At 53.0% G+C, this 57,671-nt stretch carries 51 protein-coding genes and 1 CRISPR repeat array (1 of these 52 running past the window's edge); of the genes, 20 read left to right on the top strand and 31 right to left on the bottom strand.

The window, feature by feature from the left end:
- From CX650_RS15760 to CX650_RS15655, 22 genes are all read right to left on the bottom strand, one after another.
- Nucleotides 1-422: the 5' portion of an MSHA biogenesis protein MshP gene (locus tag CX650_RS15760; RefSeq protein ID WP_101096366.1), read on the bottom strand. It extends 52 nt beyond the left edge of the window; only the first 422 of its 474 coding nucleotides appear in the window; it begins with the start codon at nucleotides 420-422; its stop codon lies beyond the left edge, outside the window.
- Nucleotides 412-1,248, bottom strand: a complete 837-nt coding sequence (locus CX650_RS15755) for a PilW family protein (RefSeq protein WP_101096365.1) — start codon at nucleotides 1,246-1,248, stop codon at nucleotides 412-414. The genes CX650_RS15760 and CX650_RS15755 overlap by 11 nt, the downstream gene beginning before the upstream one ends.
- Nucleotides 1,248-1,748 carry a type IV pilus modification PilV family protein gene (locus tag CX650_RS15750; protein ID WP_039034087.1) on the bottom strand — a complete coding sequence of 167 codons (501 nt, stop codon included), beginning with the start codon at nucleotides 1,746-1,748 and terminating at the stop codon, nucleotides 1,248-1,250. The genes CX650_RS15755 and CX650_RS15750 overlap by 1 nt, the downstream gene beginning before the upstream one ends.
- Nucleotides 1,738-2,205: a pilus assembly FimT family protein gene (locus tag CX650_RS15745; RefSeq protein WP_101054739.1), complete on the bottom strand. Its 468-nt coding sequence runs from the start codon at nucleotides 2,203-2,205 to the stop codon at nucleotides 1,738-1,740. The genes CX650_RS15750 and CX650_RS15745 overlap by 11 nt, the downstream gene beginning before the upstream one ends.
- Nucleotides 2,206-2,313: 108 nt before the next feature.
- Complete coding sequence (locus CX650_RS15740) at nucleotides 2,314-2,829, bottom strand: type II secretion system protein (protein WP_025888270.1); 516 nt, start codon at nucleotides 2,827-2,829, stop codon at nucleotides 2,314-2,316.
- A gap of 15 nt (nucleotides 2,830-2,844) precedes the next feature.
- The gene (locus CX650_RS15735; RefSeq protein WP_101096364.1) at nucleotides 2,845-3,351 is read right to left on the bottom strand and encodes a prepilin-type N-terminal cleavage/methylation domain-containing protein; all 507 of its coding nucleotides are present in this window, start codon (nucleotides 3,349-3,351) and stop codon (nucleotides 2,845-2,847) included.
- A gap of 34 nt (nucleotides 3,352-3,385) precedes the next feature.
- On the bottom strand, nucleotides 3,386-3,988 hold the full coding sequence (locus CX650_RS15730) for a pilus assembly FimT family protein (protein WP_039034083.1): 603 nt from the start codon (nucleotides 3,986-3,988) through the stop codon (nucleotides 3,386-3,388).
- Between the two features lie 64 nt (nucleotides 3,989-4,052).
- A complete protein-coding gene (locus CX650_RS15725) occupies nucleotides 4,053-4,547 on the bottom strand; it encodes an MSHA biogenesis protein MshF (RefSeq protein WP_101096363.1) in 495 nt (164 codons plus the stop codon).
- On the bottom strand, nucleotides 4,547-5,767 hold the full coding sequence (locus CX650_RS15720) for a type II secretion system F family protein (RefSeq protein WP_101096362.1): 1,221 nt from the start codon (nucleotides 5,765-5,767) through the stop codon (nucleotides 4,547-4,549). The genes CX650_RS15725 and CX650_RS15720 overlap by 1 nt, the downstream gene beginning before the upstream one ends.
- Nucleotides 5,768-5,769: 2 nt before the next feature.
- Entirely contained in the window at nucleotides 5,770-7,524 is a 1,755-nt protein-coding gene (locus tag CX650_RS15715) for a GspE/PulE family protein (RefSeq protein WP_101054731.1), read from the bottom strand.
- On the bottom strand, nucleotides 7,521-8,879 hold the full coding sequence (locus tag CX650_RS15710; RefSeq protein WP_101096361.1) for a tetratricopeptide repeat protein: 1,359 nt from the start codon (nucleotides 8,877-8,879) through the stop codon (nucleotides 7,521-7,523). Before CX650_RS15710 ends, CX650_RS15715 begins: the two co-directional genes overlap by 4 nt.
- The gene (locus tag CX650_RS15705) at nucleotides 8,876-9,787 is read right to left on the bottom strand and encodes an ExeA family protein (protein WP_101096360.1); all 912 of its coding nucleotides are present in this window, start codon (nucleotides 9,785-9,787) and stop codon (nucleotides 8,876-8,878) included. Before CX650_RS15705 ends, CX650_RS15710 begins: the two co-directional genes overlap by 4 nt.
- 8 nt (nucleotides 9,788-9,795) lie before the next feature.
- Nucleotides 9,796-11,526, bottom strand: coding sequence for a pilus (MSHA type) biogenesis protein MshL (gene mshL, locus CX650_RS15700; RefSeq protein ID WP_229800111.1), 1,731 nt, complete (start codon nucleotides 11,524-11,526; stop codon nucleotides 9,796-9,798).
- Nucleotides 11,526-11,819: an MSHA biogenesis protein MshK gene (locus CX650_RS15695; RefSeq protein ID WP_157823054.1), complete on the bottom strand. Its 294-nt coding sequence runs from the start codon at nucleotides 11,817-11,819 to the stop codon at nucleotides 11,526-11,528. The genes mshL and CX650_RS15695 overlap by 1 nt, the downstream gene beginning before the upstream one ends.
- A gap of 13 nt (nucleotides 11,820-11,832) precedes the next feature.
- On the bottom strand, nucleotides 11,833-12,492 hold the full coding sequence (locus CX650_RS15690) for a type II secretion system protein GspM (RefSeq protein WP_101096358.1): 660 nt from the start codon (nucleotides 12,490-12,492) through the stop codon (nucleotides 11,833-11,835).
- Complete coding sequence (locus CX650_RS15685) at nucleotides 12,489-13,088, bottom strand: PilN domain-containing protein (protein WP_101054715.1); 600 nt, start codon at nucleotides 13,086-13,088, stop codon at nucleotides 12,489-12,491. Before CX650_RS15685 ends, CX650_RS15690 begins: the two co-directional genes overlap by 4 nt.
- On the bottom strand, nucleotides 13,085-13,969 hold the full coding sequence (locus CX650_RS15680) for an MSHA biogenesis protein MshI (protein WP_101054712.1): 885 nt from the start codon (nucleotides 13,967-13,969) through the stop codon (nucleotides 13,085-13,087). Before CX650_RS15680 ends, CX650_RS15685 begins: the two co-directional genes overlap by 4 nt.
- A gap of 223 nt (nucleotides 13,970-14,192) precedes the next feature.
- Nucleotides 14,193-16,106 carry an RNase E specificity factor CsrD gene (csrD, locus tag CX650_RS15675; protein ID WP_071475665.1) on the bottom strand — a complete coding sequence of 638 codons (1,914 nt, stop codon included), beginning with the start codon at nucleotides 16,104-16,106 and terminating at the stop codon, nucleotides 14,193-14,195.
- A gap of 187 nt (nucleotides 16,107-16,293) precedes the next feature.
- Nucleotides 16,294-17,541, bottom strand: a complete 1,248-nt coding sequence (locus CX650_RS15670) for a malic enzyme-like NAD(P)-binding protein (protein WP_101096357.1) — start codon at nucleotides 17,539-17,541, stop codon at nucleotides 16,294-16,296.
- 175 nt (nucleotides 17,542-17,716) lie between these two features.
- Nucleotides 17,717-18,559, bottom strand: coding sequence for a thermonuclease family protein (locus CX650_RS15665; protein ID WP_229800109.1), 843 nt, complete (start codon nucleotides 18,557-18,559; stop codon nucleotides 17,717-17,719).
- A 79-nt stretch (nucleotides 18,560-18,638) separates the two neighbouring features.
- Nucleotides 18,639-19,301, bottom strand: a complete 663-nt coding sequence (locus CX650_RS15660) for an SDR family NAD(P)-dependent oxidoreductase (RefSeq protein WP_039034070.1) — start codon at nucleotides 19,299-19,301, stop codon at nucleotides 18,639-18,641.
- Between the two features lie 5 nt (nucleotides 19,302-19,306).
- Nucleotides 19,307-19,807, bottom strand: a complete 501-nt coding sequence (locus CX650_RS15655; RefSeq protein WP_101096356.1) for a hypothetical protein — start codon at nucleotides 19,805-19,807, stop codon at nucleotides 19,307-19,309.
- Between the two features lie 326 nt (nucleotides 19,808-20,133).
- On the opposite strand from CX650_RS15655, the gene ubiD reads away from it, so the two are divergent.
- The 3 genes from ubiD (at nucleotide 20,134) to CX650_RS15640 (ending at nucleotide 22,915) form a co-directional block, all read left to right on the top strand.
- A complete protein-coding gene (gene ubiD / locus CX650_RS15650; protein ID WP_071475666.1) occupies nucleotides 20,134-21,615 on the top strand; it encodes a 4-hydroxy-3-polyprenylbenzoate decarboxylase in 1,482 nt (493 codons plus the stop codon).
- A gap of 65 nt (nucleotides 21,616-21,680) precedes the next feature.
- Nucleotides 21,681-22,379 (top strand): NAD(P)H-flavin reductase, encoded by a 699-nt coding sequence (fre, locus tag CX650_RS15645; protein ID WP_071475667.1) that lies wholly within the window; start codon nucleotides 21,681-21,683, stop codon nucleotides 22,377-22,379.
- 155 nt (nucleotides 22,380-22,534) lie between these two features.
- The gene (locus tag CX650_RS15640) at nucleotides 22,535-22,915 is read left to right on the top strand and encodes a gamma-butyrobetaine hydroxylase family protein (RefSeq protein ID WP_039034067.1); all 381 of its coding nucleotides are present in this window, start codon (nucleotides 22,535-22,537) and stop codon (nucleotides 22,913-22,915) included.
- Nucleotides 22,916-22,958: 43 nt separating this feature from the next.
- On the opposite strand, the gene CX650_RS15635 is transcribed toward CX650_RS15640, so the two are convergent.
- The 3 genes from CX650_RS15635 to CX650_RS15625 form a co-directional block, all read right to left on the bottom strand.
- Entirely contained in the window at nucleotides 22,959-24,053 is a 1,095-nt protein-coding gene (locus CX650_RS15635) for an MJ1255/VC2487 family glycosyltransferase (RefSeq protein ID WP_052248053.1), read from the bottom strand.
- 9 nt (nucleotides 24,054-24,062) lie between these two features.
- Nucleotides 24,063-24,575: a phosphatase PAP2 family protein gene (locus tag CX650_RS15630; protein ID WP_039034066.1), complete on the bottom strand. Its 513-nt coding sequence runs from the start codon at nucleotides 24,573-24,575 to the stop codon at nucleotides 24,063-24,065.
- Nucleotides 24,576-24,696: 121 nt separating this feature from the next.
- The gene (locus tag CX650_RS15625; protein WP_039034065.1) at nucleotides 24,697-24,939 is read right to left on the bottom strand and encodes a YgjV family protein; all 243 of its coding nucleotides are present in this window, start codon (nucleotides 24,937-24,939) and stop codon (nucleotides 24,697-24,699) included.
- Nucleotides 24,940-25,273: 334 nt separating this feature from the next.
- Here CX650_RS15625 and rraA point away from each other — a divergent pair, with 334 nt between their 5' ends.
- Together rraA and CX650_RS15615 are read left to right on the top strand one after the other, a co-directional pair.
- Nucleotides 25,274-25,759, top strand: a complete 486-nt coding sequence (gene rraA / locus CX650_RS15620; RefSeq protein ID WP_025011574.1) for a ribonuclease E activity regulator RraA — start codon at nucleotides 25,274-25,276, stop codon at nucleotides 25,757-25,759.
- Between the two features lie 108 nt (nucleotides 25,760-25,867).
- Entirely contained in the window at nucleotides 25,868-26,890 is a 1,023-nt protein-coding gene (locus tag CX650_RS15615; protein ID WP_101096355.1) for a formimidoylglutamase, read from the top strand.
- A 75-nt stretch (nucleotides 26,891-26,965) separates the two neighbouring features.
- On the opposite strand, the gene CX650_RS20090 is transcribed toward CX650_RS15615, so the two are convergent.
- Nucleotides 26,966-27,148: a hypothetical protein gene (locus CX650_RS20090; protein WP_157823052.1), complete on the bottom strand. Its 183-nt coding sequence runs from the start codon at nucleotides 27,146-27,148 to the stop codon at nucleotides 26,966-26,968.
- A gap of 12 nt (nucleotides 27,149-27,160) precedes the next feature.
- On the opposite strand from CX650_RS20090, the gene ubiE reads away from it, so the two are divergent.
- The 11 genes from ubiE to CX650_RS15555 all read left to right on the top strand — a co-directional run bounded on the left by ubiE (nucleotide 27,161) and on the right by CX650_RS15555 (nucleotide 36,686).
- Nucleotides 27,161-27,916, top strand: coding sequence for a bifunctional demethylmenaquinone methyltransferase/2-methoxy-6-polyprenyl-1,4-benzoquinol methylase UbiE (ubiE, locus tag CX650_RS15605; RefSeq protein ID WP_039034062.1), 756 nt, complete (start codon nucleotides 27,161-27,163; stop codon nucleotides 27,914-27,916).
- 1 nt (nucleotide 27,917) lies between these two features.
- Nucleotides 27,918-28,550, top strand: a complete 633-nt coding sequence (locus CX650_RS15600; protein ID WP_101096353.1) for a ubiquinone biosynthesis accessory factor UbiJ — start codon at nucleotides 27,918-27,920, stop codon at nucleotides 28,548-28,550.
- Nucleotides 28,547-30,196 carry a ubiquinone biosynthesis regulatory protein kinase UbiB gene (gene ubiB, locus CX650_RS15595; protein WP_101096352.1) on the top strand — a complete coding sequence of 550 codons (1,650 nt, stop codon included), beginning with the start codon at nucleotides 28,547-28,549 and terminating at the stop codon, nucleotides 30,194-30,196. The genes CX650_RS15600 and ubiB overlap by 4 nt, the downstream gene beginning before the upstream one ends.
- 59 nt (nucleotides 30,197-30,255) lie before the next feature.
- A complete protein-coding gene (gene tatA / locus CX650_RS15590; RefSeq protein WP_039034059.1) occupies nucleotides 30,256-30,501 on the top strand; it encodes a Sec-independent protein translocase subunit TatA in 246 nt (81 codons plus the stop codon).
- Between the two features lie 6 nt (nucleotides 30,502-30,507).
- Nucleotides 30,508-30,915 carry a Sec-independent protein translocase protein TatB gene (gene tatB, locus CX650_RS15585; RefSeq protein ID WP_071475672.1) on the top strand — a complete coding sequence of 136 codons (408 nt, stop codon included), beginning with the start codon at nucleotides 30,508-30,510 and terminating at the stop codon, nucleotides 30,913-30,915.
- A 10-nt stretch (nucleotides 30,916-30,925) separates the two neighbouring features.
- Nucleotides 30,926-31,681, top strand: coding sequence for a twin-arginine translocase subunit TatC (gene tatC / locus CX650_RS15580; protein WP_039034057.1), 756 nt, complete (start codon nucleotides 30,926-30,928; stop codon nucleotides 31,679-31,681).
- A gap of 48 nt (nucleotides 31,682-31,729) precedes the next feature.
- The gene (locus CX650_RS15575) at nucleotides 31,730-32,245 is read left to right on the top strand and encodes a hypothetical protein (RefSeq protein ID WP_039034056.1); all 516 of its coding nucleotides are present in this window, start codon (nucleotides 31,730-31,732) and stop codon (nucleotides 32,243-32,245) included.
- Nucleotides 32,242-33,045 carry a TatD family hydrolase gene (locus CX650_RS15570; RefSeq protein WP_101096351.1) on the top strand — a complete coding sequence of 268 codons (804 nt, stop codon included), beginning with the start codon at nucleotides 32,242-32,244 and terminating at the stop codon, nucleotides 33,043-33,045. Before CX650_RS15575 ends, CX650_RS15570 begins: the two co-directional genes overlap by 4 nt.
- The gene (locus CX650_RS15565) at nucleotides 33,038-34,939 is read left to right on the top strand and encodes a sensor domain-containing diguanylate cyclase (RefSeq protein ID WP_101096350.1); all 1,902 of its coding nucleotides are present in this window, start codon (nucleotides 33,038-33,040) and stop codon (nucleotides 34,937-34,939) included. Before CX650_RS15570 ends, CX650_RS15565 begins: the two co-directional genes overlap by 8 nt.
- Nucleotides 34,936-35,946 (top strand): porphobilinogen synthase, encoded by a 1,011-nt coding sequence (hemB, locus tag CX650_RS15560; RefSeq protein ID WP_101054656.1) that lies wholly within the window; start codon nucleotides 34,936-34,938, stop codon nucleotides 35,944-35,946. Before CX650_RS15565 ends, hemB begins: the two co-directional genes overlap by 4 nt.
- Before the next feature lie 203 nt (nucleotides 35,947-36,149).
- Nucleotides 36,150-36,686: a DUF6568 family protein gene (locus tag CX650_RS15555; RefSeq protein WP_071475694.1), complete on the top strand. Its 537-nt coding sequence runs from the start codon at nucleotides 36,150-36,152 to the stop codon at nucleotides 36,684-36,686.
- A gap of 105 nt (nucleotides 36,687-36,791) precedes the next feature.
- Here CX650_RS15555 and CX650_RS15550 read toward each other — a convergent pair whose 3' ends face one another.
- The gene (locus CX650_RS15550) at nucleotides 36,792-37,712 is read right to left on the bottom strand and encodes a Ppx/GppA phosphatase family protein (protein ID WP_101096349.1); all 921 of its coding nucleotides are present in this window, start codon (nucleotides 37,710-37,712) and stop codon (nucleotides 36,792-36,794) included.
- On the bottom strand, nucleotides 37,713-39,026 hold the full coding sequence (rhlB, locus tag CX650_RS15545; protein WP_025011564.1) for an ATP-dependent RNA helicase RhlB: 1,314 nt from the start codon (nucleotides 39,024-39,026) through the stop codon (nucleotides 37,713-37,715).
- A 153-nt stretch (nucleotides 39,027-39,179) separates the two neighbouring features.
- Here rhlB and trxA point away from each other — a divergent pair, with 153 nt between their 5' ends.
- Both trxA and rho read left to right on the top strand, forming a co-directional pair.
- Nucleotides 39,180-39,506, top strand: a complete 327-nt coding sequence (gene trxA / locus CX650_RS15540) for a thioredoxin TrxA (RefSeq protein WP_025011563.1) — start codon at nucleotides 39,180-39,182, stop codon at nucleotides 39,504-39,506.
- Between the two features lie 213 nt (nucleotides 39,507-39,719).
- Nucleotides 39,720-40,985 carry a transcription termination factor Rho gene (rho, locus tag CX650_RS15535; RefSeq protein WP_025011562.1) on the top strand — a complete coding sequence of 422 codons (1,266 nt, stop codon included), beginning with the start codon at nucleotides 39,720-39,722 and terminating at the stop codon, nucleotides 40,983-40,985.
- A gap of 106 nt (nucleotides 40,986-41,091) precedes the next feature.
- On the opposite strand, the gene argA is transcribed toward rho, so the two are convergent.
- Complete coding sequence (argA, locus tag CX650_RS15530) at nucleotides 41,092-42,411, bottom strand: amino-acid N-acetyltransferase (RefSeq protein WP_039034102.1); 1,320 nt, start codon at nucleotides 42,409-42,411, stop codon at nucleotides 41,092-41,094.
- Between the two features lie 672 nt (nucleotides 42,412-43,083).
- On the opposite strand from argA, the gene CX650_RS15520 reads away from it, so the two are divergent.
- Both CX650_RS15520 and pbpC read left to right on the top strand, forming a co-directional pair.
- A complete protein-coding gene (locus CX650_RS15520; protein WP_101096347.1) occupies nucleotides 43,084-48,726 on the top strand; it encodes an alpha-2-macroglobulin family protein in 5,643 nt (1,880 codons plus the stop codon).
- Complete coding sequence (pbpC, locus tag CX650_RS15515; protein WP_101096346.1) at nucleotides 48,723-51,008, top strand: penicillin-binding protein 1C; 2,286 nt, start codon at nucleotides 48,723-48,725, stop codon at nucleotides 51,006-51,008. The genes CX650_RS15520 and pbpC overlap by 4 nt, the downstream gene beginning before the upstream one ends.
- Nucleotides 51,009-51,126: 118 nt before the next feature.
- A CRISPR array of direct repeats spans nucleotides 51,127-56,014; the repeat unit is 28 nt; unit sequence TTTCTAAGCTGCCTGGGCGGCAGTGAAC.
- 150 nt (nucleotides 56,015-56,164) lie between these two features.
- Here the strand turns inward: pbpC and cas6f are convergent.
- Together cas6f and csy3 are read right to left on the bottom strand one after the other, a co-directional pair.
- Nucleotides 56,165-56,803, bottom strand: a complete 639-nt coding sequence (gene cas6f / locus CX650_RS15510) for a type I-F CRISPR-associated endoribonuclease Cas6/Csy4 (RefSeq protein WP_101096345.1) — start codon at nucleotides 56,801-56,803, stop codon at nucleotides 56,165-56,167.
- Between the two features lie 11 nt (nucleotides 56,804-56,814).
- A partial coding sequence (csy3, locus tag CX650_RS15505) for a type I-F CRISPR-associated protein Csy3 (RefSeq protein WP_208622115.1) occupies nucleotides 56,815-57,671 on the bottom strand: 857 nt, incomplete at its 5' end.

Here is a 57,671-nt window from a genome sequence, read left to right as displayed (position 1 = left end):
TCATCAGCCGCGCCCACACCACAACTGCCGCTCTCGCATACCGCCTTGCTGCGGATACGATACAACTTGGCACTGCCCGGGATGGAGTCCTGGCTTAAGGTCTCGCAACTGAGCTGGACATTACAGCCATGAAACCCGGTCACGTCCGGCACCGTCCAACTTGAACCCACGGCGGCGCAACCGGCAGTGCCGCCGCTTAAGGGGAACAGCCTGGCCAGGGCCGCATCGGCGCCGCTGTTGGCAGCATTGAGCGCCCTTAAGCCCCAGACTTCCAGGTTGACGCCCTCGTCGGCGTCGCCGCCAACCCGCAACAGAGTCACCGCCAACAGCGACATCACCAATATTACAAAGATGGCTATCACCAAGGCGCTGCCGCCCTGATGCTTTTGCGCATAACAGTGATAATTTCGACTAAGGAACATTGATCACCTGCACTTGATGTTGATACTGAAACTGCTCGCCGACAACAGCAAACTGCGGCTGCAACTGTACTATGGCGTTGTTAACCAAAGTCGCAGGCAACAAACGCACCGCCGGGTTGGTGGCCATATCATTACTCAAGCCTTCGGCCATCAAGGCTCCAGTGCCCATGGTATCGGGCAGAGGTTGGCCGGCATGATAACCATAGTGGCTATAACGGCGAATGCTGCCATCCACGGAAGAAAAGCAGTAGCTGACAGGTTGCCCGGCCACATAAAAGCGCTTCGCCGGCGAGGCTTCGGCAAAATTAACCGCAGCGGCAAACTGCAAGGTCAGCAGTGAGCCGTTGGTAGTGACCTTCTCTATAGCGTGACGCTTGTTGCTGCCACTGCCATAAACCTCCGCATTGGTCAGCGGATACACCAGCAATTGTTCACCGGCCGAAACCGCCGTTGCCGGTGCAAATGCTGTGGCATTGTCCGCCTGGACATCCGGCGCCAGTGGCAATGACAGATAGCTGCCGCTGGCACTGATGGGCAGAAACTCCAAACACTGCAGCTGAGAACTGGACTGCAACCTGAGACTGGAAGGCACGGCATTACGCAGCTCCCGGCTCAGGCGTTCCATCACGAAACGACTGCTGCCCAGCACTCTGTCGACGGCAGTAGAATCCACAAATATGCGGGTACCAAAGATAATAAAGCTGCTGACCCCCACCACCAGAATCCCCAGGATAAGGATCACAGTGACCAACTCCACCAAGGTAAAGCCCTTGGCGAAACCTTGTCCTTTGATCTTTATGAATCTCTTACCCTGCCTGCAGCGCATCAGAAATTACTCCTCAGCACGTCGTAACGGATAGCTTCGCCCGCAGGGGTAGTTACCGTGACAGTCACCAGCTTGCTGTTGGCTTGATACTGGGATACCTGGACGCTGAGACTGTACCCCGGATAGAGACTCAGGTAACTCAGGCTGGAATTAAGCATCAGGCTCTGCTCGTTAAGACCGTGGTAATCGTCAATATCGTCAAATTGATCCCGACTCTCACCATCCGGGCCATAATCGCTAACCCGGGTACAAGTGACACCGCCCAAACCGTTACAGGCGGGCAGGCCACCATTTACGCCGCTATGTTCATCATAACGCTTGCCCCAGATTTCATTGATCACAGCCTGAGCCAACTCGGCGCTGCGCACTCTATGCAGGGTCTGCGCCGCATGATCGCTTTGGGGAAACAGCACGCTGGTCAGCAGCACCAGGGCGATACCGAGCACCAACATGCCGATCACCAGCTCTATCAGGGTGAATCCCCGCGCTTTAGCCCTCATGGATATAGCCCTCGGACTCTATGGCGATAGTCAGGGTTTCATCGGCGACCACTGAGAGGCAGGCGCCATTGCAGGCAAGGTTGGTGCGGCCCAAAGCATCAAACTGGATCTGAAAACTGTCAGCGCCGTTACTTTGAAGCAGTATCCGGGTATTACGCGGCAAGCTTTCGGCGCTATTACTGCGGATAAGGGTCGCGCAATCCTGGGTCAAGTGGCTGAGTTGATAAGCGCCGCTGCTGATAGTGAGTCGATAACAGCGGTCGGGATTATTGAGTGCCAACATCTGGGTCTTTTGCAGCTCGGCAATCAATTCCTGTCGCAGCGTCCAGGCACTGTAACTACTGGAAGATACCAATTTGGGCAGCACCACAACAGAAAGTATGGCCAGCAACATGATAGTCACTACCAGCTCCACCAGAGTGAATCCCCGGGCGCCTGTGCCCTTGGTCGCAGCCATATGATTTCCCGCCAACGCTATCCCCGCTCAAGTATGGCAAATAAGCTCAATAGTTTGAATCCTGACGTAAAAAAGGCCTGCTTGGCAGGCCTTTTCAGCTACAAGCTATCAGCAGCCTGTAGTAACGGCATTCACAGTAATTGGCCCATATGAGGTAAGATTGTTGATGTACTCAACATAGCAAGTTCCAGGTTCATTCGCGGCCTTGGGGCTGTTACTTCCCTGGGGATAAAAGTAAATCGTTTTGGCTTGAGAATCTTCAACATAAAGCCATTCGCTTGAGGTACCTTTATCAGAAGCATTGATATCCAATGCATTGGCTAAAGAGTCAGCCCATTGAGGAAGTGCGTGCCCATAGTTCAACAACACTGAGTTCCCTGCATCCACAATTACACTCGGAGCAGAAGAAGCATCCGAAGCAACTTTTTCATTGCCGGCAATCAAGGATTTGGAGTTAACCAAGGTATCAGCCCCTTTGATAGCAGCCTCCAAACCTTTAATCGTTGAAGCTCTGGCATCAGACTGTAGATTCAAAAACTTAGGCGCTGCGGTGACTGCCAAGATCCCCAAAATGATAATCACCACCACTAATTCAATTAGCGTAAAACCTTGTTGTTTATTCATTTTTAGTCCTCTGGATTAACAGCCTGATGTTTCAACATGGTAGCTGGGCAAAGCACCTTTTGCTGAGGATTGGAGATATTCCACCCAACATTTAGCAGTATCAGAAGGTGTCAGGTCTGTTGGATGAATAATCGCCGCACCTTCCAGTGTCGTCTCAACTGAAGGTGCTCCAATAATGGTCCACTCTGCTGAGTCAATATCCAGAATTGCAGCCAAATCTGCTTGATTCTGCTGAATATAACCAAACGCAACGTTAGCACTGATGTCATCACTGGCATCAGCATTACCTTTATCATCAAGGATGATTGAAGCTGTCGTAGCCCCCTCTTTGCCTTGAATAGCTGCCTTGGAATACACCATGGCATTGGCCCCCTGAAGTGCCGCCTTCATTCCCTGGAGAGTGGATGCTCTGGCATCGGATTGCAGATTGATAAACTTGGGCGCTGCTACCACAGCTAAAATACCGAGAATGATGATCACCACCACCAATTCTATCAAGGTGAAACCTTGTTGTTTTCGCATAGCGCTTTCCTTTGGTTCAAAAAATACAATTCAATCAGTTGCTGAAACTCAAGACCTGACCGGTTCCCGGGTTATAGGTAATACCCTTGGCGCCTGTGGTGTTGAGATCCGGCGCCGGTGTTGCCACGCCTGAACTTTGGTTCAGTGCCAATGATGCCACCTGATGGTAAACACAGAGATCCAGCCCGGTTATTAAAGTACCGTCAATGGCTGTAGCACTTACACCTGCACCATCCAGGGCTCTGACGGTATAACGTTGTTCTCTGGCATCAGCGGTATAAAGCACATTTTTGGGCGCGCTCTGTAGCACAGTATTAAACACTTGCTGGCAACTGGCATCATCCATGGAAGTAGCCGAAGTATTGCCAGTGCCGGTTGGATAACCGAAACGGGTGTCCAAAGACACGGAAATACCATCGAGGAGCACTGACGTATTACGGCGACCATCAACCTCCCATTGGGAGCGTACAAAACTCACCGCCGTAGCCAGGCCACCCGTCACGCCTTCGAGGCTGGCATCCTCGGCATCATCTGTCACATTCAAAAAACGCGGAATAGCTGTTGCGGCCAGCAGGCCCAGGATAACTATTACTATCACCAACTCGATTAACGAGAAGCCTTGCATCTGTCGTTTCATCTAGGTTTCCTCCACCTGTTCGCCATGGATATTAGCAGCTCCGTTAAGATAAAAAACCATTTAGTCAATAATCTGTATTTGACGTCAAAAAAATGACCCTTCCAGTGTCCAACTGATAGCTCAAACTGTCACCGGCAGGGCTCAGATAACGGCAACTTTGATCCCGGTTGATAAACTGAGCTTGAATCACCCCCTTATCCGGTATACCTCCCAGAAGCTGCTGCCAAAGCACCTCGCAGCCTTTGTCATCCCGGCTGGGTGCCTGTGGCCAACCGGCCGGATTCATTGCCAATGGACTAGGCTGCACCTCGTGATCCAATGTTTGCCAATCCAGTTGCATCTGTTCAGGGCGCCCCAAACGCAACCACTGGGATCTCACCATAGCTATCACATTCAACATCCTATGGTGTTCAAGCTGCAGCCCTCTGGCCGATACCTTGTCCACAGCAGAAAAATAACGCATTCCCAACACCGCCAAAATAATCAACAGAATCAACAGCGCCGCCATACTGGCAAAGGTTCGCAGCAGATCTTCCTCAGCCTGATGCTGGCTTGGCATCAGCCGCCTCCCTTGACCACATTGAGCATGTCCCACATAGGCAGATAAATACCCAGGGCCAGGATTAACACAACAACTGCCACTATGCCGATCAAAATAGGTTCCAGCCTGGCGGTGAGGTTCTTGAGGTCATAATCTACCTCACCCTCATAAAAATCGGCGGCATCATTGAGTAGCTGATCTATGCGGCCGGTTTCCTCCCCAACCGCCACCATCTGCAACACCAGAGGCGTAAACAACTGACTCTGATTGGAAACCCTCAGCATAGATTCCCCCGCTTCGACCCCGCGGCGCATGTTGACGATTCTGTCGTGCATATAACTGTTATCCACGGCGTCGGCCACCAAGCTGAGCGCCTGAGTCATGGGCACCCCGGCGCTCAACATCATGGCGAAACTACGGCAATAACGAGCCAGGGTCGAGCGCTCTATGATGGAACCCACCGCCGGAATATGCAGTTTCCAACGATCCCACTGCTTTTCCCCCTGCTCGGTTTTGTGCCAATAACTCACCCCGAGTACAGTTACCACCAGCGCCACCAGCATCAAGGACCAATAATTGACAAACAGGTTGGAGGTACCGATAAGCAACCGGGTCGCCCAGGGTAATTCGGCATCGAAGCGGGAAAACATTTCGGCGAACTTGGGGATCACCATAATATTGAGGATCACCAGTGCCAGCACCACCGCCAACAGAACAAACATGGGGTAACGCATGGCAGATTTGATCCGTCTGCGGGTTTCCTGCTCCCGCTCGATATAACCGGACAACTGCAAAAAGGCATCTTCCAGTTTGCCGGTGTTTTCTCCCACATGCACCATGGAGACGAACAAGGCGTCGAACACGTCCGGATGGTGGTTCATCGCCGACGACAGCGGCCGCCCGGCGGTCAACTGCTCTGAGACATCCTGCAACGCCTCTTTCATCCGCTTTGAATGGGTGGTTTCCGCCAGCCCGGCAATGGCTCGCAGAATAGGAATGCCGGAGCGGGTCAGGGAATACATCTGCCGGGTAAAGATCTGCAGTTCATCCAGGCTGACTCTGCGTTTCAGTAGGCCCTTGAGGCTAAGATCCCGGCCCGCTTTGACCTCATTGAGTTCCAGCGGGATCACGGCTCTGGCCAGCAGTTGATCGGCTGCCGCACTTTCAGAGGCGGCATCCAACTGCCCTTTTACCTGTTCACCACCGGCATCCCGGCCCCGATAGGCATAAAGCGGCATAATCAGACCTCATCCCTAGCCATCATCTCGGCCGCCAACGGCACCTGAGCTTCAGAGACATCTTCCACCAACTTGGCGACCTCTTCTATGGTTGTCAGGCCAGAATGCAAATACGCCAATGCCGATTCAGCCAGCGGGGTAAACTGCTCGCTGGCGTAAGCGGCGCGGGCAAACTCATGGGGATTACCGCTGCGCATCGCCTCTATCATGGCTTCATCCAGTTCGAGGATCTCAAATACCCCAATCCGGCCACGATAGCCGGTGCCGGAACAGCTCTGACACCCAGTGCCCACTCTAAACCTGGCATCGGAAAAGTCGCGCTTGCTGATGCTCTGGAGCCAGACCCTGTCCTGCGGCGTGAGTTGATAATCTGTGGCGCAGTTCTTACACACCCGCCGCACCAGGCGCTGGGCGATAATGACCCTGAGGGCACTGGCCACCAAATAACTGGCCGCCCCCATATCAAGCAAACGCAGGGCGCTGGTAATGGCGTCATTGGTGTGCAGGGTCGAGAGCACGAAGTGACCTGTCAGGGCGCCGCGCAAGCCGATTTCGACGGTTTCCTGATCCCGCATCTCCCCCACCATTATGATGTCGGGATCCTGGCGCAAGGTGGTGCGCAGTACATTGGAAAAATCCAGGCCTATCTTGTGATTGACCTGCACCTGGTTGATCCGCGGCAGTTGGTATTCCACCGGATCTTCCACAGTAATGATCTTGCTCTCAGCCTTGTTCAGTTCACTGAGAATGCCGTAAAGTGTAGTGGTCTTACCCGAACCTGTAGGGCCTGTGACCAACAACATGCCGTGGGGGCGTTTTATCTGCCGCCGTACCCGCTCAAGAATATGAGGTGGCATCCCGGTTTCATTCAGGGTCAAGAGCCCTGCCGATTGATCCAACAGCCGCATCACCACAGACTCACCGTGATAGATGGGCATGGTAGACATACGCACATCTATCTGATGGCCTTTGATTTCAATATGAAAACGGCCATCCTGGGGCAAACGTTTTTCCGAGATATCCAAGCCGGCCATCAGCTTAAGCCTGAGCACCAGCGCCGCGGCGATATTGACCTCTTTGAGCACGTTTTCCTGCAACAGACCATCCACCCGCTGGCGGATCCTGAGCGACTTGTCACCGGGTTCAATGTGAATGTCCGAGGCGCGGATCTGCACCGCATCCTCGAAAATCGACTGCAACAGCTTAACCACTGTGGTCTCGTTGTCGCTGTCTCCTTCAGTCAAACTGGCGAGATCGAACTGATCATCGGCGGCGTATTCCTCCTCCAACTTACCGGCCATCTGGGCAATGTGGCCGGTGCGGCGATAGAGGTTGTCAAAAGCATCGAACAGCTGCTGTTCCTTCACCACCGCCAGTTTCAGGCGTCTTGGCGCCAACAGCACATCCAATTCATCCAGCGCCTGCAGATCGGCAGGATCGCTCATGGCCACCAGCACGGAATCGCTATCGGCCTCAATCACCAAAGCTCGAAAACGCCGCGCCTGCACTTCAGACAAGAGGTTGACCACCTCGGCAGGAATGGGGCGCTTGCTGATATCGATAAAGGGAATATTCAACTGATGCGAGAGAAACTGCAGCAGCTGCTCCTCGCTGATAAAGTCCATGTCTATCAGGGTGCGTCCCAGCTTGCGGCCGGTTTGTTTTTGTTGTGACAGCGCGTTTTGCAGCTGCACCTCGCTGATAATCTGCTCCTGTACCAGGAGATCACCGAGGCGCATTTTCAACTTGGGTTTCACTGGCGGCCTCCTAACTGGACGAGTCGGTTTTCTATGTAGTCACGGGCATCCGAGGACAAGCCCTGGCGCTTGAGTGCTTCCTGGTAACTGGCCTTGGCGGCATCATAATCGCCACTCGCATCCTGGGCATAGGCTAGCCCCAACCACCAGCGCCCCTGAGAGGCATCCTGCTGGATCAAGCTAAGATAACTTTGTTGTACCAAGGGCCAATCCTTGAGACTTTGGCCAAGTTCCGCCTGCAGCAGCCATTTCTCGCGCCCAAGCTCGCTGCCATCGGCTATCTGTTGCAAACTGGCAAGAGCCAGAGGTAACTCGCTGCGAGCCTTCTGCACCCGGGCCAGCAACAACCAAAACACTGGTTGCTGCGGATAACTTTCGGCACCTTGACGCAGCAGTACTGCCGCCTTGTCCAACTCGCCACGGCCATAAAACAGCGCAGCCAGCTCCTGGCGGGCGTTGTGATTGGCATCATTCAAACGCAAGGCTTCGGCATAGGCCGACATTGCCTTGTCTGTCTGTCCCAGTTCCTTGGCCTGTTGTCCCTGTTGTAATTTCTTTTGCGACAGCTCTGCCGGGGTCAGAGAGACCTGAGTCACGCTCATTTTCGTCTGGCTTGGTTTAGCAGCCGCTGATCTGGATTGGGTTATCCGGCCACTCTCATTGGAGCTGGGCTTCTGCTCCAAGCCTGACTTTTCATTGCGACCCGGTGTTTTTATTTGTGCTGACTGAGATGGCTCTTGTCCAGCCTCCTGTCCGAGCGGCTCTGCCTTGGCGGCCGGAATATCACTAACGGCCTTGGTATCAAATTGCCCAGAGGCGGCACGGCTCGAATTGAAGCTGCCCGTTTCTGAGCCATAGATTTCCGGGCTTTTTGTTTCAAAGTCGTTCGTTTCAGAGCTTTTTGTTTCAAAAGCTGAGCCTTGAGCATTCAAGCCCGTATCAGGAGCTTTGGATTGTTCACTTGGAGCCAGGCTCTTGCTGGGAAGTTGCAGCACCGAGATCTGCGCCTCAGGATTCAAATTTAATCTATCACTGCCATCGGCAGCACTTGAGACTGCCCTCGGCTGTGGCCGATTTCGGCCCGTGGGCCCAGGCTCATACGGCACAGTCTGCGATGGCTCTGCTCGGTCACCACTAAAGTTTTGAGTTTGGGATGAGCTTGGGTTGTTACTTTCCAGATAACCCCCCAACCATAACCCCAGCGCCAACAAAGAGATGCCGAGCAGTGTGCCACCCAGCAGCAACCACCAGGGGGTGGCCGCCGCGTGACTGGCCTGCCCCACCGGCACATGAGCTAAGTTGTGGGGCTGCTGGCGTTTATCCAGGTCCTTGAGCATCTGATTGACCACGCTCATAGTCCAGTTCCCCTCATGGCATAAATCCCGATCGAGGCGCCGACTGAAGCAAGGAGCAGCGCTAGAGTCGACCAAAGCCAGCGCCAGTTGGAAGTACGGGAAGTATCTTCGGTATCCTTGATGGCGCCTTTGATATGAGTGGATGTTACTTGCTGTTTACCTTCACCGAAACAGAGCAGCAGCGCCTTGTGCGCCAAAATATTCACCAATCTGGGGATCCCTCTGGCGGCGATGGCAATACGCTTACTGTCTGCGGCGCTGAACAACGCCGGCCCCTGATAACCGGCCACTGCCAATCTGTGGCGCAGATAGGCATAGACTTCGTCCTGGGTCAGCGACCGCAAGCGATAGCTGAAGGTAATCCTCTGGCGTAACTGTCGAAACTCTTGCTGCGCCAAGCGCGCATCAAGCTCGGGCTGGCCGAAGATCACCACCTGCAGCAACTTGCGGCTCTCGGTTTCCAGATTGGTCAACAGCCGCAAAGCTTCAAGACTCTCATCCGGCAGAGCTTGGGCTTCATCAAGCAGCAAAACAATATTAAGCCCTTGGGCACTGAGCGCCAGCAGTTGCTGCTGAATAAGACCACTGAGTTGCTGCTGATCTTTAATATCACTCACGGCAATCCCCAGCTCCTCGGCAATCGCCAGCCTGAGTTCTGCCGGGGTCAGATAAGGATTAGGCAACCAGGCGCAGCGAAACTGCTGCGGTAACTCGTTGAGCAGTTTGCGGCACAGCAAAGTTTTGCCGGTTCCCACCTCGCCGGTGACCTTGATAAAACCTTCACCGGTTTGCAGCGCCACCTGCAATACTTGCAAGGCCTCCACATGGGGAGCCAACCCCAGGAAGAATCCTGTGTTGGGGGTCAGGGCAAAAGGCATGCTCTGCATGCCAAAGTGCTGCAGATACATAGAAGCGGTTATTCCTGTGGATACCAGCGGTCGAGCAAGCTCTGGGAACGTTGCAGTTCTTTTTGCCAGGTGCCATCAACTACCACGGTCGGCTTGAGCAAAATCACCAGCTCTGTCTTGCGCTTTAACTTACTGCGGTTGGTAAAGGCTTCACCGATAAAGGGAATATCGCCCAGTAGCGGCACCTTGGATACCACTTCGGTATTCTCGCTCTTCATCAGGCCGCCAATCACCACCACATCACCGGAAAGCGCCTTGATGACAGTGTCGGACTCACGGATTTCACTCTGGGCCAAGGGCAGATCCAACGAAGAGTCACTTATCTTGATACTCTTGTTCTGCTCTTTGACATCCGTGACTGAAGGATGTACATGCAGCAAGACACTGCCGTCTTTGTCTATTTGGGGCGTCACATCCAGAGCGATTCCCGAGAAGAAGGGCGTCAACTCCACCTCAGGAGAGGTCACAGGCGTAGTGCTGGCCACTGTGGTAGAGGAAACATCCGTGACAAAGTATTCGTCACGGCCAACTTTGATCACCGCCTTCTGGTTGTTGGACGCTGTCACTCTGGGGCTTGAGAGCACATCGACATCGCCTTGGGTATCGAGCAGAGTGATCAAAGCCGAAAAATCCGTACCCGTAATTTTCAACGAAGTTACACCACCGATCACATTTGAGATCGAATCGGCAAACGTTCCTCCAGAAGTACCGAAACCCACCTCAGCTTTATGACCTCTGCGATCATAACTGCCGGTGATTCCATCCCAATTGTTATCTGCACTCCCTCCATCAGAGGCTAACCTATCCCATTGGATCCCCTGCTGATAACCATCGGAGAGGGTCACTTCGAGGATCTTGGCTTCCAGAATAACCTGCCGCTGCAGATGGCTCTCGGCGGTGGAAAGGAAACTGCGAATTTGCCGTAACTCATCCGGATTGGCTCTGACGGTTACCAAGCCGGCCTGGGGAGTGACCACCACGGAGCGGCCATCGCCACTGTTGCCCAGAATTGATTCCAGGGTCTTTTGCAGCTCGCCCCAGAAATCTGTCTTGGTGCGGGAACTGATAAAGGTGCCGTTGGTGTTATTGCTGTTCTGGTTGTTGCTATTGTTATTGTTGTTATTGCCAAAACCACTGTTGTTATTGTTGTTCAGGCCATTATTGTTCTGATTGCTATTGCCGTTGTTGTTATTGTTGTCAGAGATCCTTCCCGAGCTGACCGAGGTCAGCGACAGACCGATACGCTCCATATAGAGGTAATTGACCGGGAAAGTCTCGGTTCTAAGGCCAGCGGGATAGACCCTCAAGACTCGTCCTTCCCGGCTGATCTCATAACCGTAAATATCCTGCACTACCTGCAAGGCTTCACTCAGAGTTACGCCCTTGAGCGATAAAGAGATATTGCCGCTCACTTGTGGATGCACAGCCACACTGAAGGGAGTGCCTTCCACCAAACTCGGAAAAAACACTCTGGCATCGACATCATTGGCCGAGACATCAAAACGCCGCTCTGTCTGCATAGGTGCCGCCAGCCCGGCCAAAAGACCATCGGCATTCAACTCCTGCTGCACACCGGGAGGCAAGCTGGCCGGAGGCGGCACCACCGCCTTGGCATTTTGCTGTGCCAAAGAGTCGCGTAACGCCTCTTTGGAAGCGGCTGGGTTGGGCCTATCCGTGGTTTGGCAGGCCGCCAGGCCCAAAGCCAACAACGGCAGCATACAGGCGAGTCTGGTTTTCATTAATGTTTTTCCTTGCGCTCGGTAATCGCTTGAAACAGATAGAGTCGGCGGCCATCGGCCAGCAAAACACTGCCCTGATCGATACGGCTTAGCACCACACCTTGAATCCTGTCTCCCTGGCGGTAAATTTGGTTATTGATCACGGCCCGCCTGCCCTGAGGTCCATTGAGCAGACTGCTCAGTACCAAGCCCTGCCCGCCCGGCTCCTTGGCCGGAGCGTTCAGCCCCTGCGCCGGCATGGTGGGGTCCCGCAAACTGGCGGCAACGAGATCCTGGCTACAGAGTAGCGCCAATAAGATTAAGCTCTTAGCTAGATGATGCCACACTGATAAAGTCCTCATTAATGCTGAGCGTGTATAACTCAAGTTGCACACTGGCCTTGGGATACTCAGACACCCTGTAATCCAGGCGCTTCCAATAAAGCTTGTCCGGCATCTTTTCCACCGCCTGTACAAACTTGAGCACGGCGAAATAGTCACCTTCCAGCTCCAGCACTATGCCGTGGCTATAAAGATTCATCTGCTGCTCATCGGCTTTGCCTACCACCAGCAAAGGGGTTGGGGCGACAGACTTGAAGCCGGTCAACTGTATTCCCTGCACCCGTTCCAGCAAGGCGGTAAGCAATGACGGCATATAACTGGCGGGCACCATGTCAACCATCTGGCTGTCCAGCTGTTGATCCAGCGCAGCGATATCACGATTCACTTGCGCCAAATTTGCCTTGAGCGCCGTATCCGGATCTTCCGCCAGGCGTTGACGATAGAGCGCCAGCTGTTGCTGGCTGAGCTTGATGCTACTCTGGCCAGCATGCAGCCGTTGCAGATTGCTCTGGCGCTCCAGCCAGAAAGACTCCAGCGGCAGATACAGCAGCAATAGCAGCAACAACAGGCTGACTCCCGCCACCATGCCTCTTTCTCTTTGACTCAAACCATCAAAGGCTTGGCCCAGACGCCGAAGGAAATTCATTTCTTCACCTCCAGGGCTTCACTGGTCAGAACGAAGGCCAATGGCTGGCCTGGCTCCCGAGCCATGGTCATGGAAGCAAACGAGCGCCCTCTCAGACTCTCTGTTTGTTTGAGCTTGTCTATCCAACGCGGCAGACTCTGCGGATATTGGCCGAAACCTTCAAACGCCAATTTGCCTTCTTCCAGCTTGATGCGACTCAGCCACACACTGCCATCGGACACTTGAGCCAACTCCTGCAGCACAGGCGCAAAGCCCTTGGAGGTCATGCGCTCCCGCTGCCCAAGTTCGGTCAGCAGTAACCCCTTGAGCTCCCGCTCCTGAGTACGGCGCTCCAGCTCAACGACCAGCTCGGCACTAGGGCGACGCTTGGCCAATTCGGCTTCCAGTTGTTGTTTTTCGCTCTCCAAGGCCTGGCGCTGCGACTCGACCTCAAGCAACTGCCTGGACACTTGCGTTTGCTGCCACCATCCCAAGCCGATAAGCGAAAGCCCCAGTAACAAGAGCACACCTGCAATAGCCAACAAACGGGCGAAACTGAGCCTTAACCTGGGGGGCAAGAGAGAAGGCGAATAGAGATTGACCCGGGTCTTGCTCATTTACTCCCCCGCTCAAGTTCCTGATAGCTGAGTTCAGCCATTTTCATGCCGACATCCATGCCATCTACCGGACGCACCTGCTGGTTGAAATTACGGGACACAAGTTGCGCCAAGGCATAGGTTTGCCCCTGAACCATAATGTCAATCGAGGCCACCGGCGCTTGCCGAAGCTGACTTTCAAAAAAGTCCATCGAGCGCTGGATCTCCAGGCTAAGGGTATCGGCAACGCCGAACCCCAAGGATTCGGCATCGGTCTGATGCAATTCGGCAAATCCGCGGATACGCCGCTGCATATAGAGCTCACCCTCGCGTACCACAGTGAGTAATAACTCCTGTCCAGGCACTTGGCTTATCACCAGCCTGGCTAAAGGGTCTTGGTTAAAGAGGTTAGTGGGCAGTAACTCTTCGATGCTGATCCCCACCAACTGCATACCGGCCTTATCGATTTCCTGGGCCAAGGCAGACAAGCGACTGTGGGAACAGACGACAACATTGAGTTTGTCACTGCTTTTAATCGGCGATTCAAAGTAATCCAAATGGATATCGGTTGGCGGCGTGCTGACCATATCCTTGACCGCCCACACCAATGCCTGAGCCATCTCATCGGCTTCAACCTTGGGCCGGTCGGCACTCAAAAGCTGATAGCGACCAAAACCTAAAGTCAATTGTAATTTTGAAGGGCCAAAATCGGCATAAACCGAGGAAAACAGTGAGTTCCAATCATCTTTGTGCAGTGGATAGCAGTGACAAAGGGCTCTTTGATCGTCATTTTCCGGGCGAAAGACCCAGGCGTGATTGGCCGCGAGGAACACCCCGGTATTGCTACCGGATTGAGGCGCGCCAAAGTTGAAAAGACGACTGATGAATGACTTGTTCGTCATAAGAAACCCTGAGTCCCTGTGAAAACGGCAGCGTTTATCGTACCCATAAGGTTATGAACTTGCTGCCAATTTAAAGTTAAGTCAATATTTTGGCATGTTCATTCTAAACACTAATCAATTCATTTTATAGGCAAATATTATTAAACTGAGAGCTGCCCTAAAGATAGGCTCAGCAAAGTCGGCAAACAAGTCCAGCCTGTAGTAACCCGGAACTCTTTCTTGATCAGGCTGTTGCCGGCATAGGCTCGCTGAACCAGCTACCCTGAGCGGCGCTGACGCCGAGTATTCTCAGTGTCTGCCACTCTTCAAACAACTCCACCCCCTCGGCGCAAACCTGCACTTCGGTACGGTAGAGTCCACCTATCAAGCTACGAACAAACAGTTGGTTTTCGGGTCGTAAATGGATCTGCCGCACTATGGATCTGTGCAGCTTAATCAGTTGGAAACCTGTGTCCTGAATATATTGGGTGCTGATCACCTGCTGGCCCACATGATCGACACACAGGCGCGCGCCCATCTTGCGGATCATCTGCAGCCTGGAGGCTATTTTCTCCTGATTGGGCGCCGCGATATCTTCACTGACCTCGAAGATCAGCCTGCCGGTCAGGTCCCGGTATTCCAGCAAGGTGGTACGCAACCAGCGAATAAAGGCTCGGCTCATCAGCGAATCCAGACTCAGGTTGATGCTGAAACAAACCTTCTTGTCCGGCTCACTTGGCAGCAACTCAAACAAGACTCTTTCCAGAGTCTGACGCTCAATTTGCGGCATCAGGCCACATTTAACCGCCATAGGCAAAAATAGGGTCGCCCGCACCAGATTACCTTCAGGATCCCTGGCTCGGGTAAACACTTCTCTGTGATGCAGCTTGCCGTCACAATCCATCACGGGCTGGGTATAAGCCAGAAATCGCTTATTGACCAAGGCCATTTCCAGAAAGCTGCGCCAGCGTACCGAGCCCTTGGCAAACTCCTGATCTACCGCGCCCTTATCATACATAAACCAGGTATTGATCCCCTGCAACTGCGCCGCTCTCAGGGCCATTTCCGCCTCTTCCAGCAGTTGCTGATGACCATCACCCACTTTGAAATAAGCGCCGCCGAGATGATAGAAGTTGTCGGCGTTGTCCAGCTTGGGCAATACCTGGCTTTGGCAGACTTTTAACAAGCGGATTGCCAGTTGATCAGCCTCAGCCAGGGAAATTTGGGTCACCACTATTGCAAACTGGTTATGGGAACGACGGGCAAAAAAGCTGTTGGGCTGTGACTGCAGTATCTGGCTGATGCCATTGACGTTTTGTCTGAGCAGTTCCAGCGTCAGACTGTCCCCCAGCTTTTGTTGCAGCAGATCCAGATCTTCCAGCTCCAACAGATAGAGCACCCCATGGGCTATCATGCCCTGCTCATTGCTCAGGGCATCGAGGCGATTCTTGAGAAACAGACGATTACCTATACGAGTGTCGGGATCCAGAAAGGTATTGCTGCGGATAAACTTGTCAAATCTGGCACGTTCTTTCTGGGCATCGGCCAGCTCTTCCAGCAAACGGCTGAGGGCACGGTTGATCAACCTGGGTTTACCCTTGCCCGGCATCGCCTGCGCTTTTTCGTGCTCACCCAGGAGAATCAAACGGCTGCGCTGTGCCAGCTCTTCAATGCCCTCCAGTTGCCGCGAATACCAGAGATAACCAAAGCGGACAAACGCCAGCACGGCCCCCACGCCAAGTAGAATTATCAAGACTTCATACCAACCTGGTCTGTGCTGAGAAAACGGCTGCGGCAGTTCCAGCTCCATACGAAACTCAGGGTTATTCTTCAACGAAGATTGATAGCGCACCAGATTTTCTGTAGCGATATTGCCTTTATATTCAAATAGTAATTTATCATGATGCCAGAGCTTAAAACTGGCAGCATTGTAGGCAATTAACATGGGAGGCAGCCAGGACTCCAGCTCCCAGTTACTGCCGGAGTGGTATTGATTGGCCAGCATGGTTTCCAGCTCCGTGACCTTCTGTTGCTGGAACTTATAAGTCAGCTGCAGAAAACTCATCATGGCGCAGAGCAGAAACACAAATGCCACTATTGTCAGCGACAAGAGCCAAAAACTGGTGAGCTTTTTTGTGAGAATACGGGTGAGTTTCATCGAGGGCGATCCTGCCAGTCTTATTCTTCTTGGGGGTGAGCCGCCTCACTGCGGGAACTCAACTTGCTGATTATTCAGCAGCCATACGCAAAAGGCAACCAACAAGCAGCATAGACCAGAAAATGCCCCGTTTGCCTTGCAAAAACAACAAAGGGGCCAACAAGGCCCCTTTGGAATAAAGCTGCTATCAGACTTCCGGGTATTGCGGCAGTGTGTCTATCTGCGCCACCCCAGAGTCTATGGCTGCTTGTGCCACAGCCTTGGCGACTTTAGGCAGCAACCTTGGGTCCATCGGCTTGGGCAACACATACTGAGGGCCAAAGCTCAACTCGTTGACATTGGGATAAGCCACCAACACAGATTCAGGCACTGGCTCCTTGGCCAGTTCGGCAATGGCGTAAACCGCGGCTATCTTCATCTCATCATTGATGCGGCTGGCACGCACATCCAGGGCGCCACGGAAGATGAATGGGAAACAAAGCACATTGTTGACCTGGTTGGGATAGTCGCTGCGACCGGTTCCCATGATCAGATCCTTACGTATCTCATGGGCCAGCTCAGGCTTGATCTCGGGATCCGGGTTGGAGCAGGCGAAGATCACCGGCTTCTCGGCCATCATGGCCACTTCCTCAGCGCCGAGAACATCTGGGCCAGACAGCCCCAGGAACACATCAGCCCCCTTGATCACATCCTGCAAGGTGCGCTTGTCTGTGTTGTTGGCAAACAGCGCCTTGTACTCGTTGAGATCTTCGCGGCGAGTATGAATCACGCCCTTTCTATCCAGCATGTAGACATTTTCACGCTGGGCACCACACTTGACCAACATGCTCATACAGGCGATAGCCGCTGCGCCTGCGCCCATACAGACAAACACTGCTTCTTCAAGCTTCTTGCCCTGGATCTCGAGGGCGTTGATCATCCCGGCAGCGGTGACAATTGCCGTACCGTGCTGATCATCATGAAACACAGGAACCTGACAGCGCTCGATCAGTTCACGCTCAATTTCAAAGCACTCTGGCGCCTTGATATCTTCCAGGTTGATACCGCCAAAGGAGTCGGCAATCGCTTCGACCGTATGAATAAACTCTTCAGCTGTGCGGTGTTTTACTTCGATATCTGTGGCGTCGATATTGGCAAAGTGCTTGAATAGCAAAGCCTTTCCTTCCATTACCGGCTTGGATGGCAAGGGGCCGAGGTTACCCAGCCCCAAAATGGCGGTGCCGTTGGAGATTACAGCAACCGTGTTGCCCTTGTTGGTGTATCTGTACGCATTGGCAGGATTGGAAGCGATTTCACGTACCGGTTCTGCCACCCCAGGGCTATAGGCCAAAGCCAAATCCATACTGGTCTCGGCGGGCTTGGTCAGCATCACTGCGGTTTTGCCTGGAACGGGGAACTCATGGTAATCGAGCGCTTTTTGACGGAAATCTGTCATTTTAAAATCCTGAAATGCGGAATGATATTAAGTAAAAACCGTACAAACACAGGTCTGGATCACTGCAAAATTCCTTTCACAGTGACTCAAATCACAAGGCGCTAAAGATACGCGAAAAGGCGCGATTTTAAAACAGTGGATGGCAAATTTTCCACTTAAGTCAGGTATTTTGCTTCTAAGGGGGATTTTCGAAACTTATCTGTGAAGGATGGCTGACGATAATCTGCCACTTTTTGTAGGAAAAATACAACTTACCCCGCACCACAACGGCTCTTTTGAGCGAGTTCAGCGCTAAAACCTTGCTAAAATTACCAGATCCGGCCTGAGGTATGCCAACATAGAAGTTATCGTCCAGAATAAGCCACAAATACTGTCCCTTTCTTTCAAAATCTGTCACCACACCTCTGACCAGCCGGTACTGATTTAAATCCTGCTGACCGATAGCCGAAGTCGCCTTGGGCGCATAGTCTTCAAACTGCCACAAGCCTGCATTCTGAGTGCGCGCTTGCTGCTCCAACTCGGCAAAGCATTCCCAAAATGGATGTTCCTGGTAGACCCTGGCCATCGCAAAACCCTGTTGCAGTAGTTCCTGCTGCAACAATAATCCATTCGGAGTAAAAACATAGGCCAAGGTGCGACCATAGGGATCCAACTTGGTTGGGCCAAACATCAGCGCCAGCTCATCACCCACTTTGAGCTTAGAGGCGACAAAGGCCCTGGCCTCCATGCTGTAGGGTTGAGAGAGCCCCGGATACTGATGGTCTATCTCAGGAGCATTAACACCTATCAAGCGTATCAGGCGGCCATCTTTGAGTGTGAGGGTATCGCCATCATTGATATAAGCGAGTGTGACCTTTTCGCTGGCTGTATAGGGAATACACAAGTTGTCGGCTATACTGGCCTGCGCCGATCCCAAAGACAGTAAACTGCCCAGCAGCAACAGGCAATTCATCAAGTAACGACCGAGCCAAAAGCGAGTGCCCAAGCCTGAGTTAGTATGGTTCCATTGAGATATCATAGCGCCTCCCTTGGCAGTGTTTCTTCTTGGCCGCCCCGACTCACAGTGTAAAATCTTTTTTAACTGTTAACTATGTATCCTAGCCTCGGCTCAAGGTGATATCCGAAACATAACCATGAACGCAGTTTTGTAAGGCGTTACTTAGCATGCCTGCCGCTTCATCGGCAGTCATAAAGCTCGACGTATCCACCAACTTACCGCTGCTGGGCCAAAAACCGGTTGCCATTCCGCCGGGGTAGACGGCTATCAGCTTTATCTTGCTGCCCTTGAGCTCCAAGCGCAGGGACTCCAGCATGCCTCTGACGGCCCATTTTACCGCGCAGTAACTGCTCTCTCCTGCCTTGGGTTGCAGCGCCGCGGTAGACATGACAATCACCAGTGTCATGCTCTCTTGCCGCCAACGAGCCAGCATGGCTCTGAGCAACAGCAGAGTGGACAGCAGATTATTGTCGATAAGAGCCTTGATATCAGTCGGAGACTGAGTTTCCAGGTTACCAAAGCAGCCGCTGCCGGCGCAGTGCAGCAGCATTTCAGGGGCCTCGCCTAAGCTATCGAGCAGAGCCTCAATCGCGCTTGGATTGGTTAAATCTGTTGTTTGGTAACTGACACCGGGCAACTCTGCCGCCAACTGTTGCAACCTCTGTTCACTGCGGCCGGTTAACAGCAAGGACTCACCTTCAGCATGATAGCGTCTCGCCAGCGCAGCCCCCAAACCACTGCTGGCCCCTGTGATCAATTTCATTTGTTTTATTCTCCAACTTCAGATGGGGATTGCGGCAGAGGCCGATAGGTTTGGCTTTGCCAGTCAAATTGATAGGTCTTGCCTTGCCATTGATACAAGGTGCGATTAGCTTCTTGTATCACCCTGGCATTGGCCGGTAGGCTGGCGCGACTCTCTGTATCTGCCAAGGTTTCGAAGTGAGTCGTTACTCGCTGCGGTGGCGCAACCACCACTGGCTCCGGCTTGGGTTGCCTGCGATATACATAGGGACGTTGCCAGCGATCTCTGTACCAAGGATCATCCCACTGCCAGCGATTCCATGGGTCATAACGCCAGGGCGATAGCCAGGGATTGTTAACGCCCCAATACAGGCCCCAGTGACTCCGGGAGCCATGGTTATGGTAGCGGTTATAATCTTCTCTATGAATATCACTCTGATAGTGGCGCTCAGTATGGGAGTTATCCCAGGCAGCAGCCACCTGTGGCAAACTTATCAGTATCAGACTCAGGAAAATAGCTCGTTTCATATAACCTCCAGGCTTCAAGGCCCGCAGCTTTCATGCTACTACGGCTGACTCTCGGATTCATCACAGAATCGCAGGCGAAATAAAGATGACTCAGCGTACATTCAGCCAACGGTTACCTGGTCATCTCTGGCCGCGGCTGCAATCTCTGGCAAGATCCGACTTCGACAGGCCCCGGCATGCTTGCTGCCAGAGGCCTTAAACGCCGATTAATGTGCAAGCCAGAGTGCCACGAGGAGTTATTTGCACTTTCCTTAGCAGTTAACCGTTGCGCGGATTAATGCTATAGTGCGCGCCATTAATGCATTCGGCAGCGAGGCTATTTCCACATGAGTTTTAAGGATTTACGCAGTTTTATCGATCACCTTGAGAGTCAGGGTGAGCTCAAGCGTATCAGCTATCCGGTTGATCCTTATCTTGAAATGACCGAAATAGCCGATCGGGTACTGCGCGCCGGTGGCCCGGCTCTGTTGTTTGAAAACCCCAAGGGCAAACAGATGCCCGTGCTGGTGAACCTCTTCGGTACTCCGAAGCGGGTCGCCATGGCCCTGGGCAAGGATGATCCCATGGCGCTGCGGGACGTGGGCGAACTGCTGGCGTTTCTCAAGGAGCCCGAGCCCCCCAGGGGCTTCAAGGATGCCATAGCCAAGATCCCCATGTTCAAACAAGCGCTGAACATGCCACCCAAGACAGTGCGTAACGCCCCTTGCCAAGAGGTGGTGTTGCAAGGCGATCAGGTTGACCTGACCGCCCTGCCCATTCAGCACTGCTGGCCCGGCGATGTTGCACCGCTGGTGACCTGGGGTTTGACCATCACCAAAGGGCCGAGACAGAAACGCCAGAATCTGGGGATCTACCGCCAGCAACTGCTGGGCAAGAACAAGCTGATCATGCGCTGGTTGTCACACAGAGGCGGCGCGTTGGATTTTGCCGACTTTAAACAGCAACATCCAGGTGAAAAATATCCTGTGGTAGTGGCTCTGGGCAGCGATCCTGTCACCATTCTCGGCGCCGTCACGCCAGTGCCCGATGCCATGAGCGAATATGCTTTTGCCGGGCTGCTGCGCGGTGAGCGTACCGAAGTGGTCAAGGCCTTGAGTTGCGATCTGGAAGTACCGGCCACCAGCGAAATCATTCTCGAAGGTTATATCGATCCCGAGGAGATGGCGGTGGAAGGCCCCTACGGTGATCACACAGGTTATTACAATGAAACTGACAGTTTCCCTGTGTTTACCGTAACTCATGTCAGTCACAGAAAAGACGCCATCTACCACAGCACCTACACAGGAAGGCCACCGGATGAACCGGCCATGCTCGGGGTAGCGCTCAATGAAGTCTTTGTTCCTATCCTGCGCAAGCAGTATCCGGAAATCGTCGACTTTTACCTGCCACCGGAGGGTTGTTCCTACCGGATGGCGGTGATCTCCATCCGCAAACAATATCCCGGCCATGCCAAGCGGGTGATGATGGGAGCCTGGTCTTTCCTGCGTCAGTTTATGTATACCAAGTTTATTGTCATAGTCGATGAAGACGTGAATTGCCGCGATTGGCAAGACGTTATCTGGGCCATAACCACTCGGATGGATCCCAGCCGCGACACAGTGATGATAGACAACACCCCCATTGACTATCTGGATTTCGCTTCGCCCGTGGCGGGACTGGGATCCAAGATGGGCCTGGATGCCACCAATAAGTGGGAAGGTGAGACCAACCGCGAATGGGGTACCCCAATAGTGATGGACCAAGAGGTTAAACAGCGGGTGGACGAGATTTGGGAACAGTTGGGCATAGAAGACCAAGCGACCCTATAATTCGCAATAACTGCGTTAGCCATTATGAAAATAAGCCTTCAACAGAGAGGTAAAAAGGAAGTTCAATGAATAGCATCCGCTGTAAGATAGAGAAAGTTGCCCCATTTAATGACGCTGTGTACCAGGTATTGCTGCGCCCCGAAAAACCGCTGGAATTCAAGGCTGGTCAGTACCTGTGCGTGGTAATGGGTGAGAAAGACAAGCGTCCCTTCTCCATAGCTTCGGCCCCCGGCAGCGAACTCATAGAACTTCACATAGGCGCAGCCGTCAGCGAGAGCTATCCCATGCAGGTGGTCGAGCGACTGAGAAACAACAGTCATATCGATATCGAAGCCCCGGGCGGTGAAGCTTTCCTCAGACACCAGAGTGTCAGACCCAGACTACTGGTTGCAGGTGGTACTGGCTTCTCCTATATCAAGAGCCTGGTAGAGCAGCAAATCGCCCTGGGGCAAAAAGTTGAAACCCTGCTCTATTGGGGCTGCCGCAACCCTGAAGCCATGTACTACGAAGCCATCGCCAGAGAGTGGCATCAAGCGCACCCCTGGCTGCATTTCGTGCCTGTAGTCGAACAGGCCGAGGCCGACTGGGCTGGGAAACAAGCTAATCTACTGGCGCAGATACGCTCGGACTTTGTCAGCCTGGTAGGCTATGACATCTATATCGCCGGTCGTTTCGACATGGTCGGCGCTGCGCGGGAACTGTTTCGCGAGATGGGACTGGATGAAGCCCACCTCTACGGCGATGCCTTCGCCTTTATCAAATAACCGCCTTCATCTTTATCCAATAGTGGTCGCTGCATGCGGCCGCTATTTTTGCCACCATTAATGTGTGTCAGCTCTCATCCACCGGGGTGCACAGTCCAAGCGCTCTGACATAGAATAAACAGATACACAGCAACCCCGGACACAATGGAGTTCCCATGAGTCATCCTCAAGTCACATCACTGAAACTGAAACGTAAATCCAAACTGCTCGAGATAGGCTTCGATGATGGCAGTCAGTATCAGCTGAGCTGCGAATTTCTGCGGGTTCACTCTCCGTCGGCCGAAGTACACGGCCATGGCAACCCCAAGCTGGTGACTCACAAGAAAGAGGTCAATATCAGCGCCATCGAGCCGGTTGGCAATTATGCAGTGAAGCTGATTTTTGACGACGGCCATGATACCGGCCTCTATTCCTGGCAGATGCTGCACCAGCTCTGCACCCAACAAACTGAACTCTGGGAACAGTATCTGGCTAGGCTGCGCGCCGAAAAGGGCAGCCGCGAAGCCCTGATCAGCATGAATATCAAATATAACTGAGGAAGGTACAAACAGGTTCCACGAGCGCCTATTCTAACCTTTGCTAGCGGATCAGCGAGCCCAAAGGCAGCCCGCTGAGTGCCCTGGCATCCTGCTTGGAAAACCAGGTATCGGGCAACGTCACCTGCTGCCACAACTCCCGGCACAGTGATTGGCTATCCTGCCAGTTGCCGGCCAACAGCCAAGGCACCAGCAGATCGCCCACATCCGGGTAGTTAATCGGCTCAGGGCTACCCCGTTTGAGCCAACGTTTCACCGTTTGCGGCTCCAGCGTCATCATACTGTCGGCCGCTGCCAGCAACTCGAGGGCGGCCACATTAGACAGCTGTTCAAACTGCCCAAGCAAGGGCTTAACCAGAAGTTTTTTGCCCAGAGTCAGGGCTTCACTGGCCAGTTCAAATCCGGCATTGGCTATCACCCCACCGCAGCTGGCGAGATCGGCCTTGAAGCCTTCACGATCAAATCCATGCCACAGAATATGCTCAGGTAAAGCAACTGGCGCAGCCTGGCTGTGATACACCATAAAACGGTAGTCATGGAAAGGGAGCAACAATTCGGTGATAGCTTGTGAGCTCTCAAACGGCAGATATACCAAAATATCGTGCGAATGTTCCACGGCGCCACGACTGACATCGACAAAGGGCGGCAATATCGGGTAACCAAAATGATGCCAGTGACACCCCAATGCCTGATCCACCGGGGCAAAGTTCTCCAGCAACCAGTTATTGAACCAGGAGTTCCCCACCTTGGGCACCGGATATCTGAGGGAAGCTTGATGGCTGATGCTTATACTGGGCACTCCCTGACGCCTGGCAGCCCAGGCCGAAACCGGCTCGAAGTCATTGAGCAAGAGATCATAGCCACTGAGATCCAACTCACGAATGTCCCGCCAAAGCTCAATGGCAGAATTGTGCAGCACTGTCTTGGGGATGCTGACCTGCCCCTTTTGAGTAATAAAAGTCAACCCGGCACAAACCTGGTAATCGCCGAAGGCCTGCATATCAAAAAACTGCTGCGGCTGGCGACCGCTGAATAAATAGTCAACTTGAATATCGTGCTTTGCCAAGGCCTTGGCTACAACTCTAGCGCGACTCAAATGGCCATTCCCTGTGCCCTGAACACCGTAAAGTATTCGCATTGATTATCCTTATATCCAAACTGCAGCTATGAGAGTGGCACTGCTGCCCAAAAGAGCCCCCGCCAGGATGTCGAGAGGGTAGTGAACACCGAGAAACACTCTGGAAACTCCAACCAGGCCCGCCCAGATGAATACCGGCAGTGCCATTTGAGGATAAATTTGCCATACCGCACTGGCGAACACGAAAGCCCCCGCCGTATGGCCGGACGGCAGACTGAATTTATCAGAGGGCTCAAAGCTGGCCCTGAAGCCCACCAGAACCTGATGGCATGGACGTTTACGACGAATGGCATTTTTCAGCAGCAGATACAAAGGCAGTTCCACAGCGTACGCCAACAGCAACAAGGCGAAGAAACGTGACCCATCCTGCTCCAGCAACATGAGCAGCGCCAGACACAGGTAAAGCGGGCCATTACCTGATGCAGAAAACTTGAGAGCACAGGTTTCCAGATCATGTTTGCGGCCAAATTGTGTCAGCGCACGAAATGTTCGAAGATCGAGTTCAGCAAGGTAGGCAAACATGGCTGAGGCTCCTTCTGTGGACAGTAGGGAGCCAGGTCAAGGACTCCAATCTGTGTAGCAGTAAAGAGCCTAGTCAAGGGGTGTGACGGGCAGGTGACACCTGCCCTAAGCTTTTATGACATCAGGCTGTGATTGCCGCCCGGCCACGATAAATTTTGATCAAATGATAGACGTTAATACAAGCCACAAAAGCGTTCATACCTGCTACCGGCCAGGCAGAAATCGCCGCACCGTAAATCACGAATAGGGTGCAACCGCTAAAGTTGATCCAACGCAGCCAGATAATGTCCTTCATCATCAGAGAAATGGCCACCATAATGGAGGCAAAATAGCCAATGATTTCAATTGTGTTAAGAGCTTCCATAAGGCACCTCGTTCAGGCTCTCTGCCGTCCATAAGCCTGACGGGGGATCCGTGCCCCTAAAGCAGGTTAAAGTTAAGTAAGTTTGGATGGTGCTTATATTAACAAAAGCCACAGCATAGTTGTAATAAAAATACGTTATTTAATGACTCACATCAAAAAATGGCGCAGATTTATACACTAGCTGCGAAATATTACCACACAAATGTTAATAAAAGGAAAATCCAGCAATACCGTGATTGATAACACTTTTCTTTTCAAGAATCCCTTATATACTGGCACTTAGTGCGTTATCCCGCGGTCTTGTCAGACCTTGCGGTTCAACAGGAGTGTAAATATGGAATACAACACCTCAGAACTTTGTGACATGTACCTGGATGTTGTCGATGTCGTCGAGCCTATGTTCAGCAACTACGGCGGTTGTAGTTCATTTGGCGGCTCCATTAGCACCATCAAGTGTTTCGAAGACAACGGCCTCATTCTCGATGTATTGCAGGACGATGGCGAAGGAAAGGTTCTGCTGGTAGACGGCGGGGGTTCTCTGCGCCGGGCGCTGATCGATGCCTCGATTGCCGAGGTTGCGGTCAATAACAACTGGGAAGGCATTATCGTTTACGGTAGCGTGCGCGATGTCGATGCCCTCGAAGAACTGGATATAGGTATCCAGGCTCTGGCCTCCATTCCTGTTGGTGCCGACGGCAACGCCATTGGTGAAGTGGACATTCCGGTGAACTTCGGTGGTGTTACCTTCCTGCCGGGCGATCATATCTATGCCGATAACACAGGGGTAATTCTGTCTCCTGAACCCTTGGATATCGACTGATATTCACTGTTGAACCAAAGCCGGCTTCTGCCGGCTTTTTTGTTGCCTTTTGCTCAACGTAGGCCAAAATAGAGGCTGTTATTGCCCCGTCAGAGAAAGGGAAACTCTATGGAACTGCCGCTCTCCCCCATCACGCAAACCAAGTTAGCTCAATCTTTCAGCCCCAGAGAAGGTGAAACCCGTCTGGGTCAGAAAGTGCGCCTGCTGCCAAGCGCGGCGAGCTATATGGATGCGCTGACTCAGGCCAAAGCCGCAGGCGCCCGTTTTGCCATCATAGGTATCAAGGAAGATCTTGGGCCCAGAGCTAATCTGGGACAAGGCGGCGCCAACCAGGCCTTTGACGCCATGTTGCCGGCGCTGCTTAACCTGCAGTCCAACCGCTTTTTAAGTGGTGAAGAATGCCTGCTGCTGGGGGAGATCACCCCGGTTGCCAATGCTGCCCATGATTGTCAGCAACTCAGACAAGAGGTGGAGTCGCTGGATCAGCAGGTTATAGAGGCCCTAACCCCGGTTTTTGCCGCCGGACTTGAGCCTATCGTCATCGGCGGTGGCCACAACAACGCTTTTGGCTTACTCAGCGCCGCCCGGGCGGCATTATCCAAGCCGCTGGCAGCGGTCAACCTGGATCCTCATTCAGACTTCAGGTTGCGGGAAGGCCGCCACAGTGGCAATGGTTTCAGTTATGCGGCGGCCAACGGCGCCCTGGGGCATTATCATGTGCTCGGGCTGCATGAACTGAAAAACAGTGAAGCCAATCTGGAACAACTTACGGCATTTGGTGGCAGCTGGCACAGCCTGCAACAGATTTGGGTACGTCGCGAGCTGAGCTTGGAGAAGGCTCTGAGCGATATTGCCCGCCAGCTGCGTCATACGGGGCTGCCGGTAGCCATAGAGCTGGATCTGGATGCCATAACCCAGATGCCCTCCAGTGCCTCAACCGTTGCCGGTATTCCTTTGTTGGATGCGGCGCATTATGTCAGCCATATGGCGCGCCACACCCAAAGTGTTTATCTGCATCTGGCAGAAGGTGCCCCGGCATGCCACGATGCAGGCCTGGCCGCAGGCTATAAGGCCGTGGGTCAGTGCCTTGCCGAACTAATTTACGCCTACCTGCAGGCCAAACAGGTCTGAATGCAACTCCACTCTTTTTGCTTTAGCGACGCCAAGCTTGCCTATGCCCGAATGGGCAGGAAGACACAGCGAAGTTCAGCCGCCATCGGCAATGCTATGGCGGCTGGGGCTATTCACCCCCGGCAGATATTGTGGTCTAATGCGCAGTCTGGCCACGGGGCCAACAGAGTTTTTTACTGCGGCGATCACAGCTTGGCCGCGCAAAGATTCAGCAAGCCGCACCAATAGCTTACACTCGCTGCAATACAAGTTAGTCATAGGAATACACTGATGTCTGAAGGCTCACCAAAGAGTACACATTTCGGGTATAAAACTGTCGAAGCTGAAAAGAAGGCCGACCTGGTAGCCGGAGTCTTCCATTCCGTTGCCGCTAAATACGACATCATGAACGATGTCGCTTCCTTTGGTATCCATAGATTCTGGAAACGCTTCACCATAGAGTGCGCCGGTGCCCGTCCGGGAATGAAGGTATTGGATCTGGCCGGTGGCACAGGTGATTTGACCGCCAAATTCTCGCACCTGGTGGGTGACAAGGGCCAGGTTATTCTGGCGGATATCAATGATTCCATGCTCAAAGTTGGCCGCAGCAAACTACGCGACAAGGGCATTGTGGGCAACGTCAATTACGTACAGGCCAACGCCGAAGCGCTGCCATTTCCGGACAATCACTTCGATATCATCACCATCGCCTTTGGCCTGCGTAATGTGACCGACAAAGACGCGGCGCTGCGCTCAATGCAACGAGTGCTCAAGCCGGGTGGTAAATTGTTGGTATTGGAGTTCTCCAAGCCACAGCATGAGATCATGCGCAAGGCCTATGATCTGTATTCATTCAAGATCCTGCCCAAGATGGGTCAGTTGGTTGCCAAAGATGCCGACAGCTACGAATATCTGGCCGAGTCCATCCGTATGCACCCGGATCAGGAAACTCTGAAGCAGATGATGCTGGACGCCGGCCTGGAGCAGGTGGATTACATCAATATGACCGACGGCGTAGTGGCTCTGCATCGAGGCTATAAGTTCTGAGATGAATGAGCTGAACCTGACATCCCAGTGGCGGCTGTTGTGCTGCGCCGCTCTGGAGATGGCACTAGAGAAAGTCACCGACCAAGCCGAAGACGAATATGCTCGGCTGAAATCGCTGCACGGTAAAGTCCTGTGTCTGCAGCTCAGTCAACTAAATTGGCCGCTTTATCTGGTGTTTGCCAAGAAAATTCAGGTGCTTTCCAGCTATGAGGGCGAGGTGGCGGTAACCGTCAAGGCCGATGCCACCACTCTCTATCGCCTGGGCGAAGGCGAGAGTCTCACCGAGCTTATCAAGCAAGATAAGCTGGTCATCGAAGGGGAACTCGCTCTGCTGCAAACATTCAGCCATTTTCTGCAACAGGTCAGATTCGACTTTGCCGAGCCTTTGTCCCGTTATCTGGGCGATGCCCCGACGCATATATTATTGAGCGGTCTGGAGCGAGCCAAGGCAGATTTAAGCCGGGTGTTTAACAAGACCCAGTCCCATCTGGCGCAATTAACCACCGAAGAGTACAAATTAGCCCCTCATCGGCTTGAATTTATTCACCATTGCGACAAAATTGACGAGCTTGCGGCCGCCACGGACGCCTTAGAACAACGACTCGCCAATTTGAAGGACAAGAAAAGCCCATGAGTTTCGCCAGTATCAAGAGAGGATATCAGGTTATCAGCATTGCCCTGCATTATGGTTTGGACGAGCTGTTGCCGAAAAAGTTGACCCCTTGGTACTTTAAACTCTGGCGTCGCAGTCTGTTTTGGCTGCGCAACAAACATAAATCCAAGGCCGGTGGTGAACGTCTGAAACTGGCGATGCAAGAATTGGGGCCAGTTTATATCAAGTTCGGCCAGATGCTCTCCACCCGTCGCGATCTGCTCAGTGATGAATGGGCCCATGAATTGGCCATGTTGCAGGACAGAGTCCCGCCATTTGACTCCAAGCTGGCACGAGAAGCTATTGAGGCCGAGCTCAAAGCCCCCATAGAAACCCTGTTTGACGACTTTGACGATACCCCGCTGGCCTCGGCATCAATTTCCCAAGTGCACACGGCAACGCTCAAGTCCAACGGCAAACCTGTGGTCCTCAAGGTATTACGCCCCAATGTAGAGCAAAACATTCTCGCCGACCTACAGCTGATGAGCCAGAGTGCCAAGCTGCTGGAAACCATTCTCGGCCCGGATAACCGCCTGCGCCCGGCCGAAGTGGTGGAAGACTACCGCACTACCATTTTGGGGGAGCTCAACCTTAAACTGGAAGCGCTCAATACAGTCAAGCTGCGCAACAATTTTATCGACTCCAACGCCCTCTATATTCCCTATGTCTATGAAGAGCTTTGCTATCCAAGGATGATGGTGATGGAGCGCATTGAGGGGATCCCTGTATCTGATATAGCCGCGCTCAAGGCCCAGGGCACCAACCTCAAGCTATTGGCCGAGCGTGGGGTGGAACTCTTCTTTACCCAGGTATTTCGCGATAACTTTTTCCACGCCGACATGCACCCGGGCAACATCTTTATTTCCCGTGAGCACCCGGAAGATCCTTTCTATATAGGTCTGGACTGCGGCATTATGGGAACACTTAACGACACGGATAAACGCTATCTGGCAGAAAACTTTCTCGCCTTTTTCAACCGTGATTACCGCCGTATCGCCCAGCTGTATGTGGAATCCGGTTGGGTTTCAGCCGATACCGATATTCAGGCCTTCGAGCAAGCGGTTAAAGTGGTGTGTGAACCCATGTTCAACAAGCCGCTGGATGAGATCTCCTTCGGCCATGTGCTGCTGGAACTGTTTCGCACCGCGCGCCGCTTCCATATAGTGGTACAGCCGCAGTTGGTCTTGCTGGAAAAAACCTTGCTCTATATCGAAGGCTTGGGACGTCAGCTTTATCCTCAACTGGATCTGTGGCAAACGGCCAAGCCTTTTCTTGAGCAGTGGATGGCAGAACAGGTCGGCCCCAAGGCAATGTTCAAAAAAGTGCAAACACAATTGCCCTTCTGGTCTGATAAACTTCCAGAGTTTCCGGAACTGATATATGACAATCTGAAGCTGGGGCGTAATCTCCTTGGAGCTCAGCAGCAGATGTTGGATAAGTATCTTAAACACCAGCAAAAAGCACACAAGAGTAATTATTTGTTAATCACATCCGCAATTTTGTTGATCTGTGGCACGATTTCACTCAGTCAGGACGCTACACTGTGGCCGTCCTATGTCAGTATTGGGGTCGGAGCAATCCTATGGTTTGTTGGATGGCGATCCAGGCCTAAAATTAAGAAATTTTAATTAGTACATTTTAATTAAAGGTTCATAATTGAACCAAGATTATCTAAGAGGAAACCTTCATGGGTGGTATCAGTATTTGGCAACTTCTCATCATCGCGTTAATTGTAGTGCTGCTGTTCGGCACCAAGAAGCTGCGTTCACTGGGCGGCGACCTCGGCGGAGCAGTTAAAGGATTTAAAAATGCCATGTCCAGTGACGAGGACAAGAAGGCCATCGAGGACACTTCTGCACAGAACACTCAGGCAGACCCCAAAGCACAGGCGACTGATAAGAAGCCTGAGTCCAAGGACAAAGAACAGGCGTAATTCCCTATGTTCGATGGTATCGGCTTTATGGAGCTGCTGCTCATCGGGGTATTGGGGCTAGTCGTTCTCGGCCCCGAACGTCTCCCGGTAGCGGTACGTTCAATTACCGGCTGGATCCGTGCCATGAAACGCATGGCTAATTCGGTCAAAGATGAACTTGAGCAAGAGCTCAAGATCGAGCAGTTACATGCAGACCTGAAAAAGGCCGAGAGCAAGGGCCTCAGCAATCTGTCTCCGGAACTGCAGGAATCTATCGATCAACTGAGAGAGGCGGCCCAATCGGTTAACCGCCCCTATCAGGTTGAAGACAGCAAATCTCCAGCCCAGGAATCCCCCAAGGCAGAAGCCGCTGTCGAGGAGAAAACACCTGCCACCGAGACGGCTCCCAAGCCGACAGGTACTGACACTAAATAATGGGTAACGCATGTCGCAACAGCAGCCATTAATCAGCCACTTGCTTGAACTGCGCACTAAACTGCTCAAAGCCATTGCAAGTGTGCTTATCGTGTTTATTGCCCTGGTTTACTGGGCCAATGATATCTATCACTATATGGCGATCCCATTGATGCAGTCATTGCCGGATACCGGCAGTATGATTGCAACGGATGTGGCCGCGCCGTTTTTTGCTCCCTTTAAACTAACACTGGTACTGTCTTTTTTTATTGCAGTGCCCTATGTGCTATTTCAGATCTGGTCCTTTGTCGCGCCCGGACTGTATAAACATGAAAAACGTCTGGTAGTTCCGCTCTTATTCAGCAGTACTCTGCTGTTTTATTTGGGGATCGCCTTTGCCTACTATGTAGTATTCCCGGTCGTATTCGGCTTCTTTACCAGTGTGGCTCCGGAAGGGGTTCAGGTAGCGACCGATATCAGCAGTTATCTGAGCTTTATTCTGAAGCTGTTCTTTGCCTTTGGTTTGGCATTCGAGATCCCGGTCGCCGTGATTTTGTTGTGCTGGGCCGGTGTCACGACTCCGGAAGACCTAAGAGCTAAACGCCCCTATATCGTTGTCGGTGCCTTTGTGGTGGGCATGATGCTAACACCGCCTGATGTCATCTCTCAGACTATGCTGGCCGTGCCAATGCTGTTATTGTTTGAAGGTGGACTCTTGGCTGCCCGTTTTTACAGCAAGGCTTCGGATGAATCAGACGAGGATGAAACCGAAGAAAAACAGGCATAATCAGCAGGCAGCAAGGGCAATAACAAGAATAAAAGAAGGATGATATTCATGCGTTTAACCTGGATTGCTGCCTCTACTGCTGCACTGCTTTGTTTTCAGGCTCAGGCCGGTATCGAGCAGGAATTGGCTCAATGTGCCTCCCTAACTGATAAACTCGACCGGCTCATCTGCTACGATGAGCTGGCTGCCAAAGTCTCTCATGTAAAAGCCAGCCAAGTTAGTGCTGCCGAAGCAACCACTGTGGTTGCCGCTGCGCCTGTGGCCAAGAGTGTTCAGGCCGATCCTGCGGCCGACTTCGGTGCCGATAACCTGGAATCCACTATCCAGACCAGCAAGAAAAATGAAGTTGCGAAGATTTTCCTGACCATCAGCGAGGTCGATAAAGACCCCTATGGTGCCCTCAAAATCAGCTTCAGTAACGGTCAGGTTTGGAAACAAACCGACAGCCGCAATTTCCGCCTGAAATCCGGGCAGAAGGTTTATATCGAAAAAGCCGCCTTAGGCTCATTCCTGTTGGGAACTGAAGGGCGCAACAGCACTATCAGGGTCAAGCGTCTGCAGTGAATCAATACCTGGATATCGCTGTCAATCTAATTGGCAGCCACCTGGAACAAGATCTCAATCGAGTTATCAATGAAGCGGCAGGCGAAGGCGTCTCGCCGCTTATCATTATTGGCAGCCATCTGGATGAAAGCCGAAGCTGCATCCAGGTTTGCCGGCAATATCCCCGAAAAGTCTACACCACAGTAGGTGTCCACCCTCATCATGCCAGCGAGTGGCAGACGAAGAGCGCCGCCGAACTGAAACAACTGGCCAGGCAACCGGGCGTGGTTGCCATAGGGGAATGCGGCCTGGACTACAACAGAGACTTTTCGCCGCGCCAGCAGCAACGCCAGGCCTTTGAGTCCCAGTTGGCTCTGGCGGTAGAACTGCAATACCCGGTACTGATGCATCAACGCGACGCCCATGATGATTTTCTGGCTATTCTGGATGACTATCTGGAAGCCCTTCCGGCAGCGCTACTGCACTGTTTTACCGACGGCCCCAAACAGGCCGAAGACTATATTGCCAGGGATCTGTACCTGGGCGTAACGGGTTGGGTTTGTGACGAACGCCGTGGACAAGATCTGGTCAGCGCTCTGCCATTAATCCCGGACAACAGATTATTACTGGAAACCGACAGTCCCTATCTACTGCCACGCAGCATGCGACCCAAGCCGAAATCGGGCCGCAATGAGCCCAAGTATCTGCCTTACATAGCCCAAGCTGTCGCCGACATCCGAGGTCAGTCGCTGGAGAGTCTTGCGCGCCAGTGCTTTAGCAACAGCTTGCGTTTCTTTAAGCTGGAGAGCATTCATGGCTAATGCCTACTCCATTCTATTGCTCTTCTTGAGTTTACTGTCTCTCACTCTTGCTGCCGAACCCAGAGTCGCGGTTTCCGCAACCGAAGGGCTGGATTTGGATCTGCGCCCCAGCACCCGAGTCACAGAGCAAGGCGCTGATAGTCGCCTCAACCAGGTACAGAATTTACCGGATACCGCCTGGCATCCAGCCAATGACTACAACTTTATCGAGATGGGCGCTGATGGCCTCTGGTTCAACTTCAGCCTTTATGCCAAAGAGCCGGGCCATTTCAACAGAATACTGGCCTTTAATAACCCCAGTACGGACAAGCTGGAGATCTACCACTACGTCGATGGTCGTCTCCAGCGTCAGCTAACATTGGGAGATACCCAGGCCTTTGGCCACAGAAGCATATTGAGTACCAGCTTCCTCTATGCCTTTAACATCAAGCAGCAGGAACAGCACCAATTCTGGCTCAAATTGACCACCGCCGGCAGCAGCTATCTGCCTATTCACCTTTGGGAGCCATACGCGCTGCTACAAAGCCAGGAAACCCGCAATATGCTCAATGGCATACAGTTAGGCGCCCTGGCCGCTATAGGCTTGTTTGCATTGTTTATCGCCCTAACAACCCGCTCCTTCAGTTACAGCTATTATGCCGGTTATGTATTGACCATGACGCTATTGGTTGCCTGCATCAATGGTACGGCCTTTCGCTATCTTTGGCCCAATGTGCCGCAGCTGCAACAATATGTCATCCCTTCGTTGGTCCCTCTGGTGATTGCCTTTGGGATACTCTTTACCGAGAAGGTATTACAGCTCAAATACCACAGTATCCGTATGTTGAGGGCCTGTCGCTATACGGCGGCCAGCACCATACTGCTGATGTTCGCCACTATACTGCTTGATTATGCACTCGCCATCTATATTGAGATAGTCTCAGTCATGTCTGTGAGCCTGATGCTACTGTTTTTCAGCATATTGCAGGCGATACGCGGCAATAAACTCGCCAAACTCTACACAGTATCCTGGAGCGGGATGACGCTGGGGATCTTCGTCTCCTGTTTCATGTATCTGGGTATTTTAAAGCTACCCCTGATGCCTCAAACGCCGGTGCTATTGGGGCTCACCTTCGAAGTCGTATTTATGGCGGCAGTGTTGGCGATACGCTACAACGATGAACGCAAAGCCAAGCAAAGAATTCAACAAGAAGCTCTGAGACAGGCGGAACGGATCCGCGAAGCCAGAGAAGAAACCCTTAGAATGGAAGCCGAAAGTAACGAGAAACTGGAACGTATGGTGCAAGAACGCACTCTGGAGCTCGAAATAGCGCTCAGAGAGCTGAATGAGACCAACCAGAAGCTCACCGAAAAGGCCACTATAGATAGCCTTACCGGGGTCAAAAACCGCTCCACCTTCGACAAGCGTCTGCAGGCCGAAGGGCGCATTAGCCGCCGACAACAGACGCCGCTGGCACTGCTGATGCTGGACATAGACAGATTCAAGACCATTAACGACACCTATGGCCATTTGGCCGGCGATCAAACCCTTAAGAGTATTGCCAATACCCTCAAGAATATCCTCAGGCGCCCAAGTGATCTGGTATCACGTTTTGGTGGTGAGGAGTTTGCTATTATATTGCCTAATACTGATACTATCGGGGCCCTGAGTGTGGCAGAACAGATACGTCACGCCATCTCGGCCTTGGATGTCAACTGGGATAAACAGACAATCCCTCTGACCGCCAGTATCGGCGTCAGTGTCGCCATTATAGAGTCGGATATGCACATCACCCAGTTGCTGGAGCAAGCCGACAAGGCACTGTATTGCGCCAAGAATTCAGGCAGGGATCGGGTCTACGCCTTTGATCCCGAGCAAGATACCCTTTCAGATCCAGCCAGGAGCCCAAAGTGAACATAATTACCAGTGCCTACCCACAGCGTCGTATGCGCCGTATGCGCAAGCATGAGTTCAGCCGCCGCCTGATGGCTGAGAACCAGTTGACGGTCAATGATCTCATCTACCCCATGTTTGTGCTCGAAGGTAACAAGCGTACCGAGTCGGTAGCCTCCATGCCGGGCGTTGAGCGTTACAGCATAGACCTGCTGCTCAAAGAAGCCGAAGAGCTGGTAGAGCTGGGGATCCCTTTGATTGCCCTCTTCCCGGTAACACCGGCGGAGAAAAAGTCTCTGATGGCCGAAGAAGCCTACAATCCTGACGGTTTGGTGCAAAGAGCCGTTCGAGAGCTAAAGGCCGAGTTCCCTCAATTGGGCGTGATGACAGATGTCGCACTGGATCCCTACACCACTCATGGACAAGACGGCATCATAGATGAGACCGGTTACATCATTAATGACATCACCACAGAAATTCTGGTGAAACAGGCACTGTCCCACGCCGCAGCCGGTGCAGATATGGTAGCCCCTTCAGATATGATGGATGGCCGCATAGGTGCCATACGTCAGGCACTCGAAGCCGCAGGCCACGTCAACACTCAGATTATGGCTTATAGCGCCAAGTATTCCTCCAACTACTATGGCCCCTTCCGCGATGCGGTCGGCTCTGCCGGCAACCTCAAAGGCGGTAACAAGCACAGCTATCAAATGGATCCGGCCAACTCGGACGAAGCATTGCATGAAGTCGCCCTGGATATTCAGGAAGGCGCCGATATGGTGATGGTGAAGCCAGGCATGCCTTATCTGGATATAGTGCGCAGAGTCAAAACCGAACTGGGTGTACCGACTTTTGCCTATCAGGTCAGCGGTGAATACGCCATGCATATGGCAGCAATTCAAAACGGCTGGCTGGCAGAAAAAGCCATAGTGATGGAATCTTTGCTGTGCTTCAAACGTGCCGGCGCCGATGGCATTCTCACTTACTTTGCCAAGCAGGCCGCGCAATGGCTGAAAGACGCCAAGTAAATTGAACTCCAAAGCCGCCTTCAAGGCGGCTTTTTTGTATTTGTCTCATTCCCGGCAAGAATCCACTCCCTCGTTGAAAAACCTCTTTGTTCAGATCAAAATTATTTAGTGATCTTGCTAACATACATAGTGTTTGTCTCTTTGCTATATCCCTCACCAATGGTTGAATCAAGGTATGGAGTCACCCCACCCGAGGTAGTATGATGCACCAGAATGTAAAAGCGTTACTCGCCACCACCGCGTTATTCTTCAGTTGCCAGGTTATGGCCAATGGCGGTTGTGGTTTCGAAGACAAACAGGAAGGCTTTATCGCCACCTGCAGCGAGGAGAAACAGGAAGTGATCTTAACGGGCGCAGTCGAAGCACAGAAACTGGTGACAGAATTACCCGAATTCAGCAGTGGCTATCAAAGTTATCAGGTAGAAGCAGAGGTATTGGCTCCAGTAAAAGCGGTCAAGAAAGCCACAGAAATTGTCGTCATCATAGGTACATGGTGCCCGGACTGCCACAGAGAAACACCGCGCTTTATCCGCATCATGGAGCAAGTAGCCAACCCTAATATCCAGGTGCGTTATATCGGGGTTGATCGCCAGAAACAGGATCCGGAAGGCTTGGCTGCTCAATATGACTTCCAGCGGATCCCAACCTTTATTGTACTTCAGGATGGCAAAGAGATTGGCCGTATCGTTGAACGCCCGGAAGTCTCTCTGGAGCAGGATCTGGCCAAGATCCTCGAGTAATCTTTCAAGCCACTATGCCGCGTAACCTAAGGTGCACTCGGACTGTAGCAACAAAAAAAATGAGATAGTAAAAAGGACCTGGTTAAGGTCCTTTTTTAATTGTGCTTATTCTGCAAACTGCCGTTTGGCCAACATCTGCAGCACCCCTTCACGCAAAGCGCCGCCGGATAAATGCAGGCGTTCAATACCCAAAAGTTCAAACAGCGCCAGCAAGATGGCAACTCCGGATGCAAAGGTCGGCGCCCGCTCGGGGCAAAGGCCACTTATGCCATCCAAAGTTAGGCTCTCCTGCGCCAGCAACTCCTGTTTCAACGACTCCAGCACCGTCAGGGTCAGGGTTTCCGACTCCTGCCTGTGCTGCAACACTTCAACCACTGACTGCACTGCTCCGGAAGCACCGACCACCGAATGCCAGCCCAGCGCTTTCAAAGTCGATTTGTGTTCAGCCAAGGCCTGCTCCACCTTGGCTCGCACATCGTCAAAGTCCAGCGGTTGCAGGGGGGCAGAGGTGAAAAAGCATTGATTATAGGTGACACAACCTATGGGCAGACTGGTTTTAAACAGCACCTTTTCACCGTCACCCACAATAAACTCGGTACTGGCGCCACCTATATCTATCACCAGGCGTCGCCCTTCACCATGAGTGGTCGCCACCATGCCTTGATAGATAAGTTCGGCTTCGCGCATACCGCAGATGATCTCTATCGGGTGCCCCAATATTTGCAGGGCACGACGATTGAATTCATCTGCATTGCTGATACAGCGAAGAGTTGCGGTAGCAATAACAGCCACATTGGCATCATCGACTTGATGCTCAACAAGCATATTGGCGAACATCGCCAGGCAATCGAGGCCTCGTTCGAATGCCGCCTGATTAAGACTGCCATCGGCCTCGATTCCCTCGGCCAACCTCACCTTACGCTTATACTTGGCGAGAACCTTGGGCTGGCCGCCGACGGTACGGGCAACCAGCATATTGAAGCTATTGGAGCCAAGGGTTATGGCAGCATAGGCGGGTTTCGGCATTCAGGAATGTCTGCGGGTCCTGTCGTGACGAGGTGGACGACCACCGCTACGATGAGCTCCCTGAGGACGTCCCTGACCGCGATCGCGGGTATTACGCGGTCCGGCATGCTTACGATGGATACGAACCGGTGCAGGAATATCATCGAGCAAGGCTTCGGCATCGTAAGAGGTTACCGGAATCGAGTGCTTGATATAGTCTTCGATAGCCGGCAGGTTAAGGGCGTATTCTTCACAGGCAAAGCTAACTGAAACCCCTTTGGCACCGGCGCGGCCAGTACGACCGATACGATGAACATAGTCTTCGCAGTCATCAGGCAGGTCGAAGTTATAGACATGGGACACATCTGAGATATGCAGGCCACGGGCTGCGACGTCTGTGGCCACTAAAATATCCAGATCACCCTTGGTGAACAACTCCAGGATCTTAAGACGTTTCTTCTGCGGCACATCACCTGTCAGTAGACCGACTCTGTGACCATCTCCTTCGAGCCAGCCCCAGAGGTTTTCGCACTGATGTTTAGTGTTGGCAAAGACTATCGCCTTATCCGGCCAATCTTCCTCTATCAGGGTAAGCAGCAGTGGGATCTTGTCCTTCATCGAAGGATAGAACAGCTCTTCCTTGATGTTTTTTGAGGTCTTCTCTTCCGGTGCAATTTCGACTTTGACCGGATCATTCATATGGTCATAAGCCAGCTCCTGCACCTTCATCGACAGGGTAGCCGAGAACAGCATGTTGAGCCTGTCTTTGGCATCCGGCATACGGCGGAACAGGAAGCGAATGTCTTTGATAAAGCCCAGATCAAACATGCGATCCGCTTCATCCAACACTACCGCCTGAATAGCGCTGAGGTTGATAACCCCTTGACGCACATAATCTATAATGCGTCCTGTGGTACCAATCAGGATATCCACGCCCTTGTCCAGCACCTTGCGCTGGGCATCATAGCCTTCGCCGCCATAGACAATCCCCACCTTGAGTTTAGTGTGTTTGGACAGCAAGGTGGCATCTTTGGCTATCTGAATCGCCAGTTCCCGGGTTGGTGCCATGATGATGGCTCTGGGCTGATTAAGTTGGCGTTCGGCGGGAATATCGGTGGAAAGTAAATGGTTAAAAGTTGCTACCAGAAAGGCCAGGGTTTTGCCCGTACCTGTCTGCGCCTGCCCGGCGATATCCTTGCCCTGCAAAAGTACCGGCAGGGAAAGTGCCTGAATAGGCGTACAATATTCGAAACCGTTTTCTGCAAGCGCCTGAATTACTTCAGGATGTAGTGGCAGTTCGGCAAATTTTTGTTGAGATAAATGTGTTTCGCTCATAGCGCAAGCATACCAGTTAGGGTTGCAATAAGATACTCGATCGTTTGAAATAGCGACAAGAAAAAAACGGTGACTTGAATTGCCGTTAATCCAACCCAATATACAGGTTAAGCCATTAACAGACCAGTAATGGCAACCCAACTGGAGAACATCATGAGCGATAAAATTGTGTACCTGAGCGACGACAGCTTTGAAAATGACGTCCTGAAATCAGAACTACCTGTATTGGTAGACTTCTGGGCCGAGTGGTGTGGCCCATGTAAAATGATCGCTCCCATCCTGGACGATGTTGCCGAAGAATATGCCGGCAAACTGACCATCGCCAAATTAAACATAGATCAGAACAACGCTTCACCTGTTAAATACGGTGTTCGCAGTATTCCTACCCTGTTGCTGTTCAAAAACGGTGAACTGGTTGCCAATCAAGTTGGCGCCCTGTCCAAGACTCAGTTGAAAGAGTTCATCGACGCCCAGATTTGATCACTCAAATCAAATAAGTGACACCCGGCACGCCCTAGAAATAAAAATGTGCCGGGTTCAGTTAAACTTCTGGACGCCCTGTCCTGATAGTGCTACTTTAATAACCAGATTCTTTCTACTAACCCACTTCTCGCTGTTCAATCAACATCCATCAAGTCCAATTTGAGAGATTGAGCGCGTAAGCTTTGTCGCGTGAAACAAGACCCACCAAAAATGAATTTAACTGAATTAAAAAACAAGTCTATTGCAGACTTAGTCGCACTGGCCGAAGAAATGAAGCTGGAGAATATGGCTCGTGCCCGCAAGCAGGATATCATCTTCTCTATATTGAAAGCCCATGCCAAGAGTGGTGAAGACATCTTCGGTGGCGGCGTTCTGGAGATACTTCAGGATGGATTTGGTTTCCTGCGCAGTGCCGATGGTTCGTATCTGGCCGGGCCCGATGATATTTATGTTTCGCCAAGCCAGATCCGTCGTTTCAACATGCGAACGGGTGACACCATTTTCGGCAAAATACGTCCCCCAAAAGAAGGCGAACGCTATTTTGCTCTGTTGAAAGTCAACGAAGTTAACTTCGACAAGCCTGAAAACTCCCGCAACAAGATCCTGTTTGAAAACCTTACCCCGCTGCATGCAGAAGAACGTCTGCGTATGGAACGTGGTAACGGTTCCACCGAAGATATCACCGCCCGAATTCTGGACCTCTGCTCACCCGTGGGTAAAGGCCAGCGTGGTCTGATTGTTGCGCCACCCAAAGCCGGTAAGACTCTGCTGCTGCAGAACATTGCCCAGTCCATCACCTATAACAACCCTGAAGTGGTGTTGATGGTGCTGCTGATCGACGAACGTCCTGAAGAAGTGACCGAAATGCAGCGTCTGGTTCAAGGTGAAGTGATCGCTTCCACCTTCGATGAGCCTGCAAGCCGTCACGTACAAGTTGCAGAGATGGTTATCGAAAAGGCCAAGCGCCTGGTTGAACACAAGAAAGATGTTGTGATCCTGCTGGACTCTATCACCCGTCTGGCTCGTGCTTACAACACGGTTGTGCCTTCATCCGGTAAGGTACTGACAGGTGGTGTAGATGCCAACGCACTGCACAGACCCAAGCGTTTCTTCGGTGCTGCCCGTAATATCGAAAACGGTGGCAGCCTGACTATTATCGCCACTGCGCTTATCGATACCGGCTCCAAGATGGACGAAGTAATTTACGAAGAGTTCAAGGGTACAGGTAACCAGGAACTGCATCTGTCACGCAAGGCCGCTGAGAAGCGAGTGTTCCCTGCCATTGACTTCAACCGCAGTGGTACCCGCCGTGAAGAGAAACTGACCACGCCGGATGAGCTGCAGAAGATGTGGATCCTGCGTAAGATCCTCAATCCTATGGATGAAGTCAGCGCGATGGAATTCTTGATCGACAAACTGGCAATGACCAAGACCAATGAAGAGTTCTTCACTGCGATGAAGCGCACCAAGTCTTGATGCAAAAGGCAACGGTCCTCATCGGACCGTTGCTGCTCTGAAATCCATTAACACCATTCAGTCAAAGTTTGCTTAACTGAATGGTGTTATATCAAACAGGTTGAATTTACAGGTCTAGTGCCAAGATTTTCGAGCGGCGCTGGTAGTTGTAAAGCTGCTTCTTCTTGTTAGGCAAAGCATCCACCTCCACCAATTCAAAACCATGCTCAAGGAACCAGTGAATACTACGGGTCGTCAACGCGAATAACCTGGAGTAACCACGTACCTTGGCCTGGCCTATGATGTTTTGCAGCAGCAAGCTACCGCGATCGGCATCGCGATAGTCAGGGTGTACCACCAAACAGGCAAATTCGCCGGCATTATCCTCTTCAAAGGGATAAAGCGCCGCGCAGCCTATCACCAAGCCATCACGCTCAATAAGCATAAACTGCTCTACCTCTATCTCCAGTTGTTCGCGGGAGCGACGCACCAGGATACCCTGCTCTTCCAACGGGCGGATCAGGTTGAGTATGCCGCCAATGTCGGCAATGGATGCACGCCGTAAGCGCTCGGCACTCTCAGTGACTATCTGGGTACCTATACCTTCACGAGAAAACAATTCCTGCAACAGGGCGCCATCTTCCAAATAGCTGACCAAATGGCAACGGGGTACGCCACTGCGACAGGCATCAATACTGGCCTTGAGAAACGCCATGGTGCCGACGCAACCTTCACCCTGACCGGCCAGTTTATCGAGAATTTTCTGGGCATCGTTGGGCATCAGCTCGGCAATCACATCACCATTACGGTCCAAAATACCGTTCTGGGAGCTGAAACCTATCATCTTGTCGGCTTTGAGCTTGATTGCTACTTGAGTCGCAACCTCTTCAGCGGTGAGGTTAAAGCTCTCGCCGGTGACCGAAGCTGCTATCGGCCCCATCAGGATGATGCAGTTATTTTCCAATTGCCGCTTAAGCCCTTGAACATCAATACGACGCACCTTGCCGGAGAGGCAATAGTCAATGCCATTGTCGACCCCCAAAGGCTGGGCGATGACAAAATTACCGCTAACCACATTGATCTGAGCTCCCTGCATAGGTGTGTTCGACAAGCTCATGGACAACCTGGCTGTAATATCAAACTGCAAAGAACCGGCCACCTGTTTAATCAGCTTGAGAGTGGCTTCGTCGGTGATCCGTACACCTTGATGATAGGCGGGCTCAATCTGATGATGAGCCAAGGATTCATCTATCTGCGGCCGGGCGCCATAAACCAATACCACCTTGATCCCCAGGCTATGCAGCAAAGCAACATCATTGATGATGGAACGAAACTTAGGCTGAGCCAGCGCCTCCCCTCCTAACATCACAACAAATGTCTTACCCCTGTGAGCATTGACATAGGGAGCAGAATGACGAAAACCATCAACCAATTCTGTGGTACGCACCTTGGGATTTACCTCACACTCGTTAAAACCGGCAGAAATGAATGCCACACCTGTGGCACGAACAATATGTTAATGCATTTAAATTCACTTAAAAAGCATTTATTTTCACATGCAGTTATTTTAAGCCCTAACCATTCACAAGCAGGAGAAGCAATCTCCAAATGCTTTTCCCAAAGACCACTATCGAGTCAATATTCGCAGCCAGGGTTCCAGTTACTGCAAAGAAAGGTATAGCAGGGATCTGTTGAGAATGTATGAACCTGTAGCGCCCCGGAACCAGCGCCATAAGGTTTGCTATTATCGATGGGCAGATAGACAGGACCTGCAACTCAACCTGCCCCAAACAAGAAGAACTCCAGGTAAGAGACACGGATACGGCGAATATAAAGTACAAAGTCAAACCTCGAGTACCGACGTGCTGCCGGCGGGCTCGTAGCTGGGAAGGAGAGTATCTGCAAATATCGATGCAACTGCCGCCCCATTCTCAATTTTGAATTCAAGCGCGGATCAAAAATCAGCCTGATTGCTGTACCATATAGCCACAGTTACAGAGGCGATATCGAATAGGGCATCACAGCATCGGCCCGGTCTGATTGACATCGGCGACTGACATCTTTAAAACGTCACCCAACTTGGCGATAGCGCTACGAGACACAGCAAGGACATGGACTGATGGGACAGCTTATAGGAAATTTCTTCTCGGTAGTTTGGCGAGTTCTCGCTGCCGTTTTTGGTCACTGGCAGGCTCCGCCCTGGATGCATTGGTGCATAAAGCATCCCTTTAAAGCATTGGCAAGCTTACTGCTGCTATCTGTATTGACTGTGCTTTGCTGGGGCGGCTGGTATTGGTACCAGCATTTACCCAAGCCCTATACCCTGCACTATACGCTCAAGGCGCCGAGGCTGACCGATTACCACCAAGCCAAACCTCAGGTCGCTCCCTTGACCCTGACCTTCAGTGGTTCGGTCGCACCTTTGGAGGTCATAGGCAACCCCGTCTCCAAGGGCGTCAGTCTCAGCCCCCAACTCGCCGGGCAGTGGCGCTGGGCCAGTGACAAACATCTGCAGTTTACTCCGGATAACGACTGGCCGATTGCGGAAAAGTTCGCAGTCAGCCTAGATAAGAAGCAGCTGCTGGCAGACCATATCTTACTGGATAAATACCAGAGCGAATTCAGCACAGCCGCCTTCACCGCCACCATCTCTGAGGGGCGCCTGTACCAGGATCCGGCCCAGCCGAGTATTCAAAAGCTGGTCGCCACCCTGGCCTTCAGCCACCCGGTGAATACGGCTTCGGTCAAACCCCAACTGGCGATATTGCTGAGCCCCGGCTTGACCTACAGTGGCAATGGCGATACCGAAGTCACCTTCGACGACAAGCATCTGTTCGCTTACATACATTCTCCTGCGCTCGCCACGCCACTTGAGCAGAGCACTGTAATCCTGGAAGTCAGCAAAGGGATCCAGGCGGCCAAGGGCGGCAACAAGGCGGGCAAGAGCCAATGGCAAGTAGAGGTTCCCGGCCGTTATCAGCTGAGCTTTAAACACCCTCAGGTCAACTTCGCCTACAACGACAAGGATGAACCCGAGCCGGTACTGACAATGGAAAGCTCACGTCCGGTCAACGACGAAGCGCTTCAAGGCAAGGTACATGCCTGGTTGCTGCCGCTGAAAAATCCCAAGGGAAGTCGTCACTGGTATCAGGAAAATGTCACCGAGCAGGTGCTGGCCAAGGCCGACAAACTGACCTTGACCCAGATCCCCGGCGCCGAAGGCCTCAACCAGTTGCACAGCTTCAAGCTGAAAGCTCCGGTCGATCGCTACGTGGCGGTAATGGTGGATAAGGAAGTCGAAGGCCAAGGGGGTTATCTGTCCCGCGATGCCGTGCTGACTGTGCTGCGAATGCCGCAATATCCCAAGGCGCTCAACTTCCTCGGCGAAGGATCCTTGCTGACTCTGGACGACGATCAACGCCTCGGCTACCTGGCCAGAGGGGTGCAAAAGGTGCAGATTGAGGTCGCCCAGCTACTGCCCGATCAGCTCAATGCCCTGATAGATCAAAGCTCGGGCAGCTTTGCCGAGCCCTACCTCAACAACACAGATTTCGACCGTTTGGTTACCCGTCAGGTGTTCAAGCAACAGCTTGCCGGGCGCAATCCCAGCAAGACACTCTACGGCAGCGTCGACCTCAAGCCCTTCTTCAAGGACAAGCGCGGTATCTTTGTAGTCAAGCTGACTCCGGCCGATGAAAGAGACAGCCAAACCTTCGACTATTACCAAACCGAGGCCCACGATCTGCGCTTTGTGGTCGTGACAGATCTGGGCATACTCGCCAAGCGCAGCCGTGATGGCAGCCAGGATCTGTTCGTGCAATCCCTCGGCAAGGGGACTCCGGTGGCCGGAGCCCGGGTGGCCGTCATCGGCCGCAACGGTTTAGCGGTAGCCGAAGCTTTGACCGATGAACGCGGTCACGCAAGCTTTGCCAAGCTTGGCGATCTGCGCCGGGAAAAGACCCCGCTCTACTATCGGGTCGAAAAAGATGGCGATCTCTCCTTCCTGCCGCTGGCTGATTGGCGTCGCCAGCTCAATCTGTCCCGTTTCGATACCGGCGGCAGCTATGAGAGCGACGATCCCGGCGCCCTGAGAGCCTACCTCTTCACCGACCGCGGGCTGTATCGCCCCGGTGAGACGGCCCATATCGCCAGTTTGGTGCGGGGTCAGGACTGGAGTACCGCCCTGGGTGGCCTGCCGGTGAAGATGCAGATCACCGACCCCCGCGGGGTAACCGTGCTGGATCGCACCTTCAAACTCGATGGCAGCGGCTTTGACAGCCTGGACTTCAGCGCCGGCGAAACCGCGGTTGCCGGTGACTATCTCGCCACTCTGTCCCTTATCAAAGACAGATACCGCCTCACGCGTCTTGGGGATGTCACCTTCAAGGTGCGCGACTTCGAGCCGGATCGCATTAAGGTGCGAGTCTCTCTGGGCACCGACAAGCAGTTTGAAGGCTGGCGCAAGCCGCAGCAACTCAAGGCCGAGGTCTTGGCTGAGCAACTCTTCGGTGGCCAGGCGAGCGATCGCCGAGTCAGCGGCGAGATGGTGCTGTCACCAACCGATATCAGCTTCAAAGCCTGGCCCGGCTATCGTTTTGGGGTATTGGGCAAGCTCAAGGAATCGTTCCGCGAAGACTTGAGCGAAACCACCACAGACGGCGAAGGCAAGGCCAGCCTGGACTTGGCGCTGGACCGCTTTGCCGGCAGCACCTACAAGCTGCACTTGCTGGCTCGGGTATTTGAAGCCGGTTCAGGCCACGGTGTCAGCGCCCAAGACCAGCTACTGGTATCCGATGCCGACTGGTTACTGGGCTACAAGAGCGATGGCGATCTGGACTTCATCAGCAAAGACGGCAAGCGTGTGCTCAACCTGCAAGCCGTTGGCCAGGACCTTCAAGGTGTGGCTACTGAGCTCAAAGTCGAGCGTATCGCCCGGCGCTGGGTGTCTGTGTTGGTGAAACAGAATGACGGCACCTACCGCTATGAATCGCGCCGCAAAGACAAACTGCTGGGCAGCACTGCCCTGAGTCTGGCCGCAAGCGGTGGCCAATTGGAACTCGACACCAGGGAGCCGGGTGACTACCGCCTGAGACTGCTGGATGCAAACGGCCGCCAGTTGAACCAAATAGATTACAGCGTTGCCGGCAGCGGCAACGCCAGTCGCACGCTGGAGCGCAACGCCGAGCTGGAACTGACGCTAAACAAGGCGGAATATCTGCCGGGTGAAAGCATTCAGGTAGCGATCCAGGCCCCTTACAGCGGTGCCGGACTCATCACCATAGAGAGAGACAAGGTTTACGCCTTCAAATGGTTCAAGGCCGACAGCACCCGTTCGTTGCAAAGCATTACCCTGCCGCAAGGCATTGAGGGCAATGCTTATATCAATGTGCAGTTCCTGCGGGCACCGGACTCGGAAGAAGTCTTCATGAGCCCGCTGTCCTATGCCGTGAAACCCTTTAAGGTGGATCTCGGTGAGCGGCGTCAGGCCATCGCCCTGAGCCTGCCGGAAAAGGTTAAACCCGGGACGCAACTGGATATCGACCTCAAGCTGCCAAGCAAAGCCAGAGTCGTGGTATTCGGGGTTGATGCCGGTATTTTGCAGGTGGCCCGCTATGAAGCACCGGATCCACTGGCGCACTTCTTCGACAAGAAGGCTCTCAGCGTAGATTCGAGCCAAATTCTCGACCTGCTGCTGCCGGATCTCAAGGTGCTGATGCGCCAGGCCGCACCCGGAGGTGACGCCGCCGCGCTGCTGGCAGCCAACCTCAACCCCTTCAAGCGCAAGCGCGCCAAGCCTGTGGTCTACTGGTCGGGTATTCGTGAGTTGGCCGCCGGAGAGCAGCGGCTGCAATATACAGTGCCCGACAGCTTCAACGGCAGTATCCGCTTCTTTGCCGTCAGTGCCACCGAAGGCGGCATAGGCACCAGCGAGGCCAGTGTCGCGGTCAAGGCGCCTGTGGTGATGAGCCCCAATGTGCCGGCTTTCCTGGCACCCGGCGACACCGCCGATGTTACTGTGGGACTCTATAACACAGAAGCCGAGGCGCAGGATGTTACCCTGACCCTCAGCCTGAGCGGTGCCCTTCGCAGCGACTTGCAACCGCAGCAGTTTCATATCGAACCGGGCCGTGAGGCCACGGCGCACTTTGCCGTCAAGGCAGGCGAAAATCTGGGGCAAGGAGAGCTCCACTGGAAACTCGCCACCAGCGAAGGTGAGCTCAAGATCAGTGAGAGCATCTCGGTACGGCCGTTAACACCCCACCGTTTAACCCTGGCCACGGCTGTGCTCGACCGTGCCGAAGCCAAGCTCAAACTTGACCGTCAGCTGTTTACGCCGTTCAGCAAGGTGGAAGCGGCCCTTGGCAACAGTCCGCTGGTTTGGGCTCAGGGGCTGAGCCACTATCTGGACAACTATCCTCACGCCTGTACCGAGCAGTTGGTATCCAAAGCCGTACCGGCACTGCTGCTGGGCAAGCCCCAGGATAATCTCAATGACTTTAACCAACTCATTGGCCAGTTGCGAAGCCGCCAGAACAGCAGCGGCGGCTTCGGTCTCTGGGCCGCCAACCCGATAGTCGAGCCTATGGTGGCCTTGTATGTGGTAGACATGCTGCTGGACGCCAAGGCCCAGGGTTACCCCGTGCCACAGGATCTACTGGACAAGGCCAACAGCTATCTGTCGAGCGTGAGCTCTGGCCCCAGCAGCGGCCTGGATGAACTGCGCGAACGTGCCTATGGCGCGTATCTGCTGGCCCGCCAGGGGGTGCAGGTGAGCGGCGCCCTGGCCGACATCCGCGAGCGTTTGCAGCGCTACTATCCTAAGGATTGGCAAGCAGACATCGCCAGTGCCTGGCTGGCCGCCAGCTTTACCCTGATGCAGCAGCAACAGTTGGCCGAGCCGCTGTGGCAGGCGCAGAAGTGGCAGCTGCTTGAGGATAAGCCCCAGCGCCTCGGCCTCTACCTGGATCCCATGGTGCACGATGCCCAGCTGCTGACACTCATCGCCCGTCAGGCGCCACAGCGCCTGGATGACCTGCCGGAACAGTTGCTGCCGCGCATGGGCCAGTGGCTCAGCGAGCAGCGTTACAGCTCACTGTCTGCCGGTACTCTGGTGCGGGCGCTGACCGCTCTGGATAACTCCCGCGGCGATCAGGGGCTGTCCATGCAAGCCCTGGTCGATAAGGCCTGGCAGGCACTGAGTCTACCCAAGGCTAAGCTGCCCATCGGCAGTGAAGAGGTGAAGTACCAGAAAACCGGCACTAATGATGCCTTCTATCTTCTCAGCCAGCAGGGATTTGACCAGAGCCCGGCTAAGCCTTTCAGCCAGGGGCTGGAGGTGAGCCGCGACTATCTGACCCTGGAGCAACAACCTCTTGCCAAGGTCAAGGTTGGGGATGAATTCCTGGTCAGGCTGCGGCTGCGCGCCACAGATATGGACCAGTTGCAGCAGGTGGTTCTAATAGATCTGCTGCCCGGCGGCGTGGAGCCGGTTTATCGTGACAAGGATGACAGCTTCGACGGCTGGCAGCCGCCAGTGGGTATGGCTCAGCACAGTGACTGGTCGCCACAGTGGTTCAATGTTCGCGAAGACCGTCTGGTGCTCTACGGTACCGCCTGGCGAGATGCCAAAACCTTTGTTTACAAGGTACGGGCCACCAATGTCGGCCAGTTCCAGGTGCCGCCCGCCTACGCCGAGGGGCTGTATGATCCCCTGGTTCAGGCTCAGGGCCCAAGTGGTGAGTTGGTGATCGAAGCGCCATGAAACGCCGCTATTTGTGCCTGCTGGCCCTGGCAGCCTTGCTGCTGGGGCTGAGACTCTGGCCGGCACAACCTTTTTCCAAGCTGGCGCCCAGCTCCCGCATGGTGTTGGCCGCCGATGGCAGCCTGCTGCGGCTAACGCTGGCCAGTGATGGCCAGTATCGGCTCTGGCAACCCCTGGAAGGGGTTTCAGACAACATGGTGCAAACCATCTTGCTCAAGGAAGACCGCTATTTTTACTTCCACCCCGGCATCAACCCGGCGGCCACCGCCAGGGCGATAGTCGCCACCTATCTTAAGGATGATCGCCAGGGGGCTTCGACCCTGACCATGCAGCTGGCCCGGCGGGTTTACAACATCAACAGCCGCCAGGTTGCCGGGAAACTGCAGCAGATGCTGGCGGCGCTCTGGCTGGAACTGCGTTACTCCAAGCATGATATTCTCGAGGCCTATCTCAATCTGGCGCCCATGGGCGGCAATATTGAAGGTGTTGGCGCTGCCAGCCGCATCTACTTTCATAAAGACGCCGGTGAGCTGTCACTCAGTGAAGCCCTCAGCCTGGCGGTCATGCCGCAAAGCCCGGCACGGCGCGCCCGCTTCGGTGCCGACTTTCAGGATGCCCGCGACCGTCTGGCGTTGCTCTGGCAACAAAGCTATCGCGACGATCCCCGCAACAACGGCCTGTTGACCCTCACCGCCATCGGCCATGACCGCACTGAGCTGCCATTTCTGGCGCCGCACTTCAGCCGCCGCCTGCTGCGGGATAATAGTGACACCCAAATTCACAGCACCCTGGACGTCAGTCTGCAGGCCTTGCTGGAACGGCGCCTTGGGCTGTATATCGAAAGCCAGCGCCATCTGGGGGTCAAGAATGCCGCCGCAATCCTGGTGGACAGCCGCGATCAGAGCATCAAAGCCTGGATAGGCTCGGCAGACTTCTTCGATACCGATATCCAAGGGCAGGTGGACGGCGTCAGCGCCCGCCGCTCGCCGGGTTCAACCCTGAAGCCATTTCTGTTTGGCCTGGGCATAGATCAGGGGCTCATACACCCGCTGAGCATACTCAAGGATGCGCCCACCGCCTTTGGCAGTTTCCAACCGGAGAACTTTGACCACAGATTTACCGGCCCCATCAGCGCCCATGACGCCCTGGTCAAGAGCCGCAATCTGCCGGCCGTGTGGCTGGCAGGACAAGTGAACCAACCCAATCTCTACGGCTTCTTGCGCCAAGCCGGCATTCAGGGGCTCAGGGGTGAAAGTCATTATGGTTTATCCCTGGCGCTGGGCGGCGGCGAGCTGACCATGGCGGATCTGGCGCGGCTGTACCTGATGCTGGCGAGCCAGGGCCATGACTACCCGCTGCGGGATCAACAAAGCCAGCCCATCAGCCCGCAAGGAAAGAGCTTGCTGAGCCCGGCCGCCGCCTTTATGGTGCGGGACATACTCAAGGACAACCCCCGCGCCGACGGCCTGCCCGGCAGCAACTGGACAGTGGCCTGGAAAACAGGCACCTCCTGGGGGTATCGCGATGCCTGGAGCGCAGGCATCACAGGCCCCTATGTGTTGGTGGTTTGGGTGGGCAACTTCGACGCCACTCCCAACCCGGCCTTTGTCGGCGTCCGTACCGCCGGGCCATTGTTCTTCGCCCTCAGCGATGCCTTGCAGGGCGCGCTGCCCGGCACGGCCGACATGGCCAACACGCCGCCGGATACGGTGAAAAAGGTGGCCTTCTGCGCCGCCTCCGGCGAGCTGCCCAACCCTTGGTGCCCCAAATTGGTCGATGGCTGGTATATCCCGGGAGTTTCCCCCATCAAGGTCTCCAACTTGCATCGCCCCGTGTGGCTGGATAACAAAACCGGCGCCGCCGTCTGCCCGCCCTACGACTCGGCAATTCACCACCAGGAGGTGTTTGCCTTCTGGCCGTCAGACTTGGCGGCCCTGTTCGAGCAGGCAGGTTTACCCCGCAGGAGGCCGCCGGAGCTTCCGGTCGCCTGCAGCCAAAGAGTCGCGGTTAGCTACTCGGCCCCGCTTATCCGCTCCCCCTTGAAGGGCGTCACCTACAGCCTGCGCCAAAGCGTGGCCAATGAACACATAGCCCTCAAGGCCGACGCCGCCTCCGACAGCCAAATACTCTACTGGTTTGCCGGTAACAGCCTGCTCGGCCAGAGCCTGCCGGGCCAAACCCTGGAATGGCGCCCACCCAGAGCCGGACGCTTCCAACTGTCGGTCAGCGACGACAAAGGCCGCAGCGCCAGCAGACTACTTCGAGTGGACATGCTGCCTTGAGCCGGGCCGCTATTTAGATCTCCTCAGTTTCGACCTCTTCAGCCCCACAAATGCAGGAAATTCGGATATTGCTGGGGCCGAGTGATAAATTCGGGGGAAAGGTCATCACCAGAAGAACTTTCTAAGCTGCCTGGGCGGCAGTGAACGATCTTGCGGATTGAGCCCACGATATCCGTATTTTCTAAGCTGCCTGGGCGGCAGTGAACGATGGTGAGCGCCGAGACTTCGCCGTCCAGCATTTCTAAGCTGCCTGGGCGGCAGTGAACGCTCCGCTGTCTGATGCTGGTGAGTTCAAGATTTTCTAAGCTGCCTGGGCGGCAGTGAACGGGCCAACACGGCACAGGCCATGTTGATAACATTTCTAAGCTGCCTGGGCGGCAGTGAACTTCTGTACATGACCATTTTCGACCCAACAGGCTTTCTAAGCTGCCTGGGCGGCAGTGAACATAAACACCATCCATTGAGCCAGAAATGGCAATTTCTAAGCTGCCTGGGCGGCAGTGAACACTGACTCAGGTCGTCCTTGGTGTGAAATATCTTTCTAAGCTGCCTGGGCGGCAGTGAACTTATAGTTGGAGTGCGAGAGTTTGAATACAACTTTCTAAGCTGCCTGGGCGGCAGTGAACTGACTGTATCCCTCGATACGGTGAGCCAGTCATTTCTAAGCTGCCTGGGCGGCAGTGAACCTATAGTGCAATCGGGAAGGTGTTAAACTAATTTTCTAAGCTGCCTGGGCGGCAGTGAACAAGCGGCTCAGTTGTTTAATGCGTGGCGTGGTTTTCTAAGCTGCCTGGGCGGCAGTGAACATAAACACCATCCATTGAGCCAGAAATGGCAATTTCTAAGCTGCCTGGGCGGCAGTGAACACTGACTCAGGTCGTCCTTGGTGTGAAATATCTTTCTAAGCTGCCTGGGCGGCAGTGAACTGACTGTATCCCTCGATACGGTGAGCCAGTCATTTCTAAGCTGCCTGGGCGGCAGTGAACCTATAGTGCAATCGGGAAGGTGTTAAACTAATTTTCTAAGCTGCCTGGGCGGCAGTGAACAAGCGGCTCAGTTGTTTAATGCGTGGCGTGGTTTTCTAAGCTGCCTGGGCGGCAGTGAACATAAACACCATCCATTGAGCCAGAAATGGCAATTTCTAAGCTGCCTGGGCGGCAGTGAACACTGACTCAGGTCGTCCTTGGTGTGAAATATCTTTCTAAGCTGCCTGGGCGGCAGTGAACTGACTGTATCCCTCGATACGGTGAGCCAGTCATTTCTAAGCTGCCTGGGCGGCAGTGAACCTATAGTGCAATCGGGAAGGTGTTAAACTAATTTTCTAAGCTGCCTGGGCGGCAGTGAACAAGCGGCTCAGTTGTTTAATGCGTGGCGTGGTTTTCTAAGCTGCCTGGGCGGCAGTGAACATAAACACCATCCATTGAGCCAGAAATGGCAATTTCTAAGCTGCCTGGGCGGCAGTGAACACTGACTCAGGTCGTCCTTGGTGTGAAATATCTTTCTAAGCTGCCTGGGCGGCAGTGAACTTATAGTTGGAGTGCGAGAGTTTGAATACAACTTTCTAAGCTGCCTGGGCGGCAGTGAACTGACTGTATCCCTCGATACGGTGAGCCAGTCATTTCTAAGCTGCCTGGGCGGCAGTGAACCTATAGTGCAATCGGGAAGGTGTTAAACTAATTTTCTAAGCTGCCTGGGCGGCAGTGAACGTAATCATGGTGGTATTAAACTTCCCGAGATATTTCTAAGCTGCCTGGGCGGCAGTGAACAGGTCTATTGTCGAGCTTCACAGGGATATACATTTCTAAGCTGCCTGGGCGGCAGTGAACAAATCCTTGACCCGCAAAACAAGGACGAATTTTTTCTAAGCTGCCTGGGCGGCAGTGAACCAGCAGAAAGCCGATTTCCTGTTGCAATACGTTTTCTAAGCTGCCTGGGCGGCAGTGAACGAGGTGATTCCGTCTTGACTCTGGAAAGATAGTTTCTAAGCTGCCTGGGCGGCAGTGAACAGCAATAGAGTACTGCGTCTGGCACCACGAAATTTCTAAGCTGCCTGGGCGGCAGTGAACACTGCCAGCCAGGTCATACTATGCAGCTATGATTTCTAAGCTGCCTGGGCGGCAGTGAACGAGTATGATGGGAAGGTTTATGTGGCGGAAGTTTTCTAAGCTGCCTGGGCGGCAGTGAACAAGGCGTATTACCGGGAACTGTGATGCCAATCTTTCTAAGCTGCCTGGGCGGCAGTGAACATGAAGATCATCACGTTTGAACGTGACGAGGATTTCTAAGCTGCCTGGGCGGCAGTGAACCCTTCTTTGTCGGCTCTCCCGCAGATAATAGCTTTCTAAGCTGCCTGGGCGGCAGTGAACACAACGGCATGTCAAATACTCCTGCATATTCTTTTCTAAGCTGCCTGGGCGGCAGTGAACTCTTTCTTGTCCTTGGCTTTCTTTTCTTCGTCTTTCTAAGCTGCCTGGGCGGCAGTGAACATGTTGACGCTGTTGTGGGCGGCTTCCCTGTGTTTCTAAGCTGCCTGGGCGGCAGTGAACTATGATGACTGCCAAAGGCTACGCAACCATGTTTTCTAAGCTGCCTGGGCGGCAGTGAACGGTTTACCGGGTTCCCTGTTGCGCTAGAAGAGTTTCTAAGCTGCCTGGGCGGCAGTGAACTATAAAACTCCTACGCCTCACGGCGTTGTAATTTTCTAAGCTGCCTGGGCGGCAGTGAACCTCCGTCCTCAATAACAATTTCGTTTACTTTTTTTCTAAGCTGCCTGGGCGGCAGTGAACAAAACGGCTCTACCAGTATGAGTGGCAACCAATTTCTAAGCTGCCTGGGCGGCAGTGAACCAGTTGATCCGGTTTCAGTTACCGTTGCTAATTTTCTAAGCTGCCTGGGCGGCAGTGAACTCAGATGTGTATGAATTTTGCAAGTCATTTGTTTTCTAAGCTGCCTGGGCGGCAGTGAACGGTCGCGAATGCGCGGGTAAAGCGCAGTCTGATTTCTAAGCTGCCTGGGCGGCAGTGAACCATCAATCGTTAAATCAAATCGCTGGCTTTCATTTCTAAGCTGCCTGGGCGGCAGTGAACCTACAGTGCAATAGATAAGGTAATAGGTTGATTTTCTAAGCTGCCTGGGCGGCAGTGAACCTTAGTCCGCGCATATCGTTAAATACGCGAGATTTCTAAGCTGCCTGGGCGGCAGTGAACGATGGTAAAGAAGTTTTCCAGACCTCTGGCATTTTCTAAGCTGCCTGGGCGGCAGTGAACAGACTGGGGCATTTTAAGATGGTGATTTAATATTTCTAAGCTGCCTGGGCGGCAGTGAACCTGGGACGAAACAGAGCTAGCTGGTTCAGACATTTCTAAGCTGCCTGGGCGGCAGTGAACACCATTGACAGCTCTCTCTGTGGCATCTCGCATTTCTAAGCTGCCTGGGCGGCAGTGAACAGTGGCGTGAGATTGAGGCTATGCGCGCCGATTTTCTAAGCTGCCTGGGCGGCAGTGAACGTATAAACTCCTACGCCTCACGGCGTTGTAATTTTCTAAGCTGCCTGGGCGGCAGTGAACGCTAACGGAGTTCAGCCTGAATTCGTCAGGTCTTTCTAAGCTGCCTGGGCGGCAGTGAACAAGAAACAATCGAGCGAACCATCAAGACAAGATTTCTAAGCTGCCTGGGCGGCAGTGAACGTATAAACTCCTACGCCTCACGGCGTTGTAATTTTCTAAGCTGCCTGGGCGGCAGTGAACGCTAACGGAGTTCAGCCTGAATTCGTCAGGTCTTTCTAAGCTGCCTGGGCGGCAGTGAACAAGAAACAATCGAGCGAACCATCAAGACAAGATTTCTAAGCTGCCTGGGCGGCAGTGAACGTATAAACTCCTACGCCTCACGGCGTTGTAATTTTCTAAGCTGCCTGGGCGGCAGTGAACGTCAGAACTGGCAAGGGGTTTAAGCGCATCAATTTCTAAGCTGCCTGGGCGGCAGTGAACTTACAGCGAGTAAGTTTCTACTGCCAGAGTTTTTTCTAAGCTGCCTGGGCGGCAGTGAACATGATGCAGAGCCAAACGAAGTGCGTAAGGATTTTCTAAGCTGCCTGGGCGGCAGTGAACTAAAAAGTGAGTGGATTCAGGCCTGAAATTATTTTCTAAGCTGCCTGGGCGGCAGTGAACGTTGAGGCCAGCCTTCGCAAGATTAGGGTGCTTTTCTAAGCTGCCTGGGCGGCAGTGAACGAGCGGTATAATCGAGACAATATCCTTCAGTATTTCTAAGCTGCCTGGGCGGCAGTGAACTTCAAGATTGCCTGTTTTTGATGCGTCAAACATTTCTAAGCTGCCTGGGCGGCAGTGAACGCAAGCGTGTTAAGTCGCAAACTGCTGCATCCTTTCTAAGCTGCCTGGGCGGCAGTGAACCAAACAATGGAGCACACACAAAAGCGCGCCGATTTCTAAGCTGCCTGGGCGGCAGTGAACAACATCTTGCTAGCTAAGAACGTTCAAACAATTTTCTAAGCTGCCTGGGCGGCAGTGAACCTTCACCTTCGCAAGTATAGCGCCGCCTATAATTTCTAAGCTGCCTGGGCGGCAGTGAACCCAAGGAGAAGTTTATCGGATGGCTGGTGATTTTTCTAAGCTGCCTGGGCGGCAGTGAACTAACCCTGACAGACGCTCCTGAGCTACAGCCATTTCTAAGCTGCCTGGGCGGCAGTGAACCTCTTGAGAACGGCAAAAGCATTCTTAATGATTTTCTAAGCTGCCTGGGCGGCAGTGAACAAATTAAGTACCTGGCACTCAGCCAGCGACAATTTCTAAGCTGCCTGGGCGGCAGTGAACTCAAGCTACCGAGGCGACTGCCCTCTTGAAATTTTCTAAGCTGCCTGGGCGGCAGTGAACACACTTCTGAGCCTGTAGTTCTGCCAGAAAGCTTTCTAAGCTGCCTGGGCGGCAGTGAACCTGAACGCCGCAACCTTGTTGACGCGCTTACATTTCTAAGCTGCCTGGGCGGCAGTGAACAATAGAATAAAGCAATAAAAGAAAGTCACAACAGGTGGTTAGGATAAAAAACCTATTTTTACCCTGTTGAATACTACCTGTTGTAACTGATTGTATATAAAGCTTATTTTTAAAGAGCAAAAATAAAGGGTAAAACTCACCCTTTGATGCTTAAAAGTGCGGTACTGTTCCAAGCGATGCAATACCATTGACTTTACGACTCAGCCCGTAGCAATCGAACTGCCCATCCACAGGTGTACTTTGCGGATATCTTTCGATAAACAGCGGGAACTTGCTGTTTTTGTCCGGCGAACGTTGTTTCGTTTGCTGGCTGTGCAAGAAGATAAATGGCAAATCACACTGCCCAGTCGGTTTGCTTTTTTCAAGATCGGTTAAGCACTCGGCCAGCGGCTTGCCCGACTTTGCAGCCCATAATGCCGCCTTTTGCTGCATAGCCCGCTCAATCCGCTCAGGCGATTTCACCTGTTTGCGTACAAAGCTCACGTAGGAAACATCACTCGGTACGGGTTTGATCCCTTTAATATGCGCATAGTCTTCGAACCGATTCAGCCATTGGTGAATGGCTAGCTTTTCCAATGACGCTTGTTCTTTGGCAAAGAGGCGCAATTTACCGCCCAGGGGAAACTTAGCTCGGAGATAATCAGGAAAGCCAACCGCAACACTAGACTGATTTGCATCCACTTTGTGTTCAACAAGTGCAATATGCACTTGTTGAAACACGTTTTGCCAGAGGAAACCAAGCGAGATATCGACATCCGGTAGTAAGGTAATTTCTTGGTAGTAGTTCATGGGCGACTCCTCTAGCTTTCACCTTCACCAAATACTCCACCACGGATCAACATAGCACCGACAAAGTGTTTTTCGTGATCTGCTAATGTTTCATTGCTTAACCACTTCAACAACAATGTTTTAAAATCATTTTTTGATGAACGATAGGCAACACCACGTTGAGTCACTGACCCATAGGCTTCAATTGCAATGGGTTTGTTAGTTTCTGAAAATTTGGGATACCAATCATCAATCGTACGTAATGCATTACCAATTTTTTCGCAGTGCATAGCCGCGATATTATCTAAACCCTGTACACCATTTACGGCAAACAAGTGGCGACTTTTTTCACCTTTAGGGCTGTTTAATACCATTTCCTGTGATGGCCATACACGTTGCGCGTCGCCTAATTGAGCAAAGGCATCAATTTGTAATACGGTTGATTCATCACCTTTCAAACCTGATAAAATCACCTTGGTAAGTAAGGCGACTTGAGCATCCTCAGCGGTTGTTTTCGACAATGAGTATTGGTAGGCATCAAAGGTTAAAGTCTCTTGTAAATTTCCACCTGTTACTCGGATGCTAATCTGCTGTGCTCCTACTCGATTACGCCATAAAAACCGCCCATTGGCGATGTTATACGCATATCGTGCTGCTAGCTCAGCAATCTCACTTTGCACATATCCGCCGACAACTTTACTAAAGCGGGATTCAAATTCGACATTGTTACACGCTGTCGGCTCAGCCATACCCGCTACCACGCGCAAACTAAAGCTTAAACGCAAGGTATCATGGCCATGATTTAATGAGGGAAGGTGCGAATAAGTCCGAGATATGAGATCATCGTGTTGTAACCTGAACCCTGAATGAGTAACCGGATGAGCCAGCA

It is taken from the genome of Shewanella indica (genome assembly GCF_002836975.1).
Classification (GTDB): Bacteria; Pseudomonadota; Gammaproteobacteria; order Enterobacterales; family Shewanellaceae; genus Shewanella; species Shewanella indica.
Note: the sequence above shows the minus strand (reverse complement) of the source record. Positions and strands in the feature narration are given on the sequence as shown.

Bases quoted from the DNA above. Each gene is read 5' to 3' on its own strand.
- tatA (WP_039034059.1), top strand. From the start codon at position 30,256: ATGGGTGGTATCAGTATTTGGCAACTTCTCATCATCGCGTTAATTGTA.
- trxA (WP_025011563.1), top strand. From the start codon at position 39,180: ATGAGCGATAAAATTGTGTACCTGAGCGACGACAGCTTTGAAAATGAC.
- CX650_RS15665 (WP_229800109.1), bottom strand. From the start codon at position 18,559: ATGATATCTCAATGGAACCATACTAACTCAGGCTTGGGCACTCGCTTT.
- CX650_RS15635 (WP_052248053.1), bottom strand. From the start codon at position 24,053: ATGCGAATACTTTACGGTGTTCAGGGCACAGGGAATGGCCATTTGAGT.
- CX650_RS15655 (WP_101096356.1), bottom strand. From the start codon at position 19,807: ATGAAACGAGCTATTTTCCTGAGTCTGATACTGATAAGTTTGCCACAG.
- CX650_RS15630 (WP_039034066.1), bottom strand. From the start codon at position 24,575: ATGTTTGCCTACCTTGCTGAACTCGATCTTCGAACATTTCGTGCGCTG.
- CX650_RS15575 (WP_039034056.1), top strand. From the start codon at position 31,730: ATGCGTTTAACCTGGATTGCTGCCTCTACTGCTGCACTGCTTTGTTTT.
- CX650_RS15550 (WP_101096349.1), bottom strand. From the start codon at position 37,712: ATGCCGAAACCCGCCTATGCTGCCATAACCCTTGGCTCCAATAGCTTC.
- CX650_RS15755 (WP_101096365.1), bottom strand. From the start codon at position 1,248: ATGCGCTGCAGGCAGGGTAAGAGATTCATAAAGATCAAAGGACAAGGT.
- CX650_RS15615 (WP_101096355.1), top strand. From the start codon at position 25,868: ATGGAACTGCCGCTCTCCCCCATCACGCAAACCAAGTTAGCTCAATCT.
- ubiD (WP_071475666.1), top strand. From the start codon at position 20,134: ATGAGTTTTAAGGATTTACGCAGTTTTATCGATCACCTTGAGAGTCAG.
- rho (WP_025011562.1), top strand. From the start codon at position 39,720: ATGAATTTAACTGAATTAAAAAACAAGTCTATTGCAGACTTAGTCGCA.
- tatC (WP_039034057.1), top strand. From the start codon at position 30,926: ATGTCGCAACAGCAGCCATTAATCAGCCACTTGCTTGAACTGCGCACT.
- fre (WP_071475667.1), top strand. From the start codon at position 21,681: ATGAATAGCATCCGCTGTAAGATAGAGAAAGTTGCCCCATTTAATGAC.
- CX650_RS15730 (WP_039034083.1), bottom strand. From the start codon at position 3,988: ATGAAACGACAGATGCAAGGCTTCTCGTTAATCGAGTTGGTGATAGTA.
- rraA (WP_025011574.1), top strand. From the start codon at position 25,274: ATGGAATACAACACCTCAGAACTTTGTGACATGTACCTGGATGTTGTC.
- cas6f (WP_101096345.1), bottom strand. From the start codon at position 56,803: ATGAACTACTACCAAGAAATTACCTTACTACCGGATGTCGATATCTCG.
- mshL (WP_229800111.1), bottom strand. From the start codon at position 11,526: ATGAAAACCAGACTCGCCTGTATGCTGCCGTTGTTGGCTTTGGGCCTG.
- csrD (WP_071475665.1), bottom strand. From the start codon at position 16,106: ATGAAACTCACCCGTATTCTCACAAAAAAGCTCACCAGTTTTTGGCTC.
- ubiE (WP_039034062.1), top strand. From the start codon at position 27,161: ATGTCTGAAGGCTCACCAAAGAGTACACATTTCGGGTATAAAACTGTC.
- CX650_RS15625 (WP_039034065.1), bottom strand. From the start codon at position 24,939: ATGGAAGCTCTTAACACAATTGAAATCATTGGCTATTTTGCCTCCATT.
- CX650_RS20090 (WP_157823052.1), bottom strand. From the start codon at position 27,148: ATGACTAACTTGTATTGCAGCGAGTGTAAGCTATTGGTGCGGCTTGCT.
- CX650_RS15565 (WP_101096350.1), top strand. From the start codon at position 33,038: ATGGCTAATGCCTACTCCATTCTATTGCTCTTCTTGAGTTTACTGTCT.
- CX650_RS15745 (WP_101054739.1), bottom strand. From the start codon at position 2,205: ATGGCTGCGACCAAGGGCACAGGCGCCCGGGGATTCACTCTGGTGGAG.
- CX650_RS15640 (WP_039034067.1), top strand. From the start codon at position 22,535: ATGAGTCATCCTCAAGTCACATCACTGAAACTGAAACGTAAATCCAAA.
- CX650_RS15705 (WP_101096360.1), bottom strand. From the start codon at position 9,787: ATGTATCTGCAGCACTTTGGCATGCAGAGCATGCCTTTTGCCCTGACC.
- rhlB (WP_025011564.1), bottom strand. From the start codon at position 39,026: ATGAGCGAAACACATTTATCTCAACAAAAATTTGCCGAACTGCCACTA.
- CX650_RS15750 (WP_039034087.1), bottom strand. From the start codon at position 1,748: ATGAGGGCTAAAGCGCGGGGATTCACCCTGATAGAGCTGGTGATCGGC.
- CX650_RS15725 (WP_101096363.1), bottom strand. From the start codon at position 4,547: ATGCCAAGCCAGCATCAGGCTGAGGAAGATCTGCTGCGAACCTTTGCC.
- CX650_RS15710 (WP_101096361.1), bottom strand. From the start codon at position 8,879: ATGAGCGTGGTCAATCAGATGCTCAAGGACCTGGATAAACGCCAGCAG.
- CX650_RS15735 (WP_101096364.1), bottom strand. From the start codon at position 3,351: ATGCGAAAACAACAAGGTTTCACCTTGATAGAATTGGTGGTGGTGATC.
- tatB (WP_071475672.1), top strand. From the start codon at position 30,508: ATGTTCGATGGTATCGGCTTTATGGAGCTGCTGCTCATCGGGGTATTG.
- CX650_RS15740 (WP_025888270.1), bottom strand. From the start codon at position 2,829: ATGAATAAACAACAAGGTTTTACGCTAATTGAATTAGTGGTGGTGATT.
- CX650_RS15520 (WP_101096347.1), top strand. From the start codon at position 43,084: ATGGGACAGCTTATAGGAAATTTCTTCTCGGTAGTTTGGCGAGTTCTC.
- CX650_RS15690 (WP_101096358.1), bottom strand. From the start codon at position 12,492: ATGAATTTCCTTCGGCGTCTGGGCCAAGCCTTTGATGGTTTGAGTCAA.
- CX650_RS15685 (WP_101054715.1), bottom strand. From the start codon at position 13,088: ATGAGCAAGACCCGGGTCAATCTCTATTCGCCTTCTCTCTTGCCCCCC.
- CX650_RS15680 (WP_101054712.1), bottom strand. From the start codon at position 13,969: ATGACGAACAAGTCATTCATCAGTCGTCTTTTCAACTTTGGCGCGCCT.
- CX650_RS15555 (WP_071475694.1), top strand. From the start codon at position 36,150: ATGCACCAGAATGTAAAAGCGTTACTCGCCACCACCGCGTTATTCTTC.
- pbpC (WP_101096346.1), top strand. From the start codon at position 48,723: ATGAAACGCCGCTATTTGTGCCTGCTGGCCCTGGCAGCCTTGCTGCTG.
- CX650_RS15660 (WP_039034070.1), bottom strand. From the start codon at position 19,301: ATGAAATTGATCACAGGGGCCAGCAGTGGTTTGGGGGCTGCGCTGGCG.
- CX650_RS15720 (WP_101096362.1), bottom strand. From the start codon at position 5,767: ATGCCGCTTTATGCCTATCGGGGCCGGGATGCCGGTGGTGAACAGGTA.
- CX650_RS15600 (WP_101096353.1), top strand. From the start codon at position 27,918: ATGAATGAGCTGAACCTGACATCCCAGTGGCGGCTGTTGTGCTGCGCC.
- ubiB (WP_101096352.1), top strand. From the start codon at position 28,547: ATGAGTTTCGCCAGTATCAAGAGAGGATATCAGGTTATCAGCATTGCC.
- CX650_RS15670 (WP_101096357.1), bottom strand. From the start codon at position 17,541: ATGACAGATTTCCGTCAAAAAGCGCTCGATTACCATGAGTTCCCCGTT.